At 47.0% G+C, this 57,671-nt stretch carries 56 protein-coding genes and 1 pseudogene (2 of these 57 running past the window's edge); 12 read left to right on the forward strand and 45 right to left on the reverse strand.

Annotation, left to right across the window (positions count from 1 at the left end):
• The 9 genes from G4D54_15755 to G4D54_15795 all read right to left on the reverse strand — a co-directional run.
• Positions 1 to 149 carry the start of an ATP-binding cassette domain-containing protein gene (locus G4D54_15755; GenBank protein ID QJA03785.1) on the reverse strand. It extends 553 nt beyond the left edge of the window, so the window shows 149 of its 702 coding nt (coding positions 1-149); it begins with the start codon at positions 147 to 149; the stop codon falls past the left edge of the window.
• Between the two features lie 5 nt (positions 150 to 154).
• The gene (locus G4D54_15760) at positions 155 to 763 is read right to left on the reverse strand and encodes a chloramphenicol acetyltransferase (protein ID QJA05218.1); all 609 of its coding nucleotides are present in this window, start codon (positions 761 to 763) and stop codon (positions 155 to 157) included.
• 2 nt (positions 764 to 765) lie between these two features.
• The gene (gene phnM / locus G4D54_15765) at positions 766 to 1,935 is read right to left on the reverse strand and encodes a phosphonate metabolism protein PhnM (protein QJA03786.1); all 1,170 of its coding nucleotides are present in this window, start codon (positions 1,933 to 1,935) and stop codon (positions 766 to 768) included.
• A 10-nt stretch (positions 1,936 to 1,945) separates the two neighbouring features.
• Positions 1,946 to 2,788: an ABC transporter ATP-binding protein gene (locus tag G4D54_15770; GenBank protein QJA03787.1), complete on the reverse strand. Its 843-nt coding sequence runs from the start codon at positions 2,786 to 2,788 to the stop codon at positions 1,946 to 1,948.
• Positions 2,788 to 3,636 carry an alpha-D-ribose 1-methylphosphonate 5-phosphate C-P-lyase PhnJ gene (locus G4D54_15775; GenBank protein QJA05219.1) on the reverse strand — a complete coding sequence of 283 codons (849 nt, stop codon included), beginning with the start codon at positions 3,634 to 3,636 and terminating at the stop codon, positions 2,788 to 2,790. Before G4D54_15775 ends, G4D54_15770 begins: the two co-directional genes overlap by 1 nt.
• Positions 3,620 to 4,732 carry a carbon-phosphorus lyase complex subunit PhnI gene (locus tag G4D54_15780; protein ID QJA03788.1) on the reverse strand — a complete coding sequence of 371 codons (1,113 nt, stop codon included), beginning with the start codon at positions 4,730 to 4,732 and terminating at the stop codon, positions 3,620 to 3,622. Before G4D54_15780 ends, G4D54_15775 begins: the two co-directional genes overlap by 17 nt.
• Positions 4,733 to 4,736: 4 nt before the next feature.
• Entirely contained in the window at positions 4,737 to 5,315 is a 579-nt protein-coding gene (gene phnH, locus G4D54_15785) for a phosphonate C-P lyase system protein PhnH (GenBank protein ID QJA03789.1), read from the reverse strand.
• 10 nt (positions 5,316 to 5,325) lie between these two features.
• On the reverse strand, positions 5,326 to 5,748 hold the full coding sequence (gene phnG, locus G4D54_15790; GenBank protein QJA03790.1) for a phosphonate C-P lyase system protein PhnG: 423 nt from the start codon (positions 5,746 to 5,748) through the stop codon (positions 5,326 to 5,328).
• A gap of 199 nt (positions 5,749 to 5,947) precedes the next feature.
• Entirely contained in the window at positions 5,948 to 6,697 is a 750-nt protein-coding gene (locus G4D54_15795; GenBank protein ID QJA03791.1) for an AAA family ATPase, read from the reverse strand.
• A gap of 331 nt (positions 6,698 to 7,028) precedes the next feature.
• On the opposite strand from G4D54_15795, the gene G4D54_15800 reads away from it, so the two are divergent.
• A complete protein-coding gene (locus tag G4D54_15800) occupies positions 7,029 to 7,634 on the forward strand; it encodes a hypothetical protein (GenBank protein ID QJA03792.1) in 606 nt (201 codons plus the stop codon).
• Between the two features lie 967 nt (positions 7,635 to 8,601).
• Here the strand turns inward: G4D54_15800 and G4D54_15805 are convergent.
• The 14 genes from G4D54_15805 to G4D54_15870 all read right to left on the reverse strand — a co-directional run bounded on the left by G4D54_15805 (position 8,602) and on the right by G4D54_15870 (position 20,048).
• Positions 8,602 to 9,285 carry a 1-acyl-sn-glycerol-3-phosphate acyltransferase gene (locus G4D54_15805; protein QJA03793.1) on the reverse strand — a complete coding sequence of 228 codons (684 nt, stop codon included), beginning with the start codon at positions 9,283 to 9,285 and terminating at the stop codon, positions 8,602 to 8,604.
• 6 nt (positions 9,286 to 9,291) lie between these two features.
• Entirely contained in the window at positions 9,292 to 9,630 is a 339-nt protein-coding gene (locus G4D54_15810) for a holo-ACP synthase (protein QJA03794.1), read from the reverse strand.
• A 105-nt stretch (positions 9,631 to 9,735) separates the two neighbouring features.
• Positions 9,736 to 10,170, reverse strand: coding sequence for a 3-hydroxyacyl-ACP dehydratase FabZ (gene fabZ / locus G4D54_15815; GenBank protein QJA03795.1), 435 nt, complete (start codon positions 10,168 to 10,170; stop codon positions 9,736 to 9,738).
• Positions 10,171 to 10,172: 2 nt separating this feature from the next.
• Positions 10,173 to 11,411 (reverse strand): beta-ketoacyl-ACP synthase II, encoded by a 1,239-nt coding sequence (fabF, locus tag G4D54_15820; protein QJA03796.1) that lies wholly within the window; start codon positions 11,409 to 11,411, stop codon positions 10,173 to 10,175.
• Complete coding sequence (fabG, locus tag G4D54_15825; protein QJA03797.1) at positions 11,412 to 12,143, reverse strand: 3-oxoacyl-[acyl-carrier-protein] reductase; 732 nt, start codon at positions 12,141 to 12,143, stop codon at positions 11,412 to 11,414.
• Between the two features lie 4 nt (positions 12,144 to 12,147).
• Complete coding sequence (fabD, locus tag G4D54_15830; GenBank protein QJA03798.1) at positions 12,148 to 13,098, reverse strand: ACP S-malonyltransferase; 951 nt, start codon at positions 13,096 to 13,098, stop codon at positions 12,148 to 12,150.
• Positions 13,099 to 13,187: 89 nt separating this feature from the next.
• Positions 13,188 to 14,243: a nitronate monooxygenase gene (locus G4D54_15835; GenBank protein QJA03799.1), complete on the reverse strand. Its 1,056-nt coding sequence runs from the start codon at positions 14,241 to 14,243 to the stop codon at positions 13,188 to 13,190.
• Positions 14,236 to 15,186: an enoyl-[acyl-carrier-protein] reductase FabK gene (locus tag G4D54_15840; protein QJA03800.1), complete on the reverse strand. Its 951-nt coding sequence runs from the start codon at positions 15,184 to 15,186 to the stop codon at positions 14,236 to 14,238. The genes G4D54_15835 and G4D54_15840 overlap by 8 nt, the downstream gene beginning before the upstream one ends.
• Before the next feature lie 10 nt (positions 15,187 to 15,196).
• The gene (locus tag G4D54_15845) at positions 15,197 to 16,171 is read right to left on the reverse strand and encodes a ketoacyl-ACP synthase III (protein QJA03801.1); all 975 of its coding nucleotides are present in this window, start codon (positions 16,169 to 16,171) and stop codon (positions 15,197 to 15,199) included.
• Positions 16,158 to 17,090 (reverse strand): acetyl-CoA carboxylase carboxyltransferase subunit alpha, encoded by a 933-nt coding sequence (locus tag G4D54_15850; protein QJA03802.1) that lies wholly within the window; start codon positions 17,088 to 17,090, stop codon positions 16,158 to 16,160. The genes G4D54_15845 and G4D54_15850 overlap by 14 nt, the downstream gene beginning before the upstream one ends.
• Entirely contained in the window at positions 17,087 to 17,959 is an 873-nt protein-coding gene (locus G4D54_15855) for an acetyl-CoA carboxylase carboxyltransferase subunit beta (protein QJA03803.1), read from the reverse strand. The genes G4D54_15850 and G4D54_15855 overlap by 4 nt, the downstream gene beginning before the upstream one ends.
• Positions 17,943 to 19,310, reverse strand: coding sequence for an acetyl-CoA carboxylase biotin carboxylase subunit (gene accC / locus G4D54_15860; GenBank protein ID QJA03804.1), 1,368 nt, complete (start codon positions 19,308 to 19,310; stop codon positions 17,943 to 17,945). The genes G4D54_15855 and accC overlap by 17 nt, the downstream gene beginning before the upstream one ends.
• Positions 19,307 to 19,768, reverse strand: coding sequence for an acetyl-CoA carboxylase biotin carboxyl carrier protein (gene accB, locus G4D54_15865; protein ID QJA03805.1), 462 nt, complete (start codon positions 19,766 to 19,768; stop codon positions 19,307 to 19,309). The genes accC and accB overlap by 4 nt, the downstream gene beginning before the upstream one ends.
• Before the next feature lie 55 nt (positions 19,769 to 19,823).
• Complete coding sequence (locus G4D54_15870; protein ID QJA03806.1) at positions 19,824 to 20,048, reverse strand: acyl carrier protein; 225 nt, start codon at positions 20,046 to 20,048, stop codon at positions 19,824 to 19,826.
• A 517-nt stretch (positions 20,049 to 20,565) separates the two neighbouring features.
• Between G4D54_15870 and asrA the strand changes: the two genes are divergently transcribed.
• The 5 genes from asrA to hflX all read left to right on the forward strand — a co-directional run bounded on the left by asrA (position 20,566) and on the right by hflX (position 25,473).
• Positions 20,566 to 21,603, forward strand: a complete 1,038-nt coding sequence (gene asrA, locus G4D54_15875) for an anaerobic sulfite reductase subunit AsrA (protein QJA03807.1) — start codon at positions 20,566 to 20,568, stop codon at positions 21,601 to 21,603.
• A gap of 1 nt (position 21,604) precedes the next feature.
• Positions 21,605 to 22,405, forward strand: coding sequence for an anaerobic sulfite reductase subunit AsrB (asrB, locus tag G4D54_15880; GenBank protein QJA03808.1), 801 nt, complete (start codon positions 21,605 to 21,607; stop codon positions 22,403 to 22,405).
• A gap of 12 nt (positions 22,406 to 22,417) precedes the next feature.
• Positions 22,418 to 23,422 carry a sulfite reductase subunit C gene (asrC, locus tag G4D54_15885; GenBank protein QJA03809.1) on the forward strand — a complete coding sequence of 335 codons (1,005 nt, stop codon included), beginning with the start codon at positions 22,418 to 22,420 and terminating at the stop codon, positions 23,420 to 23,422.
• Positions 23,423 to 23,594: 172 nt separating this feature from the next.
• Positions 23,595 to 23,963: a hypothetical protein gene (locus G4D54_15890; GenBank protein ID QJA03810.1), complete on the forward strand. Its 369-nt coding sequence runs from the start codon at positions 23,595 to 23,597 to the stop codon at positions 23,961 to 23,963.
• 256 nt (positions 23,964 to 24,219) lie between these two features.
• Positions 24,220 to 25,473, forward strand: coding sequence for a GTPase HflX (gene hflX, locus G4D54_15895; GenBank protein ID QJA03811.1), 1,254 nt, complete (start codon positions 24,220 to 24,222; stop codon positions 25,471 to 25,473).
• A gap of 211 nt (positions 25,474 to 25,684) precedes the next feature.
• Here the strand turns inward: hflX and G4D54_15900 are convergent, their stop codons facing one another.
• The gene (locus G4D54_15900; GenBank protein QJA03812.1) at positions 25,685 to 26,902 is read right to left on the reverse strand and encodes an iron-containing alcohol dehydrogenase; all 1,218 of its coding nucleotides are present in this window, start codon (positions 26,900 to 26,902) and stop codon (positions 25,685 to 25,687) included.
• A gap of 347 nt (positions 26,903 to 27,249) precedes the next feature.
• Positions 27,250 to 28,779 carry an NAD(P)H-hydrate dehydratase gene (locus G4D54_15905; protein QJA03813.1) on the reverse strand — a complete coding sequence of 510 codons (1,530 nt, stop codon included), beginning with the start codon at positions 28,777 to 28,779 and terminating at the stop codon, positions 27,250 to 27,252.
• Between the two features lie 200 nt (positions 28,780 to 28,979).
• Between G4D54_15905 and coaBC the strand changes: the two genes are divergently transcribed.
• On the forward strand, positions 28,980 to 30,182 hold the full coding sequence (gene coaBC / locus G4D54_15910; protein ID QJA03814.1) for a bifunctional phosphopantothenoylcysteine decarboxylase/phosphopantothenate--cysteine ligase CoaBC: 1,203 nt from the start codon (positions 28,980 to 28,982) through the stop codon (positions 30,180 to 30,182).
• Entirely contained in the window at positions 30,182 to 30,961 is a 780-nt protein-coding gene (locus G4D54_15915; protein ID QJA03815.1) for a type III pantothenate kinase, read from the forward strand. Before coaBC ends, G4D54_15915 begins: the two co-directional genes overlap by 1 nt.
• A 263-nt stretch (positions 30,962 to 31,224) precedes the next feature.
• Here the strand turns inward: G4D54_15915 and G4D54_15920 are convergent, their stop codons facing one another.
• The 6 genes and pseudogenes from G4D54_15920 to G4D54_15945 form a co-directional block, all read right to left on the reverse strand.
• Positions 31,225 to 31,686, reverse strand: coding sequence for a GNAT family N-acetyltransferase (locus G4D54_15920; GenBank protein QJA03816.1), 462 nt, complete (start codon positions 31,684 to 31,686; stop codon positions 31,225 to 31,227).
• Between the two features lie 485 nt (positions 31,687 to 32,171).
• Positions 32,172 to 33,332 (reverse strand): annotated as a pseudogene (locus G4D54_15925) (winged helix DNA-binding domain-containing protein).
• A gap of 35 nt (positions 33,333 to 33,367) precedes the next feature.
• Entirely contained in the window at positions 33,368 to 34,234 is an 867-nt protein-coding gene (locus tag G4D54_15930) for a YitT family protein (GenBank protein ID QJA03817.1), read from the reverse strand.
• Positions 34,235 to 34,308: 74 nt separating this feature from the next.
• Complete coding sequence (locus tag G4D54_15935; protein QJA03818.1) at positions 34,309 to 34,944, reverse strand: hypothetical protein; 636 nt, start codon at positions 34,942 to 34,944, stop codon at positions 34,309 to 34,311.
• Complete coding sequence (locus tag G4D54_15940; GenBank protein QJA03819.1) at positions 34,913 to 35,269, reverse strand: hypothetical protein; 357 nt, start codon at positions 35,267 to 35,269, stop codon at positions 34,913 to 34,915. Before G4D54_15940 ends, G4D54_15935 begins: the two co-directional genes overlap by 32 nt.
• On the reverse strand, positions 35,266 to 35,919 hold the full coding sequence (locus G4D54_15945; protein ID QJA03820.1) for a YhbD family protein: 654 nt from the start codon (positions 35,917 to 35,919) through the stop codon (positions 35,266 to 35,268). Before G4D54_15945 ends, G4D54_15940 begins: the two co-directional genes overlap by 4 nt.
• A 218-nt stretch (positions 35,920 to 36,137) precedes the next feature.
• On the opposite strand from G4D54_15945, the gene G4D54_15950 reads away from it, so the two are divergent.
• The 3 genes from G4D54_15950 to G4D54_15960 are packed head-to-tail and all read left to right on the forward strand — an operon-like array spanning position 36,138 to position 40,954.
• On the forward strand, positions 36,138 to 36,719 hold the full coding sequence (locus G4D54_15950) for a TetR/AcrR family transcriptional regulator (protein ID QJA03821.1): 582 nt from the start codon (positions 36,138 to 36,140) through the stop codon (positions 36,717 to 36,719).
• A gap of 3 nt (positions 36,720 to 36,722) precedes the next feature.
• Entirely contained in the window at positions 36,723 to 39,653 is a 2,931-nt protein-coding gene (locus G4D54_15955) for a 2-hydroxyglutaryl-CoA dehydratase (protein QJA03822.1), read from the forward strand.
• A gap of 2 nt (positions 39,654 to 39,655) precedes the next feature.
• On the forward strand, positions 39,656 to 40,954 hold the full coding sequence (locus G4D54_15960; GenBank protein ID QJA03823.1) for a 2-hydroxyglutaryl-CoA dehydratase: 1,299 nt from the start codon (positions 39,656 to 39,658) through the stop codon (positions 40,952 to 40,954).
• A 310-nt stretch (positions 40,955 to 41,264) separates the two neighbouring features.
• On the opposite strand, the gene G4D54_15965 is transcribed toward G4D54_15960, so the two are convergent.
• The 12 genes from G4D54_15965 to G4D54_16020 all read right to left on the reverse strand — a co-directional run bounded on the left by G4D54_15965 (position 41,265) and on the right by G4D54_16020 (position 56,185).
• Positions 41,265 to 41,450, reverse strand: coding sequence for a hypothetical protein (locus tag G4D54_15965; GenBank protein QJA03824.1), 186 nt, complete (start codon positions 41,448 to 41,450; stop codon positions 41,265 to 41,267).
• Positions 41,451 to 41,499: 49 nt separating this feature from the next.
• Complete coding sequence (locus tag G4D54_15970; GenBank protein ID QJA03825.1) at positions 41,500 to 41,946, reverse strand: DUF2207 domain-containing protein; 447 nt, start codon at positions 41,944 to 41,946, stop codon at positions 41,500 to 41,502.
• On the reverse strand, positions 41,919 to 42,047 hold the full coding sequence (locus tag G4D54_15975; GenBank protein ID QJA03826.1) for a helix-turn-helix transcriptional regulator: 129 nt from the start codon (positions 42,045 to 42,047) through the stop codon (positions 41,919 to 41,921). The genes G4D54_15970 and G4D54_15975 overlap by 28 nt, the downstream gene beginning before the upstream one ends.
• A gap of 115 nt (positions 42,048 to 42,162) precedes the next feature.
• Positions 42,163 to 42,831 (reverse strand): uracil-DNA glycosylase, encoded by a 669-nt coding sequence (locus tag G4D54_15980; protein ID QJA03827.1) that lies wholly within the window; start codon positions 42,829 to 42,831, stop codon positions 42,163 to 42,165.
• A gap of 184 nt (positions 42,832 to 43,015) precedes the next feature.
• Complete coding sequence (locus G4D54_15985) at positions 43,016 to 44,734, reverse strand: EAL domain-containing protein (protein ID QJA03828.1); 1,719 nt, start codon at positions 44,732 to 44,734, stop codon at positions 43,016 to 43,018.
• Positions 44,735 to 45,199: 465 nt separating this feature from the next.
• Positions 45,200 to 47,119, reverse strand: a complete 1,920-nt coding sequence (locus G4D54_15990; protein ID QJA03829.1) for an FUSC family protein — start codon at positions 47,117 to 47,119, stop codon at positions 45,200 to 45,202.
• Positions 47,120 to 47,463: 344 nt separating this feature from the next.
• A complete protein-coding gene (locus G4D54_15995; GenBank protein QJA03830.1) occupies positions 47,464 to 49,215 on the reverse strand; it encodes an ABC-F family ATP-binding cassette domain-containing protein in 1,752 nt (583 codons plus the stop codon).
• A 160-nt stretch (positions 49,216 to 49,375) separates the two neighbouring features.
• Positions 49,376 to 50,293: a tyrosine-type recombinase/integrase gene (locus G4D54_16000; GenBank protein QJA03831.1), complete on the reverse strand. Its 918-nt coding sequence runs from the start codon at positions 50,291 to 50,293 to the stop codon at positions 49,376 to 49,378.
• Positions 50,294 to 50,746: 453 nt separating this feature from the next.
• Entirely contained in the window at positions 50,747 to 52,075 is a 1,329-nt protein-coding gene (locus G4D54_16005) for an NOL1/NOP2/sun family putative RNA methylase (protein QJA03832.1), read from the reverse strand.
• 30 nt (positions 52,076 to 52,105) lie between these two features.
• Complete coding sequence (locus G4D54_16010) at positions 52,106 to 54,556, reverse strand: hypothetical protein (protein ID QJA03833.1); 2,451 nt, start codon at positions 54,554 to 54,556, stop codon at positions 52,106 to 52,108.
• Between the two features lie 235 nt (positions 54,557 to 54,791).
• Positions 54,792 to 55,334 carry an NADH peroxidase gene (locus tag G4D54_16015; protein QJA03834.1) on the reverse strand — a complete coding sequence of 181 codons (543 nt, stop codon included), beginning with the start codon at positions 55,332 to 55,334 and terminating at the stop codon, positions 54,792 to 54,794.
• Positions 55,335 to 55,423: 89 nt separating this feature from the next.
• Complete coding sequence (locus G4D54_16020) at positions 55,424 to 56,185, reverse strand: YwaF family protein (GenBank protein QJA03835.1); 762 nt, start codon at positions 56,183 to 56,185, stop codon at positions 55,424 to 55,426.
• A gap of 105 nt (positions 56,186 to 56,290) precedes the next feature.
• Here G4D54_16020 and G4D54_16025 point away from each other — a divergent pair, with 105 nt between their 5' ends.
• Positions 56,291 to 56,569 (forward strand): ParB N-terminal domain-containing protein, encoded by a 279-nt coding sequence (locus tag G4D54_16025; protein QJA03836.1) that lies wholly within the window; start codon positions 56,291 to 56,293, stop codon positions 56,567 to 56,569.
• A gap of 156 nt (positions 56,570 to 56,725) precedes the next feature.
• Here the strand turns inward: G4D54_16025 and G4D54_16030 are convergent, their stop codons facing one another.
• The gene (locus tag G4D54_16030) at positions 56,726 to 57,274 is read right to left on the reverse strand and encodes a DUF1836 domain-containing protein (GenBank protein QJA03837.1); all 549 of its coding nucleotides are present in this window, start codon (positions 57,272 to 57,274) and stop codon (positions 56,726 to 56,728) included.
• Between the two features lie 111 nt (positions 57,275 to 57,385).
• Positions 57,386 to 57,671, reverse strand: the 3' portion of a protein-coding gene (locus tag G4D54_16035) for a hypothetical protein (protein ID QJA03838.1). It continues 995 nt past the right edge of the window; the window shows 286 of its 1,281 coding nt (coding positions 996-1,281); its start codon lies off the right edge, out of view; the stop codon is at positions 57,386 to 57,388.

Below are 57,671 nucleotides of genomic sequence, written 5' to 3' on the forward strand. Positions count from 1 at the left end.
CCACTGCCGCTCTTCCCTGTGATTCCGATAAATTCCCCCTTCGCAAGATGCAGACTGATTCCCCTGCAGGCATGAATTTCACGCCTGCTGACATGCATGGTAAAGCTTTTTTCCAGATTCTCGATAACCAGTAAATCCTGTTGCTGCATATGGTTCACCCTTTCCTGTATTTACGGATAAATATGTCAATGTCCAATGAAAAATCATCAATTCGACTGCGGAATACTACATCCTCCCAGTTCCACCAGGCGATATCCAAAAGGGCGGCAATCTGCTCGCAGTCAAAGCGAAAACGAAGAATTTTTGCGGGGACCCCTGCAACGATTGCATAGGGTGGAACATCGTGTGTCACAATGGCACCACTGCCAATTACGGCTCCATCACCGACCTTCACGCCTGCCTCGATCAAGGCGCCATGCCCGATCCATACATCATGTCCGATTTCTGTCAGCTTGCTTCTGCGCTGCTCGAAAAAGGCTTCATCATCCGTATCCCGAACACCGTACATTCTGCGCCGGTAGGTGATATGATGAGTCGTAGGGCGTTGCAGGGGATGCTGGGTTGCTCCGATGCGTACATTTCTTGCGATATCCACAAAGCTGTGAATGATCGTGTTTTGTATCATCGCATACGGCTCGCAATAGGAATACCTGCCAAAGGAACTGTTTTCAATGACACTGTGTGCGCCTACCTTATTATATATAGAAAAGCTTACCTGGTTTAGCTCTACATCCTGTTCGATGGTTACTTCTCTGCTCAGCATGGCTATACCCGGTAATGGTTCTGTGCGATGCACATACCGTCCACAAAGACCTCGGTGATTGCCGGCAGCTCGTTGGGCAGGATACGGATAATCAGCAGGTCGGCCTTTTTACCTTTTTCAATGGAACCGTAGTCCCGATCAATGCCGGTAGCCCGTGCAGGGTGTATGGTCACCTTATTCACCATCTCTTCCAGACGCTGTCCCTTCTTAGTCATCAGAAATACCGCATGCAGAAGGCTTGCCGGATAATAATCACTGCATAAGATATCCGCTGCATCCTGTGCGATAGCGTCCGCCGCATTCATATTGCCGGAATGACTGCCGCCCAGCAGAATATTCGGTGCGCCGACAACCGTGTACATACCGCGTTTCTTTGCTTCCCTGGCTACCTCCAGCGTGATTGGAAATTCCGATATGGTTGCCCCGAACTTCTGCACCACATCCAGCTTTTCAATCGTATCATCATCATGTGAGGCGATCGAGATGCCCTGCGCCTTTGCCAGTCTGGCTGCCGTTTGCATATTCTCCAGTGTCAGCTTGTCGCTGTTCATGCGGCGCGCCACCTCTTCCGCAACCTCCTCCTCACTCATGCTTCGGGCATTGCGGACATAGCTTTTGTATACCTCGATATTACGGTACTGCCCCTGTCCCGGTGTATGATCCATGAAGGAAATGAGGTGAACACGCTTTTGACGCAGATAGTCCAGCATCAGTGGAAACTGCTTCTGATTGTCGATTTCAAAGCGCATGTGAAAGCGGTGATGAATCAGATGCAGCTGCGTGTGGCTTTTTTCTATGATATCCGCCAGCTGCCTGACGAGCTCGGGACGTCGCATGGGGGAAGCTCCGACTCCCTCCCAGATACTGACGGAGTGAAACATGGTGGTGATGCCATGGGTACAGCATTCCTTTTCGAATTCATATACAGCCAGCTCCATATCCATGATGCTGCTGGGGCGCGGTGCCGCCATGGCTTCGATATGATCCGAATGCATATCGATGAAGCCCGGTGTGATGTATCCCCCATAGGCGTTGTACACCTCATCAATGCGCATAGAGGCAAGCTTTGCTTGTGGAACGATATCATAGATACGTTCCTGTTCAATCAGCAGAGCGTGATCCTTTAATATACCATGCTCCTGTACGATGTTTCCATTTATGATTGCAATCATGATGTTCTCCTTATAATAATGAATATACAAGCTGCTGGGTATAAGGGTGCTGCGGATCCTCCATGACCTGATCGGTCAGTCCCTGTTCAATGATTTCCCCATCCAGCATAACAATCGTTCGATCCGCCAGCATGCGAATCACCCCCAGATCATGCGATACCACAAGCATGGATACCCCCAGCTCCCGCTGTATTTTCTTAATCAGGTCTAATACATTTGCCTGCACCGATAGATCCAGTCCGGTTGTGACCTCGTCCAGCAGAAGAATCGGCGGATTGTTGCTGAGAGCCTTGGCAATCTGAACACGCTGCTGCATGCCGCCGGAAAATTTCCTCGGCTCCTCCTTCATGCGGTGCACCGGAATTTTCACAGCGTTTAGCAGCTCCTCACCGCGTTCACTCATAGCCTTCACATTGCGCTTTCCTGCCGCGATCAGCTTTTCAGCGATGTTTCCCATGCTAGAAAAATTCATTTTCAATCCGAGATAGGGATTTTGATATACCATGCCAAGTACGTGATTGCGGATATAGCGCTGCTGCTGGGCAGTCAGCTCAAAGATGTTGGCAGCTCCGTTTTTATAGGTACGGATTGTACAGCTGCCCCCTGTCACCTCCTGGTCAAAGTACAGGCACTGCATCATGGTGGACTTGCCGCTGCCGCTTTCTCCCACCACGCCAAGAATCTCCCCGTCATATACATCAAAGCTGATATCCCGGCAGGCATATACGGTTCCGCATTTCGGGCAATAGTTTCCCTGCAGCTTTACTGAATGGCTGCGGCAATGGGGACAGCCCTCACCAAAGCGTTTGTTGAGATGTGATACACGCATCAGCGGTACATCGTTGTAGTCCATTATGCTTCCCTTCCTTTCGCATTCAGGCGTTCCAGACACTGGCTGGTATCATTGCACTGATAGCTGACACTGCCATTTGTTTCATCGATGATTTCATCCAGATAGACATGAGATGCCCCGCACAGCCGGCAGCATTTCCCCTGAAAATCCTCGGTCTCGAAGGGATGATCATCAAAGTCCAGCGATACGACCTTCGTATAGGGTGGAATCGCATAGATTTTCTTTTCCCGTCCGGCTCCCAAAAGAATCAGTGCCTCGCTTCTCATCATTTTCGGATTGTCAAAGCGGGGGATGGGAGAGGGAGCCGTCACATAGCGGTCGTTTACGAGTACCGGATGATCGGCACCCATGGTTACTCTTCCATATTTCATAATTTGTTCAAAAAGCAGCAGCCAGGCCCCGGTATATTCCTTTTCGGCATGCAGTCGTCTGGTTGCACGCTCGCTTGGCTCGTATTCCCGCAGCGGTTCCGGTGTCGGTACCTGTAAAATCAGAATCTGGTCTTTTTTAAGAGGTACCTCCGGTATACGGTGACGTGACTGTATGAGGGTGGCAAGAGCCGTATGCGTGGTCAGCTCTACTCCCGTGGTGGCCCTGATCAGATTTTTGATACTGATGGCATTGACGCTTTCATCACTGCCCTGATCAATCACCTTAACAATATCCCTTGGACCGACCAGCGAAAGACTCAGCTGAAGTCCGCCGGTTCCCCAGCCTCTGGCAATCGGCAGCTCCCGGGACGCAAAGGGCACCTGATATCCGGGTATACAGATGGCCTTCAGTGAGGCTCTGCGGATTTCCCGCTTGCTGCCTTCATCGAAGAAGGCAAAATTATATTTCTTTTTCATCATCGGCCTGTTCCTTCTTTGTTTTTCTCATGCTGTTTAATTTCGATTGAAATGTGACATAGTGGGGAAGCTTTAAGTGCGATATAAAGCCGGTTGCCTCCACCGCATCAATATGGTAGAGCACAAATTCCTCGTCATTGACCGCAAAGCCTTTATCCTCGCTTTCCAGACATGTATCCAGAATACTCATAGCGATTGCCTTGGTTTCGTTCTGCCCCATGGTGATACCATAGCCGACCTTAAATTCCAGCTCCTTTTCCCCATTTGGATCGGTTATGGTAACCGGGATCAGACTCTCTACCTCTGTCACCTTGATTTCTCCGATATAATAGGAATCATCCTCATGCTCTGGCTGCAGAGGATCCGGAACACTGATTGGCAGCTGCCCCACACGCAGCTCCCCCACTGTCGGATGCACAACACCATAGCCGCGCAGGGAAGCATAGCCCAGTGCGGTTACCGCCTGCGTCATCCCTCTGCTTAGAATCTGCAGACGCTCACTGCGCTGCGTGGGAAAGCTGAGCATCTGCTTTGTGGCATCCTTCGGAGCACGATTATCATTTTCCACCGGTGGCAGCAGCCCTTCCCTGCGCAGATAGTCGCTGACCCTTGGAAGGCGCAAATCTGTTTTCTCTTTGGTGCATTCCTCACTCAGAAACGCCTCCACATACTTCTTCAGCTCCTCCTCACGCTCCTGCAACAGATCAAAGTCAAGCAGGCGGTGTACGTAATCATAGCTCGTACCCAGAAGCTGTCCCTGCGGGATATCCTTAAAGGCTGCGGATATTCTGCGTTCGACCTCCATTTCCCGACTGTCAATAATATGGGAGTAGTACCTGCGCGGCAGTGTGGAGCGATAGCTTCGCAGCAGAAATACCGCCTCCTCCATACTGCCCTCTCCCTGCTTGATTGCCAGTGCGGCGAGGGAGGGGTCGTACAGACTGCCTTCACTCATCACCTGATCCACCAAAAGCCGCATGCCCTGTTCAATCTGATCAACACTAGCACCGGCGCCCTTTTTGACACGTTCATATTTTAATCGGCGCAGGCTTTCCTCAATTGCCTGTTCGCCGCCCTTTACCGCTACATATGCCATTGTCCTATCCCCTTTCCACCTGTGTTGTTCTCGGCAGCGCCATACAGTTCGCATCCGCATCGATCAAAAGCATATCGAAGCCCAGAGGAAATTCCTCATTCACAAGAGCGCGGACCTCCACCCAGTCACTGTTTAGCGGGGAAGCAATCGTATGTGCGTGCGGTATGCCGGGACCTCGTAATATCAGCTCGTCTCCCTCCTGCAGAGAATCACATTCCACAAGTAGCGTCGCTCCCAGATGCGGATCCTCCAGCGTGCCTGTCTGAATCTTCTGCATGATTTCACACAGTCTGTTCCTATGCTTCCCTGTCACAATGACATGTGCTGCGGTTTCCAGCGAACAGCTTTGACAGTAGGTCAGTCTGGCGATGCTGTCTGTCAGCTGTTCCTCCTCCACAGCATGAAAGCTGGTATCCGCATCCAGCAGCATATACAGCAGTACACCGGTAGCAGCCCGGCATGGCAGCCCAGCCTCCAACCTGTCCGCCTCCTGCCTCAGACTTACTATTTCACCGGGATAGGCGAAGGCATGAACTACCTGACGGTAGGCATGCTGTATATCAAATACCATATCAAAGTTCATGTTGTTCTCCTTACACATCCATCGTTTCAAAGTTCACGCGTGTTTTCAATATACCTGCCACATGTCGTGCATGTGCAGCATCCTGCTTCTGTTTCTCCTGAGTCAGAGCCTTTTCCAGCTGATCCACACCGTCAAGCGCTGCATTGCAGGCAGCGTCGATCACTGCCAGAGCATAGGATTTCTCCAGCTCATTTCCCTGTATCAGTCCAATGCCGATTGTATCCCTGCACTTTACTCTGGTTTCGCTGACCAGCACCTCTCCCAGATAAAAGAGGGAATGCTGTGCGCTTTCTCTCATACGAAGCATTGTCAAAGCATTTTTCGGTTCCTCAATGACATGAAACTGCGTCTGCTGTTCAAAATATTGCGCCCACTGTGTGAGGAATTCATTTGAACAGTTTACCAGAATCCGGGTTCTTTCTTTACGTTTCATAAGCTCCTCCTTGTTACGAGTATAGCTTACCTTGTAGCCAAGAGAGGTTTGTTAAGCGGTTGTAAACATTGTGTATGGAAATGATGAAAAAGGTGTAAAAAAAGACATTTTGACCGTGGCATATCGATCAAAATGTCAATTTGTAGAAACAGAGGAAGCAGGCCCTGCTTATGGGAGGCAGCTCCTGCCGCTTTTCACTTCATTCCTCCAGCAGATAGCTAAGATAGCGTTCGGGCTGTTCAAGAAATCTTCTTGTCAGCTGGTAGTGCTCGGTATCCTTATAAGAAACTTCCTGAATGCCTGCTTCTGAGAATTCCAGAAGCTTTGCATAGGGATAGGCCATAAGCATGGGAGAATGGGTGGCTATGATAAATTGAGAGTTCTGTTGAACCAGTTCATGCACCTCTGCAATCAGCGTGAGAATGCGGGAGGGAGACAGCGCCGCCTCCGGCTCATCGAGCAGATACAGCCCATTGCCGCCAAAACGATTGTGAATCAGAGAGAGGAAGCTTTCCCCGTGAGACTGCCGGTGCAGGGATACTCCGCCATAGCTGTCGATGATATGGCGGGAACGATCCGGATATTGATCAAGCTCGTCGATATTAGAGGCGAGATTGTAAAAGCTCTCTGCGCGTAAGAAATAACCGTCTTTTGGATAGTCGCCTCTCCCCAGCTGAATATGTTCATATAAAGAAGAGTGGGCATCCTGTGTTGAAAAGTTGAAATTTCTAGTGCCTCCTTCCGGGTTAAAGCCGTAGGAGACAGCGATTGCTTCCAAAAGAGTGGATTTTCCAGTACCGTTTTCTCCGACAAAGAAGGTGACCGGTGCATCAAAGGACAGCTGACCCATACTACTCAGACAGCGAACGGCCGGCAAACTTGCAAGATAGGAGTCCGCAGCAGGCGGTGTTGCAATTTTAACATTACTGATATATCTGTTTTTTATCATGTGTGCTCCTCCTGAGAATCCGGTGGTTATAAACCGCATATCGTATGGGAATTCTGGATGCATTTCTTGTATGTATCATAACATATATTTCAGAATTACGGGGATATGCTTTATCTAAAAAGCAGGCAGAATACGCCCACCTCAGTGGTCGATGAACAGGTGAAAGCTATGCTTCGTGATCAGGTGGAACAAACTTCAGATATGAATGTTATGGAAAGCTTAGAGGTTTCCGATTTTAAATCTGGAAACGGTTCACAAATATCGAAACAGGCATCGCTTTTTCAAGCCGTCACATCCCTGGATCGACCTCAGTGATGAAGATTACTTATGTATGATCGGGACAATAGGTAAGGATAAGCATGGAACGTTTCACCCTACAGGCGCAGGCTTACTCATGTTCGGCAACGAATATCGAATCGTACGCCATTATCATGAATATTCTCTGGATTATCGTGAAATGCTGGACCCCACGATTCGCTGGACTGACCGCTTATACACCTCTTCAGGCGAATGGACGGGAAACCTCTTTGATTTTTACTTCCGGGTCTACAACAAAATTATTCTAAATGTAAAAGTACCATTTAAAATGAATGGTGGTGAACGGGTGGATGATACCCCGGTTCATCGAGCACTGCGTGAGGTACTTGCGAACTGTTTGGTGAATTCCGATTTTTATGTTCCTAGAGGCATTGTAATCAAGCAGAAAAACGATATATTGATTATTGAAAATCCGGGTACGATTCGTGTTGGAAAATATCAAATGAAAGTAGGAGGCGAATCAGATCCAAGAAACAAAGCATTCATGAAGATGTTTAACCTGATCGGTTTGGTGAGCGTGCAGGCAGTGGGGTTCCGGAGCTATTCTCTGTATGGGATCAGGAGGGATGGATGGAGCCGGTTATTGAAGAATCATATAATCCGGGACGCACGATTTTAACGTTGACGTTTGTAAAGAAGGATGAAGAAGCAAAACTGCGGGAAGAAAACACTTCAGCAATATGAAATGATAATCGCTATGATGCAGCCGGATGTATGGTATCGCTCTTCTGACTTTCTCAGTTGCTGCAGGTGAAGGAGAGAAGAATTCAAACCCTATTAAGAGAGCTATGCGAAAACGGCTGCATCGAGGATAATGGTCTGATCAAAGGGAAAAGATATAAAAAAGCCCATAATTAAACAGGTGTTAATGATCAGCGTCAAATAATTATGTACAAGATCTTTTAATTCTAAACCAGTGACTAAGTTTGCATATTCAATGGCAATTACTTCTTCAAAATATTCTTTATGCCTTTCCTTTGAATAATTCAAAAAATCTGTAAAACATTTTTTGTACTGATTTATAGTTGAATCTTTATAATGTTTTTTTGTGCATTATATCAATTAATGCATCAGCACAATGCGATATTTTAATTTTGTCCATAGTTAGGACCTCCTTCGTGGTTGATTCCACAAAAGAAGTATTTGCATATAAAAAAATAATGTAAAGTGGTTTCGCTCAATTCCCTTATAAATAAAGGCTTTAAAACTTCTACTTTACATTATTTCTAACTTTACATTATTTCCAACTTGCCGGACACCCTTTAGTACCATCGCTTTGCGTTCTTCACTAGCCTTCCATTCCATTAAGTTTTCAATTGCATTACGTTCCAAGGAAATCACCGTCCTTTCATTGTTAAATCTAGCTTGACACAGTATTCCTAATATATCCACTTATATTTTGCACATTTTCCTAATAAAAACATATCATTAAAAACACATTTTTCTAAAAATAGGATGATCTATCTCGGATATTGATGCATATCTAAACAATGCTTGTCACGCTTTATTTTATGGATTTAAAATGTCACTTCCAATAGGATTATAGAACAAAAATAACGGCCGCATGAATCAGCCGTTATCTCTCTTTATGCTTCATCCAGAACCCGCTGCATTTCCTCCTGCAGTTGTACAGTTACACCCTCCGCCTTTAAAGGCTTGTAATCTTCATAATACAGCGGCTTTAGGATATGAATATGAAACGTTCCCTTATGCTTCATCACATCCATATAGTCGTAGGAATTTTTTAATACTATAGGAACAATGCAAGCCTTTGCCATAAACGCCGGCTGCATGGAGCCAGCCTGCATGGGATGCATTACACCGCCCTTGCTTCTGGTTCCCTCCGGGAAAATCAGCAGATTATCCTTCGCCTTGAGCCGTCTTGCGGCCTCCCGCAGCATACGAATGGCACTTCCGCGATCCTCTCTGTCAAATAGTATGACCTCCAGTGTCTTTGACCACGCAGCCACATACGGCACCTTTTCATTTTCTTTTTTGGAGATAAAGGTAAACGGCAGATCAAGGACAGCCATCTGTAGCAGCATATCGAATTCGCTCTGGTGATTGCATACAAACAAAATCGGCAGATCCTTAGGCAGCTGTTCCTGAAATTGTACATCCAGTGTCACACGATAATGCGACAACAGCCTTTCCGACCATTTCTTCATACATGCATACCGCTGTGCAAACGGTTTTTTCCGTACAAGGACAGCATCGATCCAGCTTCTTGGAATGAGCCAGAGAAGATACAGACTTCGCAATATATACATAAACACCTACTCCTTCATCGCCGCTGCATAGGCAATGGCATATTCTTTTTCATGAGATATGGATACCTCTACCTGAAGACCTGCGATATAGCATGTGGGAGCACCAGCGGCATCCGCAAGAATTTCAACAGCGGAAAGGACATAGGATTTCTCCTTATGCACCGCTTTGATAACCGCCTCCTTAGCCGCAAAGCGACCTGCCAGCCATTCCGCACGGCGTTCTTTTGGAATGCGGTCAAACAGCTTTCGCTCCTGTTCACTCAGCACACGCAGAAACGATTCCTTTTCCATAGCACGTTTTATTCTTACGATTTCCACAATATCACAGCCTACTCCAAGCAGCATAGCCCTACCTCTTTTCCTTATTATATACGGGCGAAAAGCGATATATTTCCACCCGTTGTGCGCAGCAGTTGTTGAGCTGGAAATGCGTGCTGCGTACACGGTTTTTTATTTCTTCGGATCTTCCACCGCAAACATCATTTCCGCAGTCAGTGCAACCTCACCATCCACGCTGGCAACGGCATTCACGAAGGCGATACCCATACGTTCTCTGGTAACCTCTGCCTCCAGCTTCAACACATCCCCGGGAATCACCTGACGCTTGAAGCGCGCCTTGTTGATACCGGCAAACAATCCGATTTTCCCTTTGTTTTCTTCCTTGCTCAGCAGCATGACTGCCACGGTCTGTGCCAGCGCCTCCAGCTGCAGGACACCCGGCATGATTGCCTTCTGCGGAAAATGTCCGAGAAACTGCATCTCATTGGCACTGATGCATTTGATTCCCACAACCTTGTTTCCCTCGATGCTCTCAATGCGGTCCACCAGCAGAAACGGATAGCGGTGCGGTATGATTTTCTGAATATCATCACTGTTATAGATCATGCTTACTTCTCCCATCTGCGAATAAGGATGCTCGCATTATGTCCGCCGAAGCCCAGAGAATTGGACATGGCGATACGGATATCCGCCTGCTTCCCCTCATTGACCACAAGGTTCAGATCACAGGCAGGATCCGCATGACGATAGTTGATCGTTGCCGGCACAAAGCCGTTCTTCACTGCCAGTGTCGAAATGATCGCTTCCAGTGCCCCGCTGGCACCAAGCAGGTGTCCGGACATGGATTTCGTGCTGGATACATACGGCTTCATCGCTGCAGCACCAAACGCCTTTTTCACAGCCAAAGTTTCACTGGCATCATTGAGCGGCGTGCTAGTTCCATGCGCATTGATATAATCAACATCCGCAGCTGTAATAGCTCCATCCTCGATTGCCATGGTCATGGCACGGGCCGCCTGTGCTCCATCCGCAAGCGGTGCCGTTATATGATTGGCATCACAGGTGCTGCCATACCCGATGACCTCCCCATAGATTTCCGCATTTCTGGCAAGCGCATGCTCCAGCTCCTCCAGAATCAACACACCGGCTCCCTCTCCCATAACGAAGCCCTTGCGTTCCACATCGAAGGGAATAGAAGCACGATTGGGATCCTCTCCCTCATGCAGTGCCCGCATACTCGCAAATCCTGCCATCGCCACCGGTGTTACTGCCGCTTCACTTCCCCCGGCAGCCATCACATCCTCATAGCCGTCACGAATGCGGTGGAAGGCTTCTCCAATGGCATTGGTTGCCGCCGCACAGGCAGTCACCACACTGGAAACATTGCCGTGTGCATCCATATCAATGGCAGCACTTCCCGCTGCCAGATTGATCAGGGACATGGGAATGAAATACGGAGAGATACGGCTTGGTCCACGGCTTTCAATCGTCTGGGACGCGCCCTCAATTGTGGAAATACCACCGATTCCCGAACCGATGATCACACCAAAGCGATCGCGGTTGAATTCCGCATCCTGCAGACCGCTGTTTTCATATGCTTGCTTTGCGGCTATTCGTGTAAATTGTGTAAAGCGGTCATTGAATTTCAGATCACGCTTTGTGAAATACTGCTCCATATCCAGATTTCTGACCTCACCGGCCAGCTTGGCACGGAAGTCACCCGCATCAAAATGCGTAATCCTATCAATACCGCAGCGGGAGTGCTGAACACTGTCCCAGACCTGCTCCACATCATTTCCAATCGGGGATACAACGCCCATCCCTGTTATGACAACTCTTCTCTTCATTTACATCACCATCCCGCCGTCTACGGCAATAACCTGCCCTGTGATATAGGTACTGTCCTCACTGCACAGAAACTTCACCACGTTGGCAACATCCTGAACTGCTCCGAATTTTTTCATCGGTATGGAGGCAAGCGCACTTTCCTTAACACTGTCTGCCAGCTTGTCCGTCATCGCAGTAGCGATAAAGCCCGGCGCAACGGCATTCACACGGATACCTCTTGACGCAAGCTCCTTAGCACAGCTTTTCGTCAATGCAATCACGCCGCCCTTACTCGCTGCATAATTGGCCTGCCCCATGTTTCCGCATAATCCGACAACACTTGCCATATTGACAATTGCTCCGGATTTCTGTTTCATCATGATCCTTGCGACATGACGGATACAGTTGTAGGTTCCCTTCAGATTGACGCGGATAACATCATCAAAATCCGCATCGCTCATACGCAGCAGCAGATTATCCTTTGTAATACCGGCATTGTTTACCACGACATCCAGATGTCCGTATTCCTTTACGATTTCCTCCAGCATGGCCTTTACCTGCTCTCCATCGGAGATATCGCACTGTATCATTTTGTGATGACCTTCAGGATCACACTGTGCCAGAACCGCACGGGCTCCCTCTTCACTGTGTGCATAATTAATGATCACGTTGTATTCCTTTGACAGGGTAATCGCAATGGCTTCCCCGATTCCACGGGATGCCCCGCTGATAAATGCAGTTTTTCTTTCCATAGCCTTATCCTTTCATATAATCCAGCGTTTCCGCAAGACTTGCCGCATCTTCCACATGCAGTATGTTCACATCCATGCCCTTTGCACATTTCTTTACAAAGCCGCTGACCGCCTTACCGGGACCTACCTCGATAAAGGTATCAACACCGTCTGCCAGCATATTCCTTATGGTATCCTCCAGCAGTACGCTGTGTGAAATCTGTTCACTTAACAAATCGATGAGTGGACGGTCCGCAACACGCGCAGTAAGATTATGCAATACCGGGATGCGCGGTGTCTTCAGCTCATAAGCCGATAGCACCTGATGCAGCTGTTTTCCGGCCTCCTGCAATAAGGAGGAATGAAAGGCACCGGATACCTGTAAGGGGATCACTCTTCGTGCGCCTGCCTCCAGACATTTTTTTCCACATGCCTCAACCGCTGCTTTTTCACCTGTGATGACGATCTGTCCCGGACAGTTGTAATTGGCGATTTCACATACACCGATATCCTGTACCGCTTCACAGGCGTTCAAAATCGCTTCTTTATCCAGCATCAATACCGCAGCCATCGCACTCGTTCCTGATGGAAGTGCATTGGCCATCAGCTTTCCGCGTTCCCGCAAAATTTCTGCGCCTGCCTGTACTGAAAAGCAGTCTGCATAGCATAGAGCACTGTATTCTCCTAGACTCAGTCCGGCAGTCACATCTGCATGTATGCCGTTTTCTTGTAATACAGCCGCTGCCGCCATTGCGTGGGCAAAAATTGCCACCTGTGTATATTGTGTATCGTCCAGCTGCTCCTTTGGTCCTTCAAAGCAAAGCGTTTTCACATCAAAATCCGTTGCTATGCTGTCGAAGACCGCCTTTGCACTGTCGTAGTTTTCATATAAATCCTTTCCCATGCCGGGATACTGTGCTCCCTGACCGGAAAACAGAAATGCTGTTTTCATGCCTGACTCCATTTCCCCGCGCATCCTGCGCAGTTCCTACTTACTGATAAACCGTTCTCTATTTAACTGATACTTTACGTTTTTAAGCTCCTGCATTTACGTAAGCTGATACATTACGCACACAGCTCCGCCATGAGATCATGCACACTCACGATGTCCGTAACACGCCATGCATTGGCTCCTGCGAATACCAGACCGTTTTCCACATCGCCCTCTACCGAATGCACGAGTGCATCACTGATACAATACGGTGTGGTAGCAGGAACACACGGCTTCATGCAGCCAATGCAGTGCTTTGGGGCAATTCTGCCCTTTGACGCATTGCGCATGAACGCTGTCATCACAGCACGGCCCGGAAGTCCTGCCGGACTCGCCACCAGCGTAATATCCTCTTTCCTGGCGTTTACGATTTTCTGCTTGAATGCCAGATCCGCATCGCATTCCGTTGTTGCGATAAAACGGGTTGCCATCTGGACACCGCTTGCACCGATATTCAACAATGCCGCAATATCCTCACGGGTATACACACCACCCGCCGCAAATACAGGAATGCTTGTCTGGTATAGTTCCTCATATGCCTGTATTTCCTGCAGTACCTCACAGACCAGCTCGGAAAGCTCCTTCACTTTGCCGGACAGCAGCTCTTCCTTCTTAAAGCCCAGATGTCCGCCCGCCAGACTTCCCTCCACAACGATGAAATCCGGACAGCGATGATAATGACGATCCCAGCTTTTCAGAATCAGACGCGCGGCACGACCACTGGATACAATCGGTGCCAGAGCCACCTGATCGCTGCCTTCCACAGACGGCAAATTCATCGGCATACCTGCACCGGAAATGATAACATCCACGCCTGCCCCAATGGCAGCCTTCACATAGTCCTCATAATGATGGGATGCGACCATCACATTGACACCCAAAAGACCTCTGCCCCCGCTGATTGCTCTGGCTTTGGCTGCTTCCTCATATACTGCTTCCATGTTGCAGGCAAGGGGGTCCTTCCAGAAATTTTCTTTGCGATATCCCGGATGTGCCGCAGAAATCACACCCATGCCGCCTTCCTTCATGACAGCACCGGCAAGATTTCCCAGCGAAACACCAACTCCCATACCACCCTGAATAATCGGCTTTTCCAGATACTTTGAACCAATGGGAATGCGTTTACTCATAGCACAGTTCCTTTACCGCCTGCTGCAGCGTTACCACCTCTTCTTCACTTTCGTGAATCAAAGAGTCGAGGATATCCTGTAACGGACGGATATCCTTACACATACCGGCAACCTGCCCCATCATAACAGAGCCATGACGCATATCACCTTCCAGAACGGCTCTTCGCAGACCGCCCAGTGTCAGCTTTTCCATTTCTTCCTTATCAGCTCCGCTTTGTTCCAGCTTCAGATATTGCAGCGCCATCTGATTTTTCAGAATACGGACCGGTGTTCCCGTACTTCTGCCGGTGACAACAGAATCCATATCCTTCGCCTTCATAACAGCCTTTTTATAATTTTCATGGATCGGACATTCCTCTGCCAGCAGCAGACAGGTACCGACCTGCACACCTACAGCGCCCAGACACAGTGCTGCATTCAGCTGCCTGCCGCTTGCGATTCCTCCGGCTGCCAGAACCGGAATGGACACAGCATCCACGACCTGCGGTACCAGTGACATGGTCGTTGTTTCTCCCACATGACCGCCGGATTCTCCACCCTCGGCAATGACGGCATCCACTCCGGACTTTTCCAGGCGGCGTGCCAGTGCCACACTTGCCACAACCGGAATCACCTTACAGCCGCTTTCCTTTAAAGCCGGAATATACGGTCCCGGATTGCCGGCACCTGTGGTAACCACCGCAACCTGCTCCTCGCAGATCACCTGCATGATGGCCTGCGTATGCGGATTCATCAGCATGACATTGACGCCGAACGGCTTATTTGTTAACTGCTTACAGGTACGGATTGCCTCCCGTGTCTGGTGCTCATCCATGGCACCAGTTGCGATAATGCCAAGTGCGCCGCAGTTGGATACGGCTGCCGCAAATTCCGGCGTTGCGATATTTGCCATCGCTCCCTGGAAAATCGGATATTTGATTCCTAACAATTCATTTATTAACATACAGCTCTCCTTACAGTTCGATATAGCAGCCGGCCCAGGTAAAGCCTGCACCAAATCCGCTCAGAACGATTTTCATACCCGGCTGCAGCAAGCCCTTCTCACTCATTTCTCCCAGAGCGAGCGGAATACTTGCGGCCGAGGTGTTTCCATATTCCTCAATATTGATATACACATGCTCTTTGTCGATGTGCATGCGTTTGCATACGTTGTTGATGATTCTCACATTTGCCTGATGCGGTACGATCCAGTCGATATCCTCAATGCGTTCCCCTGCCTGTTTCAGTACATCCTCAATGGCCTCCTGCATGGCTTTCACCGCAAAGCGAAAGGTCGCATTTCCTTCCATGCAGACCACGGAGGGCTGATAGGGCTGTTCTGAGAACAAGGGTCTTGGTTTGGGTGCATCACTGTGAATCACACCGGCGGCATCTCCCATACTCCCTGCAAAATGCAGCATACGCTTATTCGTATCCTCCTGCTTCACGATGGCAGCTCCGGCTCCATCCGCAAAAATGATACAGGTGGAGCGATCGTTCCAGTCCAGCTGCTTGGAAATGACCTCGGCACCGATGATAAGGGCACACGTCACCTGTCCTGCCGCAAGCATGGCATGGGCACTCTGCAATGCGTACAGAAAGCCGCTGCATGCCGCATTCAGATCAAACGCCATCATATGCTGATTGTTCAGACCCAGCTTTTCCTGAATCAGACACGCCGTGGAAGGGGTTGTCTGATCCGGTGTGAAGGTTGCTGTGATGATCAGGTCAATCTCTTTAGGATCAATGCCGGATTTGTCGATTGCCATACGGGCCGCACGTGCACCAAGATCACTCGTATTCTCTTCTTCCGAAATATATCTGGCACGGATTCCCGTTCTGCTGGATATCCATTCGTCATTCGTATCGACAAAGGTGCTCAGCTCCTCATTGGTAACGCGGCGTTTTGCCAGCGCATAGCCCAGTCCCTTGATGCTACAGCTCTTCATAATTTGCCCCCATCACTCGATATTTTTCATACCGCTTTGCCAGCAGTACCTTTTCCTTTTTCTTGCACAAATCATCCAGAACATATTCCAGCTGCTCCCGCAGATGCTCGACTACATAGTCAAAGCAGATATGCGCGCCGCCCTTTGGTTCCGCGATAATCGTATCAATGATACCCTTGCGCTTTAAATCCGCTGCCGTAAGCTCCATCACACCGGCTGCCTCTGCCGCTCTGGATTCATCCTTCCACAGAATGCTCGCAAAGCCCTCCGGGGAGAGAATGGAATAGATGGCATGCTCCAGCATCATGATGTGATCCGCAACCGAAAAGGCAAGTGCACCACCGCTGCCGCCTTCACTTAATACGATGGCAAGCACCGGGGTACGGATTTCTGAGAACACTGCCAGACACTGCGCAATGGCTTCCGCCTGTCCGCGCTCCTCGGCACCCTTTCCCGGGTACGCACCCGCAGTATCGACCAGCGTAATGATGGGACGGTGAAACTTCTCCGCCTGCTTTGCCAGTCGGATTGCCTTGCGATAGCCCTCCGGATGCAGCATTCCGAAGTTGCGCTGCATGTTTTCCTCCAGCGTCTTTCCCTTGCTCTGGGCAAGAACGGTTACACTTCTTCCATGAAAGGTCGCAATGCCGCCCTGACAGGCCGCATCATCTCCATAGCAGCGATCACCATGCAGCTCCATGAAATCCGGAAACAGTGCCCGGATATAGTCTGCAGCCTTTGGACGCTTGGGATGGCGTGCCAGATAAACGGTATCCCAGGCATCCAGCTGCAGCATTGCTTCCTCTCGTAAATGATCGATCTGTAAACGCAGCTCATCGGCGTGAGGATCCATGGCATCCAGCTTTGCCAGCTCGGCTTCCAGAACTGCAATGCTGCTTTCTGCTTCCTTTATGCTCATGATGCTCTCCTTTCGTGCAGCTTCAGGATACGCCGCAAGGTATCCCTGCTGTCCTTTCGCTCCACAATCGCATCCACAAAGCCTTTTTCCAGCAGAAACTCTGCCTTCTGAAAGTTGGCCGGCAGCTCCTCCTTGACCGTGGAGGCAATAACACGTTTTCCCGCAAAGCCGATCAGGCAGTCCGGTTCACTTAGAATGATATCCCCCAGCATGGCGAAGCTTGCGCTTACCCCGCCGGTTGTCGGGTGTGTCAGATAGGATATATACAGCAGCCCTGCATCACTGTGCTTCGCAAGTGCCGCACTTGTTTTTGCCATCTGGACAAGAGAGAGGATTCCCTCCTGCATACGCGCTCCGCCGCTTGTCGTAAAAATCAGCAGCGGCAGCTTCTTCTTCGTCGCATATTCGATGCAGCGGGTAATCTTCTCTCCGACGATCTGTCCCATACTGCCCATAAAGAAATTGCTGTCCATCACGGCGATCGCACACGGAAAGCCACCAATGCTCGCTGCACCGCAGACAACCGCTTCCTGCAGACCTGTTTTCTTCTGCAGGCGGGAAAGCTTCTCCTCATAGCCCGGAAAAGCAAGCTGCTCCTTTTTCAGAAAGAGCCTTCGATCCAGCTCGGTAAAGCTGTTTTCATCCACGATCTGGCGCAGGCGTTCCCGTGCGGTCAGCTTCATGTGATGTCCGCAATGGGGACATACATACAGATTGTGCATAAGATCCTCAAACAGGATACTCTCCTTGCATTGTGGACAGCTTTTATACAGATTATCCGGAGCCTCCAGCGGTTCTCTTACCGGCAGAGTACGGCGTTTTTTAAACAGGTCCAGACGGTTCTTTCGTACCTTAAATAATTGTTCCATCCTCTTTCAGCTCCTTTATAAATGATTCCATAAAGCCGGTATCGTAGCGGCCGCCGACAAATGTCGGATGATGCAGTAACAGATACTGAAATTCGATATTGGTTTCCACACCCTCGATCAACAGCTCCTCCAGTGCGGAGCGCATCCGCTTGATGCATTCCAGACGGGTATCCGCATAGGTGATGATTTTGGCAATCATGGAATCATAGTATGGCGGTATTTTATAATCGTTGTATACCGCACTTTCAATGCGCACACGGCGTCCCAGCGGAAAGTTGATAAAGCTCACCTGTCCCGGACTGGGCGCAAAATTATATTTGATATTCTCCGCATTGATACGGCATTCGATGGCATGACCACGGCAGACGATATCCTCCTGCCTATAGGCAAGCTTATGACCATCCGCAATGCGAATCTGCTGCTTGATCAGGTCGATGCCGCATATTTCCTCGGAAATGGTATGCTCCACCTGGATCCGTGTATTCATTTCCATGAAATAGTATTCTCCACGGGCATCCAGCAGAAACTCGATCGTTCCCACACTGTCATAGCCGACACTTTCTGCGGCACGCACGGCATCACGAAGCAGATGTTCACGTACATCTTCCTTTAATATATGGCAGGGCGCCTCCTCCAGCAGCTTCTGGTTGCGTCGCTGACAGGAGCAGTCACGCTCATACAGATGTACGACATTCCCGTGCTTATCCGCCATCAGCTGCACCTCGACGTGCTTCGGCTCAACGATGAATTTTTCCATATAGACGGCGTCATCCCCAAAATTTGCACGGGCCTCCGCTTTCGCCGTATCAAAGGCATCCGCAAGCTCTTCGGCACAATCCGCACGGCGCATTCCGCGTCCGCCTCCTCCGCTGCTTGCCTTGATCAGCACCGGATATCCGATTTTCTCTGCCATGGCTGCGGCATCCTGTACGGTTTCCAACAGATCCTTACTGCCGGGAATGACCGGTACCCCGGCCTCCATCATACAGCGGCGGGCGTTGTTCTTATCTCCCATCTGCTCAATCACATCCGGATTGGGACCGACGAAGATCAGACCACACTGCAGCACCAGTCGGGCGAACTTCGCATTCTCACTCAGAAAGCCAAAGCCCGGATGAATCGCATCACAGGCTGTCATACAGGCTGCGCTTAGGATATTCTTCATATTCAGATAGCTGTCATTGGCTCTTGGACCGCCGATGCATACGGCATAATCCGCAAGCTGAACATGCAGCGCCTCTTTATCGGCAGTGGAATACACCGCAACTGTTTCAATATTCATTTCCTTGCAGGTACGGATGATTCTAACCGCGATTTCTCCACGGTTCGCGATGAGAAGTCGGCGGATCATGCGGCCTCACCGATGCGGATCAGCTCCTGATCAAATTCCACCATCGCTTCATTGGTTATCAGAATCTCCTGTACGATACCATCCATTGGGGAAGGAATTTCATTCATGACCTTCATAGCTTCGATGATACACAGGACATCCCCCTTTTTCACCTGCTGGCCGATTTCTACAAACGGCGTCCCCCCCTGGGAACGGGCATTGTAATAGGTACCGACAAGCGGCGCCTTCACCCAGGTCCCCGCTGCCTTCTTCACTTCCGCTGCAGGAAGCGGTGCAGTCTGTGGTGCTGCTACAGGAGGAAGCGGCTCCGTTATCACCGGTTCCATATGCGCAGCCCTGCTGTCCGCAGCTGCCCCCTTCTCCATTTTTATTTTCATGTCATCCACTTCCAGCTCCATTTTGTGAAGTCCGCTTTCCTCGAAAACGCGGATGATGTCTTGGATCTTATCTGTATTCATGTACTTACCTCCTACGGATTTTAAAAAAGCCAAGGTATCTTGGCTTTTCTCTTGTTTACGCTTTGCTTTCCAGCAGGCTTACGATATCTGCTACGGTAACCAGCTTTGCCAGCTCTTCATCCTCAATGCGTACATCAAATTCTGTTTCCAGCTCCAGAGAAAGCTCCACGGCTGCCAGGGAATCAATTCCCAGATCATCCTTCAGGTTTGCTTCCATTTTAATCATATCTTCGTCGACGTTGATGGCCTCCATCAGTACTTCTTTTACTTTTTCAAACATACTTGTTCCTCCTGTGCAAATTCTCTTTGACTGCTACCAGAATAACACTACTGGTAAAGAATGTCAACTATTTTAGTTTTAGATACTAGATTTAAAAGTAAATAATAACCCTAGTATTGATTACTAGGACGATATAATTCGATAATTTTGACGATATGAATCCCAAATATGCAATATGCTTTGAAATTCAAATGGAATTATATTACTTTGATTGTCAAAAGTAAATAGTTTGAAGTTCAAATATGCATTTTCACATATTTTCCCATAATCAGGAAGACAGTATCTACCCTGCGCTGCATTTTCCTGCACTTCCCCTGTACATACACGGAGAAAGCAGCACCATCCATCAGACATTACCTGTATTTATAGAGATATTAGGATTGCTTATACATTTGTGAACATATTCACTTCGCCAGGGAAAGGGATTACAATATCTTAAGTACCGGTATGCATGACATGCTCTGTCCATGCATATGGTGGTTGTAAACATAGAGGAAGCACGTGAGGAGGACGACATATGTCATTTCAACTAACACTCGAGGAAGTGAATCAGGTTTTCGACACACTTCGGCAAAGCTATCGGATTTATGCTCCCAAGCGACTGAAGAATGCGGGACGCTACTGCAATACCGATCTCATCCGCTATCAGGAAATCCGCAGTATGGAGGAAATCGAATGGGAACAGCGCAGTGACTATTCCCCGAAGGAGGTTTTCTACCCGATCAACCAGACGCTCTTTCATTTCACAGAGCATTATTTTCTGGAAAGTCAGGCAGATGAAAAGGACCTGCTGATATTTGCACGAAGCTGTGATATTCACGGCATTAAGCGGCTGGATAAGATATTTCTGGAAAACGGGCCGCAACCGGATCCCTATTATAAACGAATGCGGGACAAGGTGCATTTCATCCTGATGGAATGTCCGGAAAACGGCTGGGAATCCTGTGCCTGCTGTTCCATGGGAACAAATGTCACAGACGAATATGACCTTGCCATGCGTCCGCTGAAGGAAGAGGGACGCGTACTGGTGGAATGTCGCAGCGAACAGCTTGCGCATCTGTTTTCAGCATTTGAACACGCAGAATTTCAGCCGAAATTTGTCAGGGAAAACAAAACGACCATACAGGTGCCGGATATCCGTGAGGATATGGTAGACTCCATCCGTACACTGGAAATGTGGAAGGACTATCAGAGTCGCTGTATCGGCTGCGGTGCCTGCAATTCTGTCTGCATCACCTGTTCCTGCTTCAACACGGTGGATACGCCCTATACGGAAAACGGAAAGAGCGGAGAACGCCGCCGGACATGGACCGGCTGTATGAACGATGATTTCACGACGGTAAACGGCGGTCATGCCTTCCGGGATGAGTATAAGGACCGTATGCGCTTTAAAACCATGCACAAGGTATATGATTTCAAAAAACGCTTTGCCACGGACTATCAGATGTGTGTAGGCTGCGGCCGCTGCGATGATATCTGTCCGTCCTATATATCCTTTACGCACATCATCCAGCGTCTTCATGACGAGGTAGAACACATGAAGGAGGAGAAATGATATGAACAACCCATGGCTGCCGCAGAAGCACCGCATCCTGAATATCATAGAGGAAACCGATCTGGAATCCACCTTTGTTGTCGAATTCAGGGATCCGCAGATTCGGCATGGACAGTTTTTCCAGCTTTCTCTGCCGAAGATCGGAGAAGCTCCGATTTCCGTATCCAGCTTTACCGACTCCACCGTGGAATTTACGATTCGCAGAGTCGGCACACTGACCAATGTCCTGTTTGATCTTCACGCAGGGGATGATATCTATATCCGCGGTCCCTATGGCAACGGCTTTCCGCTGGAGGAATTCAAGGGAAAACACATTGCTGTCATCGCCGGAGGTACCGGCGTGTCCCCGGTGCGCAGTACCCTGCATCATTATCTGAACAATCCGCAGGACTGCAGAGATGTTTATGTCATCGCAGGCTTTCGGGATGCACAGCATGTTCTGTTTGAAAACGACCTGCGCCAATGGCGGCAGGCGAAGCATTTCCATACAACGCTGACACTCGACCACGGAGAACGCGAAGGCTTTCAGGAAGGCTTTGCGATGAATTATGTTAAGGATATCCCGTTTCAGGATTTTGGGGAGGAATATGCCGTTATCCTTGTCGGCCCTCCTGTCATGATGAAATTCACCGCACAGGAATGTATGAAATACGGCGTGACAGAGGACCATATCTATGTTTCCTTTGAGCGGAAGATGTCCTGCGCCCTTGGAAAATGCGGACACTGTAAAATCAATGAAACGTATGTTTGTCTGGAAGGCCCTGTCTTTCCGTATACCAAAGCCAAAGGGCTTGTGGATTAGGAGGTAAACGATATGTCACAGGATATGAATATCAACGCCCTTCGTACCAACTGCTTCCGTCAGTCCAAGGTCAAGGGTGAATACATGCTGCAGATGCGTGTTCCCGGCGGTCTGATACAGGCAAAGTATCTGAGCTTCGTCGAGCATCTGGCAGAAGCATACGGAGACGGCACCTTTCATTTTGGTTCCCGCCAGTGTTTTGCCATCCCCGGCATCAAATATGAGAATATCGATGCCGTCAATAAAGAGCTGAAGGACTATCTGGAGGATGTTGAAATCGCCCAGTGCGGTGTGAAAATGGAAACCGATGCCGGCTTTCCGACCATCGGTGCCCGCAATGTCATGGCCTGTATCGGCGGTATCCACTGTATCAAGGCGAATATCAATACACAGGATATGGCAAAAAAGATCGAACAGGAGGTATTCCCGAGTCATTATCATATCAAGGCTGCGGTTGCCGGCTGTCCGAATGACTGCGCCAAGGGACACTTCAATGATTTTGGAATCATCGGTCTGACAAAGCCGACATATCACAGCGATCTGTGTATCGGCTGCGGCTCCTGCGTAAAGGCCTGCGAATCCCATGCGACAAGAGTGCTCAGTCTGAAAAACGGCAAAATTGAAAAGGATACCTGCTGCTGTGTCGGCTGCGGAGAATGTACGCTGGTATGTCCGACCAATGCCATGCAGCGAAGCCCGAAGCCGTTTTATCGAATTCTGATTGGCGGCCGTACCGGAAAGCAGTACCCGCGAATGGGAAAGACCTTTGCAGATTTCCTGAGTGAGGATGCCGTTCTGGCAATCCTGCGCAACTGGCAGGATTTCTCCGCTGAGGTGCTGAAGGGACAGCCGCGCTATCTGCATGGCGGTCATCTGATTGACATGGCGGGCTATGAAACGTTCAAGGAGCTGATGCTGAAGGATGTCAAGCTGAATCCCGAGGCAAGAATTGCGGAGAATCTCTATTTCGCAGAAACAGAATATCGGGGAAGAATTCACGTCAAGCCTGTGAAATAATTTTGAGCCTTCCATGATATTCCCTACCTGAAGCATGTTCCCTGTATAGCGATACATCCGGGTATTACTGCCCGGATTTCTTCATTCTGCACACTTTTCTTATTTTTTCTTATAATTCATATACTTTTTATACAACATATGATATAGAAAAGGCAGGAAGGAGGAGCATTTCATGAAACGATCTGATTTCTTCACAATGGAAAACGGAATTCTGCATATCACATCCAACGCTCATACGTATCCCCTATCTACACTGATCAGAACAGAGCTGCTGCTCAGACCACTCAGTCACAATAATCTCAATACCATACTAAACGGCACGCTGTTCAGCGGAAACGGCTATGAGCCCCTGAACATCTATCTTCGTCTGCAGTTTCAGGATGGGACAAACGAGGACATGCTGTTAACACCAAAGCCTGTCATTCGCCATAATCTGGATTATTATGAGATTGTACGGCGCGGACGCAAGCTGCAGGAAATACTGAATTACTGGCTTCGGGAGATAGAAGCCACAGGAAAACCTGCGGCACAGCCGCTTTAGGCTTTCTTAATCCGGAATACAATCGCTTATATAAGCAGATTGTAAAAGAGCGGATGCCTGCAGGCATCCGTTTTTTACCGTATACACCTTCCTGCAGTCAGCGTGCAGGCAGCACATCATAGCATTTTCCCCTTCCCTGACAACGCCTGCGTATAAACGAAATCCGCATACTTTTACAGGATTGATTCGCAAATCCGAATTCTTTTCATAAACTGCAGGAAAACATGCTACAATAAGATACTAGAGGAGTGATGTCATGCAGCAGGTTATCATCGTTCTGGCGGATACCACAGAACAAGCAGAGAAAAACGAGGAATTTATTGAGCTGGTACAGGCAGCCGATATGGAAATAAAGGAAACCTTTAGACAGAATCTGAAAAGCATTACGCTGAGAACCTATATCGGTACCGGTAAATGTGAGGAAATTCGTGCATACCTGCAGGAGCAGGAAATACAACGCGTTGTGTTTAACCACGATCTGAGTCCCTTGCAAATCCGCAATCTGGAGGAAAGCCTACAGACGCCGGTCATGGACCGAACAGAGCTCATTCTCGCCATTTTTGAAAGCCGGGCAGTCACACGTACCGCAAGACTGCAAATCGAGTGCGCACAGCTGAAGAAGCTGCTTCCACGTCTGATTGGTGCCAATACACAGCTGGGAAGACAAAGCGGCAGCGGAAAAAACAAGGGTGCCGGAGAAAAGCAGCTGGAGCTGGATCGAAGAAGAATCAATGCACGGATTCAGGAGCTGCAAAGAGAGCTGAAGAAAATAGAGGCACAGCGCTTCAATCAGCGGCGGGCAAGACAGAAATCCATGCTGCCGCTCGTATCGCTGGTCGGCTATACAAATGCCGGAAAAAGTACCATCATGAATATGCTGCTGGAGCACAGCAGTCCCTATGAGGAGGATAAAAAGGTACTGGAAAAGGATATGCTGTTTGCCACTCTGGACACCAGTATCCGCCATATCGATCTGCCGGATGGAAAATCCTTTCTGTTGTCCGACACCGTCGGCTTTGTTTCCGATCTCCCTCATGATCTGGTGGAGGCCTTCCATTCCACACTGGAGGAGGTGCAGTATGCTTCCCTTCTGGTTCAGGTCGTAGATGTATCCAGTGAGGAATATGCAAGACAGATGGAGATCACACAGGAAACGCTGCAGCAGATCAAGGCTGCTGACATCCCGATGATTACCGTCTATAATAAGTGCGATCAAAGCGGATATCAATATCCGCAGGTACATGCGCATGATCTATATATGAGTGCCAAAGAAAAAGCCGGGCTGCAGGAATTACTGGACTTGATCCACAGTCACCTGTATCCGGATGAAAAGCATGTGGAGCTGCATATTCCCTACCAGCAGACCGGTATCTATTCCCTGCTGATGAAGCATGCACATGTCATCAGCCGCAGAGATGAGGAAGATGGTATTCATCTGGATGCAGTGCTATCAGATACGCTGTATCAAAAATACCGCAACTATGTCATCTGCCTGAAAGAAGAAGGATGACAACGCTGTATCCAGCATGAATTGCTTTTATGCCTATCGGTTTACAGGATGAAAAAACTGGAGAATCAAAAAAACACGCAGCCTTGCTGATGCGCAATCTTACAGTATGAGGGCTGACAGCTGATCCAGGACAAAAACGGATAATCGGTTCACACCGGCTATCCGTTCTTTTTATATGCTATAAATTCATTATCTCTTTTCAATTCCTGTACTAGAAGTCCACCTCTGTATCATAATAGCAGCACTTCAGAAGCTTGACCATTTCCTCCTGACTTGGCTGCCGCGGGTTGCTGCCCGTGCAGGCATCCAGAATGGCATTTGCCGCGATATCCTCGACACGTGCCAGGAATACGTCTTCACTTACAAAGCCTTCTTCAGCAGGTAATCCATCTTTTCCATAATGTGCGATACAGTGCGGAATATGCAGTGCATCACTCATTTCACGCAGGTAGGCAATCAAAAGCTCCACCTTTTCCTCATCACTGGAACCGCCCAGATGCATATAGTCCGCAATCACACCATAGCGCTTTCTAGCTGCTTCGTCCTTCGCATTGAATTTAATAACCTTTGGCAGATACATCGCATTTGCCGCACCGTGAATGATATGGGCTCCCTGATCTGCGAACACTGCCCCTGTCTTATGTGCCATGGAATGAACGATTCCCAGGAGTGCGTTGGAGAAAGCCTGTCCAGCCAGACACTGTGCATCATGCATCGCCGCACGGGAATCCATATCCCCGTTATAGGATTTTACCAGATGCTCCTTGATCATTTCAATCGCATGAATTGCCAGCGGATCGGTAAAGTTGCTGTTGGCTGTGGAAACATAGGCCTCCACGGCATGTGTCATGGCATCCATACCCGTATGTGCGACCAGCTTGATCGGCATCGTCGTTACCAGATCCGGATCGACGATTGCTACATCCGGTGTAATCTCAAAATCCGCAATCGGATATTTAATACCCTTTTGATAATCTGTGATGATGGAGAATGCGGTAACCTCTGTTGCCGTACCGGATGTAGATGAAATTGCACAGAACTGTGCTTTTCTGCGAAGCTTCGGTATACCGAACACCTTGCACATATCCTCAAATGTAATTTCCGGATACTCGTATTTGATCCACATCGCTTTTGCCGCATCGATCGGTGATCCTCCACCCATCGCAACGATCCAGTCCGGTTCAAATGCAAGCATTTCATCCGCCCCGCGCATAACGGTTTCCACTGACGGATCGGATTCGATGCCTTCAAATAAGCGAACCTCCATACCGGCTTCCTTCAAATACGCAACGGCACGATCCAGAAAACCTCCGCGGCGCATGGAACCTCCGCCGACACAAACGATTGCCTTCTTACCTTCCAGTGTCTTCAAAGCCTCCAAAGCACCTTTTCCATGATACATATCTCTTGGCAATGTAAATCTCTGCATGTCTGTTTTCCTCCTTATAGGGCTTACAAAACCCTTTCTATAGTTACATTCTACGCCTAAACCTATCGAAAAACAACCACTTTGTGTATATTTTCACAAGAAATTCATTCTTTCATAAACAGGAGCCGGATCAAAGCGAATATAAAAAAGAGACACCCGCATTGATGCAATGATCGGGTAGCTCTTTCTGACCTTCCAAATAGATTAGGTTATACATAATCCCATCCTTATTCGTGGTATCCTTTGACACATCAACATTATCCCTGCGGCTGATATATGCTTTCTGTTGGATAGGAAACAGAATCATTCGCTGTAATGTAAATCGTCTTTCAAAGAAACGCAGTGTATCACCTTTTCAGCTTCCCGTAGGTATCGGAAAGCACCGCAATCAGATCACCCGGCTGGATGCTGTAGGCATCCATTCTCTGTATGAGCTCATCTGCCGCGCAGGCATGGACATATACAGCGGCTGCCGCTGCCTGCAGCGCCTCTTTTCCCTGTGTATACAGTCCTGTCAGAATACCGCACAGCACATCCCCGCTGCCCCCCTTGGCAAGTGCATGATTGCCGGCCGTATTCATATACATATCGTCTTTCCTGCAGATGATCGTATGCTGATCCTTTAATACGAGCACGGTATTCTCATACCGCTTCACAAATTCCATGGCACACTGCAGAGGGTCCTTCAGCACTTCCTTCACACTGCAGCCGCACAGATAGCTCATTTCCTTCGGGTGCGGTGTCAGGATCGTAACCGCTGGACGATGCAGCAGCTCCATCAGCTTCCCTGCCTCATACAGGGCATCCCCATCCAGCAGACAGGGACGATCACTTTCCAGCACAGCACGAACCATCGCCTGTGTCACCTCACCCCGTCCCATACCGTTTCCAATGGTGATCATATCATATGCATTCAGATTGCGCTTCAACAAATCAACGGAAATCATAGAAAAGCTTCCATTCATTGACGGAGCCGGCAGCAGCATGCTCTCCTCCAGCTTCATGGAAATAATCTCAGAGATGCAATCCGGCAGAAACAGCGTCAGCGTCCCTGTCCCACTCTGCAGCGCAGCCTTCGCCGCAAGCGTTATTGCCCCGTGCATATAGGAGCTGCCTCCAACCATCATCACCCTGCCAAAGCTTCCCTTGTGGGAATGTGCATCCCGCTTTGGAAGAAATGCCCGCACAGTATCCTCATCCAGCAAATGAATGCTGTGTTCGATATTGGCTTTCACAGCTTTGGGAAGCGTTATATTTTTAACGATGATATCCTTGCAATAGCTGCTGCCCGGATACAGCAGCTGTCCCCTTTTCAGACATTCAAAGGTGATGGTTACATCACTTTGTACGGCACAGTTCATAATGCTGCCGGTATCCCCGTTAACTCCACTGGCAATATCGATACTGATGACATGCTTATTCAACAGATTCAGATACAGAATCAAAACATCATAGAAGCCTTCAATATCGCGTGACAGTCCCGTTCCAAACAACGCATCGACAACTACCTGTGCCTCATCCAGTGCCGGCTTGATCATCTCCATGTCCTGCGTCCTCATGATTTCTATACCATAGCTTTCCGCAATTCTGGCATACACAGCCTCATCATGACTCATACGGTCATAAGGAACACTGCAGTGGATACGGACATGTGAATAGCCCTCCTCCACCATGAGACGTGCAAGGGCAAAGCCATCCCCGCCATTATTTCCCGGACCGCACAGGATCATGATCCGGCTGTCCTTTGCGACATGCTCGCGGATATAGTCCATAACCGCCATCGCTGCATGCTCCATCAATATGATACCGGGAATGCCGTATTCATGAATCGCCTCCGCATCCATTTTCCGCATATCCTCTGTATTTACGATTTCCATAAGCTCCCTCCTCACGCTTTCGTTACCTATATTATAATAGCAATCAAAAAAAATTGCATTGAAATTATAAAAGGAAGTGTAAATATAAAGGAATGTTTCATTTGTGAATTTTTTATCTTTTTTCGCTTTGAAACAGTTGTGATGCGGAGAATGTTGCGTTATAATAGTAAACGACTTATAAAGAACCTGTGAGGGATACTATGAAAAAAACAGTTGTATTGGGAGTCAGCGGAGGTATTGCGGCCTTCAAGGCGGCACAGCTGACCAGCAATCTGATCAAGAAAGGGTATGATGTGGAAGTCATTATGACACAGAATGCCACGGAATTCATCACCCCCTTGACCTTTGAATCACTAACAAAGCACAATGTGATGGTTTCCACCTTTGAAAAGGTGGCGGATCGCAGTGTTAAACATATTTCCATTGCACATCGTGCGGATATCTTTGTCCTTGTACCGGCAACCGCAAATGTTATTGCCAAAATTGTTCACGGCCTTGCGGACGACATGCTCACAACGACCTTTCTGGCAGCTGACTGCCCTAAGGTGATCTGCCCTGCAATGAATACCGGCATGTATGAAAATCCAGTCACACAAAAAAATCTGGAAGCCGCAAAAGCACTCGGCTATGAGCTGGTGGAACCGGAGGTTGGATATCTTGCCTGCGGAGATACCGGAAAAGGAAAGCTTGCGGACATCACACATATCGAGGAATGCATTTGCCGTATTTTGGAAACCACCGGACTTCTCAGGGGAAAGCGTGTACTGGTCACAGCGGGACCAACCCGTGAGGCCCTGGATCCGGTACGCTTTATTTCCAACCATTCCTCCGGGAAGATGGGCTATGAGATTGCCAGAGCAGCCCGTGACATGGGAGCGGATGTAACATTGATCAGCGGTCCTGTCCAGCTGAACGTCCCGCATGGAGTTCGCGTCGTGCAGGTTGTCAGTGCACAGGATATGTTTGAAGCCGTACAGAAGGAATATGCAGACTGCGATATCATTATCAAGGCTGCCGCTGTCGGTGATTACCGCGCACAGAAAACAGAAGAAAACAAAATAAAAAAACAGGGAGAATTTCTGGAAATCACCTTTGTGAAAAACCCGGACATTCTGGCATGGCTGGGTGAGCACAGAGTATCAAATCAGATTATTTGCGGCTTTGCAATGGAAACCGAGCATTTGCTGGAGCATGCCGCTGAAAAGCTGAATAGGAAAAACTGCGATATGATCGTAGCCAATAACCTGCATGAACAGGGAGCCGGTTTTCAGGGGGATACCAATGTGGTTACTCTGCTTCAGAAAAATCATACAGAAACACTGGATCTGATGAGCAAATATGAGGTAGGCGTTGAGATACTTACACGTCTGGCTGCTCTCAGCAAGGAAAGAGGAGAAGCCTGATGTTAGTAGTCATTGATATAGGAAACACAAATATTACAATCGGAATCTATCACGGGGATAAGCTGATCGGCAATTATCGCCTGACAACCAAAATGAAACGCACAAGCGATGAATACGGGTTTATGGTCATGAACTTTCTAAATGCCTCCAAGGTACAGCCTGCGGATATAAAAGATGTCATCGTATCCAGTGTCGTACCGAAAATCATGCATTCCTTCCTGAATGGAATCCGCAAATATATGCATAAGGAGCCGATTCTCGTAGGTCCCGGAATCAAAACCGGTATCTCTGTAAAGGCTGAAAATCCAAAGGCCGTCGGTGCCGACCGTATCGTGGATGCAGCCGGAGCCTATTATGAATATGGAGGTCCGTGTCTGGTTGTCGATTATGGCACAGCCACCACCTTCGATTATGTGGATGCGAATGGAAATTTCGAATACGGTGTCATCACCCTGGGAATTGAAACCGGGGCACAGGCAATGTGGACACAGGCGGCCAAGCTTCCGGAAATTGAAATCAAAAAACCCGCAAGCATTCTGGCGAAGACAACAACAACAAGCATGCAGGCCGGACTGGTTTACGGCTATATCGGACAAAGTGAATACATTATCAAGGAATTCAAAAAGGCACTGGGCGTTGACATGAAGGTCATCGCTACCGGCGGCCTTGGGAAAATTATATATAAGAATACGGATGAAATTGATATCTATGATCGTAATCTGACCTTCAAGGGTCTGAAATACATTTACGAAAAGTATACTACAGAGAAAAAGAAATAGATTTCTGCAATAAAATAGTTTATTACCTGATTGCGGGTAATTCAAAACATCGAGAATGTGAAATGATTGTTTTAATCCATAGAATTTGAATTCTCCCTTTTGTAAACAACCTAAAACAAAAAAGAACCATAAAAAATACGTCTGCTCTTCAAGAAGAGGCTATGACTATCGTGCAGCTTATAACGCCACAAGTCATACGACGTATTTTTTTATTTGGTAAACCTCCGTATTCGCATCCATGTGATGTGTGTTACAGCCTTCCTTTATTTCAAAAGCTTCTTCATATAAATCACATCCTCCATCGGATTGTCATAGTACGGCTCCGTTTCCTGAAAGCCGAGGCGCTTATACAGCCGGATGGCACTTTGTAAGGGTTCGATCGTATCCAGTACCATGCACGAATAGCCATCATCCTTCGCAAGCAAAAGAATCGTTTCCACCAGCTTCTGTCCGATTCCCTGGCCCTGATAGGACGGTTTCACATACAGCCGTTTCATTTCACAGCATTCCTTACTCAGGCGATGATACGCTACACAGCCCGAAACACAACCGTCATCCGCAACAGCAGCCAGCAGTCTTCCTTCTGTTCCACTGTATTTGCGTAATAAATCACGCAGTTCTTCCTCCAGCTTTTGAAAGCTTAGATCCCTTCCCAGCATCTGCGTGTATTCCCGAATCAGCTGTTCGACTTCCATCAGACAGGTTGTTCCATCAATCATATGCATAAATTCATCTCCCTGCTAATAACCATATTCTATATTCTGAAAGCATTGTTTCATAACAGTATTGTACTATCTGCATTCCGCATTTTCTACCCTTTCTCAATCTTTTTAGGTTTGTATGCTGTGTCTGCATCTGTGTGGTATAATACAAATAAAGACGAGGAGTTGATTACATGAAACGATTGCCGAACATTCTCGGATACGGCATTGCCTTCTACAAGAAAACCTGTACGATCAAAAGGGGTAAATAATTTTGATAGAAAGCTACTATCTGCTTATTGCAGGAAAACTACACAAACATGTTTAAATTCTCACATTATAAAAAGCTTCTGGTAGAATCCCCATATACCAGAAGCTTTTTTTACCTATACTGAATGTCTGAAAAGGACTGCTGTGTACTGGCGGCACAAAGCGCAGCATAACAGGCTGAATAATCGCATGTATCTCTTCAGCTACCAGTAACAGCCACTGAAATGCGATACCGGCTATCAAAGCCTGCTGATTTCGACCAGAATCCTCTGCCCAAGAAACTGTTCATATGCCTGTATCCAGATATGCAGACTCTTGGTGTCTATGTCTGTGAACAGTGTGATATGCAGCTCATTCACCGTTTTACGCTTCTTTGACCTCCAGATACCGCAAATCCTTCCACACTGAATCACAACACCGGGATTTTGCACTGTTTTCCATACCATGCGCTGTAATTTACAATCCTCCAGAAGCAAAGAGCGGTCCCAAAGGTCGAGAAAAGGATCATGTGGAGAAAGCAGTCGTACGGATTCATCAGTCTGTTGCTTTTCATAGGTATCCTTGTTCCAGATCGAATACTCTCTTTCCTGATACCTCACAGAAACACGTTCATGCTCAGAAAGTGCCCATAGACGCCTTGCCTGCGGCAGCTCCATCCCTGTCCATTTCGCAAAGCCCTTTACATCGCCTGGCCCGTATGCATGAAGAAACCGGCAAACCAGTGCGCAGCACACAGCATCACTGATACTGCCCGTTTTCGAAGCTGCGTTAGGAAAGGATGCAAATGTAGGTGAGCCCTTCTGTCTGGGTCCAAAGGCGATTCCCCTTTGAAAAGAAGCCGGCCGCAACAAAAAGGAAACAATCGCCTCTCCATACAGCTGCCCTTTCGCAAATGGAGAAGCAGACAGCCACAGAGAGTGCAGGGAGGCGGGAATGCGTTGAAGCATGGCAGCAGCCAGCACCTGATCCAGTCGCTGCTTGGACACAACCGGTTCCTTCTCCAGTACCTGCAGGCATTGCATCAGCTCCTGCAACAGCACCGAAAAAGGAACACCGATTTCTTTCTGACAATAGCGCAGCCCGTTTGTATAGATCCAGGACTCCCCTTCCTCTGCACAAAGTGCATCCAGATACACCGCTGCATCATGAAGCGGAAAAATCCACGGTGCACCACGCAGACTCCATGCCTGCATAATCCCCCTGCCCTCATCCAGTTCCTGCTGCAGCTGCCATGCACTGCATGAACGCAGCCGGTTAAACGCCGCACACAGCCACGTACCGGGGGGACTGTTCTGAAACCCGCATACCCCCGCCGCTTCTGGTAAAGAATCTGCCGGAGTAACCAGATGATGTGCCTGAAAAAGATGGCTTCATACCTCTTCCCTTGTGATGGTTCGCATAAGCAGCCTCCCTTCTATAGAGAAAAAGCGATTATTTACAACCGCTTCTCAAAATTCCCACTGATGCTCATACCCTCGTTGAAGATGACAAAAGCCCTGGGATCAATCTTATAAATGATTTTCTTCAGCTGTGTTACCTCATATTTGGAGATGACCGTGACAAGAATATGCGTATCTGTCTTCGTATACGCTCCTGCCCCCTTCCAGTAGGTAACCCCCCTGCCCATTTCCTTCATAATACTTTCCTGTACTTCCTCCTCTTTGGTGAAAATCATCGCTGTCATATTAATATTCTGATAGTGCGTCTTATCGACAACGAGATACATACAGGCTGTATAGATAATGGAATAGATCGCCGTGGTTACATTAAACAGAATCGCACAGACACCGAATACCAGAACATTGATGATATTGGAAAGACGTCCAACGCTGAAATCTGAAAACTTCTTTGTGAAGTATACCCCCAGAATATCCAGTCCGCCACCGCTTCCGCCACTTCGAAGAGCCAAACCAATACCGAAGCCGCAAATCAAACCGCCAATCAGACAGGCCGCAAGCACATCGTCAAGAATCGGTGTGGAGGGTATCATAACGATCGTAAAGGCAACCGTCTGTGTCAGGACACAAAGCAGCGTCTTCACAAAAAACTTTCTGGAAATGCTGCGATATGCCAGGATAAATAAAGGCACATTCATTAAAAAGTTGATAATACCGGCGATATCCAGCTGACCGAAGTCCATATGGGCATACTGTGCCAGCACTGTACGGATAATCTGTGCCATACCAATCACCCCGCCACTGTACAAATCCAGCGGTACAATGAACAGGTTCAGGCCAACGGCAAACAGAAAACCGCCGATCACAACATACACATAGTCATACATAATTTTTTGCAATTTCATACTATCACCATCCCCTGCAATCGTAAGAATTATATCATAAAAGCCGGTAAGCGCAATCCCTACCGGCCGTTTTTCTATTTAACAATTTTTTCACAATCACCGTCAATACTGCCGATGCGGCAGGTACTATCATATACCAGCTTGCCATCGCAGGTAATGTGATCAACACGGCAATGGCTGGACAGATGAATTTCGGTCGCACTGATGGAATGACAGGACATATTGCAGGCAGTCAGCTGACTGCACTCAATATTGCGCGCCGTATTTCTCTTTTCCGGCCGAAAGCCGAACAGACCATGGAAAATATGCTGACCATGACCATAGTTGATCCGGATATCATCACCGAACAGATCATTCAGGGAAGCACAGCCTTCAATACGGACCTTGTCGGCATTCACCTCTCCCTTATTGTTCAGGACACCCTCTACATAAATCTCATCGGCATACACCCGGATACCATCGCTCTTCACAACACCCTCGATATCCAGACGTCTTACACGAATATCCTTTTTACAGGTCATAACCCCCTGCACATCCATGGTGCCACCCTTTAAATTCCCGCTGCACTTGCAGGTACCCTCGATGCTTAAAACCTCAAACTCCAAATCGCCGTTAATCGAGCCGACACCTTCAATATCAATACGGCCGTATTTACCGCCGGAAATCGATCCGATTCCCTCAATCGTTGTATTCATGTGATCTGTATTCATACCAGCGAACCCTCCTTGTACATAATAAACGCAGTCCGATTGCAATGCAGATAATCGCCATCCAGACAGGATATGTCAGCTTTACATCAATCCACGCATTGGCATCTGCCAGAAAGTAGCAGCCTGCCAGCACTGTAAATATATTATAGAAATGCAGGCCGTGATCCAGCATGCTGTAGAGTGCAGGCAGAATCAGCAGCATGGTCCACCAGCCGGGAAAGAATATGGTGAAGTCCCACCAGTCCAGCTGCGTTCCCAGATAGCCGATCCCGATGGCGACAAACACCAGTCCCCAAAGAATCCGTTTTACGCGATATGTCATCATGATCTCATCTCCTCTTCATCAAATGTAAACTGAAAGGTTTCCTTGTATTTCAGCTTAATCGCATTGCTTAATTCATTCAAGTGGATGGAACGTATTGCAACAAGGCTGTCATCCAGATAAACCTCACTGCCTTCCTTTTTCAACAGAATATACAGGTGTCCCTGCGCCTGCAATAGCTCCAAGACATAATCCGCACTGTGCAGTTCACTCATCCTTTTACTTAAAAATGAAACGGCATGCGTACGTTCCTCCTCTGTAATTGCACTATCAACCATCGCCTGGGACAGGGCAATCATAACAAGCACCTCCAGAAATACGAAGCTGTCCTTGCTCATGGCATCCATGAAATCCGCTGCCACATCAATATCCAGCTCATCGAAATGCTCCAGATCCTCCTCACAGAACAGACGGTTGCTGACCTCCGGTGTCAGAATCCGGGCAAGCTCCTCTAAAGAATAGCTGTCCTTCAGCTGCTGTATGGCATGAATGCGCTTGAGTATCTTCTCCTGGGGGAAATAGGTTTCCTGCCCTGTCGGACTGGAGCGCTTGACAAACCATTCCTCGGGAATCAGCCCCTCCCGTTTCCATCGATACAGCTGGCCATACGAGATGCCGGTCGTCTTCAGTAGATCCTTCTTGGATATTTCCATTGTATCACCTCTAACGTAACATTGTTTCATTACACCTATATATTAACAAAACATTGTTACATTGTAAAGAGGAAATTTTAATTTCTACAGAAAACGGTTACACATTCAATAAGAACAACACTTTTATGAATTCTGTCTGAAAAAAGGTGCAAATCTATTGACCGGCGGTCATTATAGGTATAAACTATAAAAATGTATAAATAAAGGAAGTGTTTTTTGTGGAAGAATCCGTAAGTAAACGATCACGCATTCAGGATGCTGCTGTCGCACTGTTTCATGAGCAGGGTGTGGAGGCAACCTCTGTCAATGAGATTGTCAAACGAGCAAATGTCGCAAAAGGGACGTTCTATGTATATTATAAGGATAAGAAGGAATTGATTTCTCAAATTCTTACCAAGCAGCACGGCTGTCTGATGAACGATATCCTCAATCACTCCTATGAGGCTGCACTTACTAACAGCACCTGCTGGAAGCGCACCTTCATCGACGAGCTGATCACCTATTATATTCAGCATCCGAAGCTGCTTCGTACGATTCAGAAAAACATTGCTTCTATATTGGATACAAAGGAACATCGGGATATGGTGTTTACCCATATCGAACGCATGCCGGATTTTCTGAAGCTGCTGAGGCGGGAACAGGAAACAGAAAAGAAAGCACTCAATCGTTTTCTGATGATGATGGAAATCATCGGATTTGTCTGTTACAACGCTATTTTCTTCGAGCAGCCGGATTCCATAGAGGAGATTCTGCCTGAACTGCGGGAAACGATGTTCAAAATGCTTGAGAGAAAGGAGTAGCCTATGACATATAAACTGGGAATAGATGTAGGTTCCACAACCCTGAAGGCAGTGGTTCTCAACGATCAGGATGAGATTGTGTACAAGAGCTATGAGCGCCACAAATCCAAGGTACGGGAAATGAGTGTTTCCAAGCTGAAGGAATTGCGAGAGCTGTTACAGGGACAGAGAATCGCACTTGCCATTACCGGCAGTGCGGGCCTGGGAATCGCAGATGATGCAGGTTTTCCTTTCGTACAGGAGGTATTCGCAACAGCCCAGGCTGTGCGTAAATATTATCCGGCAAGTGATGTTGTTATTGAGCTTGGCGGAGAGGATGCCAAAATCATCTTTTTACAGGGAACGCTGGAGGAGCGTATGAACTCCACCTGTGCCGGTGGTACCGGAGCGTTTATCGATCAGATGGCAACCCTGCTGGATGTCGATCTGGAAACGATGGATCAGCTGTCCCTGCAGCATACCACGCTGTATCCGATTGCATCACGCTGCGGTGTATTCGCAAAAAGCGATGTGCAGCCGCTGATCAATCAGGGCTGTGAAAAATCAAACCTTGCGGCAAGTATCTTTCAGGCGGTCGTCGATCAGAGTATCGCCGGACTGGCACAGGGAAGAAATATTGAAGGAAACGTATTGTTTCTGGGAGGTCCCCTGCATTTTCTAAAGGGGTTGCAGGAGCGCTTTAAGGAAACACTGAAGCTCCGTGATCAGGAAGCGAATTTCCCGGAGCTCGCCCCTTATTTTGTAGCACTGGGAAGTGCCGTCTATGCGGCAAATGAGGCTGTGGATTTCTCCTATGAGGAGCTGCTTGAAAAAATGGAGGCTATGGCTGCCAAAAAGATACAGACGCAAGGTCTTCCCCCACTCTTTGAAAGTGATGAGGATTATGAGGAATTCAAAAAGCGCCATACCAGTGCCAGTGTGGAGCGCAGTGATATCCACACCTACAGGGGCAATGCCTATCTGGGCATCGATGCCGGCAGTACCACAACCAAGCTGGTGCTGATCGATGAACAATGCCGCATTTTATATGAAAGCTATGCCGGGAATATGGGAAATCCCGTGGATGTTGTACAGAAGGAGCTCGCAAAGCTCTATGCCCTGATGGAGGACCGCATTCACATCATACACAGTGCGGTAACGGGCTATGGGGAGGAGCTGATGAAGCATGCCTTCCATCTGGATATCGGTGTTGTGGAGACGATTGCCCATTACCATGCGGCCCACTACTTCAACCCGCAGGTAGACTTCATCATCGATATCGGCGGTCAGGATATGAAATGCTTCCGGATTCGTGATCATACGATTGATGATATCCTGTTGAACGAAGCCTGCTCCAGCGGCTGCGGAAGCTTCATTGAAACCTTCGCAAAAAGCATGGGCTATGATATTGAGGAATTCGCCCGCATGGGGTTATCCGGAAAGCATCCAGTGGACCTTGGAACACGCTGTACGGTCTTTATGAATTCCAGTGTCAAGCAGGCACAGAAAAACGGAGCCAGCATGGAGGATATCTCTGCCGGCTTATGTATGAGTGTCGTAAAAAATGCATTGTATAAGGTCATACGTGCCAAAAGTCCGGATGATATCGGGAAGCAGATCGTCGTACAGGGAGGAACCTTCCTGAATGATACGGTGCTGCGAAGCTTTGAGCTGGAGCTTGGAAGAAACGTCATTCGCCCAAGTATTTCCCATCTGATGGGGGCATATGGAGCCGCATTGATTGCGAAGGAGAAAAAAGCCACTGCATCCTCTCTTCTGAAAAAGGAAGATATTGACAGCTTTACGCACAGCTCAAAGGCCTTTCATTGTGCTCTGTGCACCAATCACTGCAATCTGACCGTAAACACCTTTGCGGACGGGGCAAAGCATATCGCCGGCAACAAGTGCGAGCGTCCGGTGACCGGTAAGGTCAATAAGGAAAAGCTGCCGAATCTGTATGATTATAAATATGAGGAGCTGCTGAAGCTGAAGGGGGTACCCGGCATCCGGGGGAAAATCGGGATTCCGCTTGTTTTGAATCTGTATGACAACCTTCCCTTCTGGCATTCCTTCTTTACCAATCTTGGCTATGAGGTCGTCTTGAGCGATCGTTCCAGCAAGGCACTGTATTCCCTTGGACAGCATACGATTCCAAGTGATACGATCTGTTATCCTGCCAAGCTGGTGCACGGTCATATTCAGTCGCTCATCGATAAGGGCCTGCAGACAATTTTCTATCCATGCATGACCTACAACGTCAATGAGGACATGGGAGACAATCATTTCAACTGCCCGGTCGTTGCCTATTATCCGGAGGTTGTGGAAGGAAATATGAATCTGGGACATGTAAAGTTTCTGTATCCCTACGTATATCTTGAGGATAAGCGTATCTTCGATCAGAAAATGTTTGAATATTTCAAAGCCCAGCAGATGGATATTCCGTTCAAGGATGTTCAGGCTGCCAGCAATCACGCCTATTTCGCCTATCAGCAGTTTAAGGACCGCGTGCAGGAGGAAGGACGCAATGCCATAGCGTTCGCTCGACGCAATCACCGTGATGTCATCGTGCTTGCCGGACGTCCATACCATGTCGATCCTCAGATCAATCATGGAATTCACAGACTGCTGAACAATTTGGGATTCGTCGTAATCAGTGAGGACAGTATCGCTAAACAGGCCGTGCTGCCAAGTGTTCACGTTTTAAATCAGTGGACCTTTCACTCCCGTATGTACAATGCCGCACAGTATGTGGCACAGCAGGAGCATATGGAGCTGATTCAGCTGGTAAGCTTCGGATGCGGAATCGATGCGATTACCGCAGATGAGGTTAAGGATATTCTACGAAGCAATGGAAAGCTGTATACACAGATTAAAATCGATGAAGTTGACAACCTCGGTGCGGTGAAGATTCGCTGCCGCTCACTGCAGGCTGCCATGGAAGAAAGGGAGGGATGAGTATGTCACATGTAGAATTCACGAAGGAAATGAAAAAAACACATACGATCCTTGTACCGATGATGCTGCCGATTCATTTCCAGTTCCTGCGCAATATTTTGTGCAAGGAAGGTTATCGTGTGGAAATCCTGAAAACAGAGGGACAGCAGATCATTGATGAAGGCTTAAAGAATGTGCACAATGATACCTGCTACCCCGCCCTGCTTGTAATCGGTCAGATGATCGATGCATTGAAAAGCGGAAAATACGATACCGCACACATTGCGCTGGCAATCACCCAGACAGGAGGCGGATGCCGGGCTTCCAACTACATCCATCTTCTGCGCAAGGCACTGGTTCAGGCCGGATTTGAGCATGTTCCGGTTATTTCTGTCAATTTTTCCCAGCTGGAAAAGAACAGCGGCTTCAAGCTGACTCCTAAGATGCTGCTGAGATTATTATATGCATTTTTATACGGAGATATGCTGATGTGGATCAAAAATCAGTGCAAGCCGTATGAATTGGAAAAGGGCAGTACAGATGCACTGGTAACCACATGGATCGATACGATCACCGCGCAGTTTGATTCCCTGTCCTATATGCGAATGAAGCATAATTATCAGGAAATGCTGCATGATTTTGCGGCTCTGCCGAGAAGCCAGAAGCCGAAAATTCAGGTGGGAATCGTCGGTGAGATTTATATGAAGTATGCCCCTTTGGGCAATAACGAACTGGAGGACTTCCTGATTCGTGAGGGCTGTGAGCCCGTTGTCAGCGGTGTTCTTGACTTTGGTCTTTACTGCCTTGAAAACTCGCTGATCGATCACGCGTACTACGGGCGTAATAAAAAGAGCTACCGCTTCATTCAGATGGCGGATAAGCTGATTCAGAATATGCAGAAAAAAGCCATTACCGCAATACAGAAGCAGGGAACCTTCCGTGCACCGGATACCTTTCAGGAGGTTATCGAGAACAGCGAAGGAATCATCAACCGCGGGACCAAGATGGGAGAGGGATGGCTGCTCACCAGTGAAATGGTCACTCTGATCAAAAACGGTGTGCATAATATTGTCTGCTGTCAGCCGTTTGGCTGTCTTCCCAACCATATCGTTGCCAAGGGTATGACCAGAAAAATCAAGGATAAATATCCGATGGCAAATATTGTTGCAGTGGATTATGATCCAAGCGCAACAAAGGTCAATCAGGAAAACCGATTGAAGCTGATGCTGAGCAATGCGCGGTTAAGCGAACGCTTTGCAAAGGAGGATGAGGAGGCTCTTGCAAGTGAGCGACAGCGCAAGCTTGCCAGCTCCCGTTCATAAGCAAAAACAGTCCTGTATCTGAATTACTCAAATACAGGATTTTTTTTACATCGAATGCTCTGCAGTTTTTGTAAAGATGCTCCTTTCGTTTTTGAAGCTAATACAGCATGTAAGCCACTGTTCACCGGTTGCATACTTATCTATATGCCATAGATGATGGGTATTCTCGACCTTTTGAATATCGATACAGCTCCTACATTTATAATCGAAAGTAAAAATAACATGCTCTTTTTACCGGGAATGCTCCTCTTTTGATAATATAATCGACACGATTCCACATAGGATTCCTCCGATTGGAAATACAATCCAGCTAACATTCCAAATATTCCAGATAAAGCTGATAAGCAGCTGCACAAACCATCATGATACAGCCGCACCACTTACCAATCAGCTCATCGTCTTTTTCTGCCATCTGCGCATAAGCAGTTGTTCGCTCATAGGTTTCTTTTCGCATACCGTAATATACAAGAAGCAGTATGGCAATTGTCACAAGCATGATATTCAGGTAGCTTCATTTCCAACAGCTGTTCAATGACGATACTGAATCATATAATCCCAATGGAAGTCACAACAATACTATTAAATATCCTATGAAAGCCATCCAGCTCATATGCAGTATAGATATCCTGAGGAATTTGCGGATATCTGCGCTTGAATGCGGTATCCTTCATACCGAAGAAGACAAGAATAAGGATTCCAATAATTGCGAAAATCAGAAATACAATATTCAACATGTCTTCATTATCCATAGAAGGTTTCAAAAAGCAATAGGCACAAATCCCCGCAAGAATACAACCAATTCCAACGGTGATTCCTTTCGTTTTTGTCAGCTCATGGGTCTCATAAGTATCACGACTCACACCGGAATTCTCTTTCATATCCCCTTTCAGTAAATCATACAGCGTACAGTGGAACAGCTCACAAATCAGCATCAGCTTATCCAGCTCAGGATAGGCACTTCCATTTACCCGCTCTGCGCGCCTTTGGTGCACTTACTAACCGCCTGTCTTGATACATTCAGCTTATCCGCGAGATTTTCCTGTGAATAGCCATACTGCTTCCTTGCCTCTCTCAAATTTTCTTCAAATTTCAATTTAATCACCTCGTCATCATTGTATAAAAACGGGCTGGCTTACACCACCAACCCGTATTGGCGCTTTGTATTATTTTGTCAACCAATGGTAGCATTCCCCTGTTTTAAGAGATTTTCAGTCAATCTGCCAGTCAATCTGCTGCTGTCCATGCTCTTGTAAAAAGGCATTCGTCTTTGAGAAATGACGACATCCGAAAAAGCCATAATCTGCACTGAACGGACTTGGATGTGGACAGCTTAGGATCAGATGAGCAGGATTTGTTATCAGTGTGCTCTTTTCCTTTGCATTCCTTCCCCATAACAGAAATACGATAGGCTTTTCACGCTCATTCAGCTTGCGAATGATCTCATCCGTTAAAATCTCCCATCCTTTGCCACGATGGGAATTTGCCTGCCCTCTACGTACTGTTAGAACAGTATTGAGCAGAAGCACGCCTTCCTTCGTCCATTTTGTAAGCTCTCCATGAGGCGGAATACTGCATCCCAGATCATCATGCAGCTCCTGATAGATATTTACAAGAGACGGCGGAGGATTTACTCCTTTTTTCACAGAGAAGCACAGACCATGTGCCTGTCCCGGACCATGATATGGGTCTTGCCCTAAAATAACAACCTTTACATCCTGATATGCTGTATAACGCAATGCATTGAAAATATCATACATACCCGGATAAATTGTCTGCGTTTTATATTCTTTTGCCAGAAAAACGCGCAGTTTCTGATAATACTCCTTCTGAAATTCATCCTTTAACAGCTCGTCCCAGTCATTTCCAATTTGTACCATGTTATCACCTATCTGTATTCTACCGCATTCCCATGTAAAAGAAAACCGTTTCTGCAGGAAAACAGTACAGAAAGCGGTTTTTGTATCACTATTTACAGCTATTGCAAGTAACTGTAAACATGAAACAGAAGTGTCTTGATAACTCCGAGTATCTGTCACTCACACATTAAATATTATATTCTTTTTATCTAAGATATCTTTCAGCAAATTCAGTTGCTGCTATCGCACGACTGACCAGAAACTCCTGTCCGATATCACAGCGCAGCATCCTCAGGTCAGCGTATTGCTCCCTCGTTTCAATCCCCTCACAAATTACCTGCATACCGATGCTGTGAGCCATTTCAATGATTTTCCAGAATATTGTCATCTGGCGGCGGTCCGTATTGATTCCATTCAGCATCCCTTTATCCAGCTTCAGTATATCCGCATCCACCTGACTCAGCATACCGATACCGGCATATCCTGTCCCAAAATCATCGATAGCAATCTGAAAACCGGCATCATGTATATCCTTCATAAATACCTGAAGGTCATTTGCATTATCTGTAAATGCAGATTCTGTCAGTTCAAAAACAAGCTTTTCATGAGGTATTGCATAGGAATCCACAATTTCACAAAACCTTCGTAGATATTGGCGCTCTTTTATATGCAAACGAGACTGATTTATGGAAATCGGCAGCAGCTCTTTCCCTTCATCGAGGCATGTCCGCATAAATTTACATAGCTTATGTAATACATAGAAATCAAAGCCAGATATCAGGCCGTGCTTTTCAAATAGCGGGATGAATTCATCCGGAGATACACAGCTGCCATCCTTTAAAAACCAGCGTGACAGAGCTTCACCGGATACAACGCTCCCGTCACTTAACAGAAACTGCGGCTGTATGAACAACTGGAAGGTATCCTCCTGTATAGCTTTTATTGCTTCCTCAAGCAGCTCACTTCTGCGGTTTTTCTGATCCAGCATCCAATCCTCAAAATAAACAAAATCACTGACCCGGCTATTTCGTTCCACATACTGCATTGCCAGTACTGCTTTATCCAGCATAGACTTTATACTTTCCCCACAGGCATCCTGAATCAGATAAACACCACCGATATATTGCAACGTATGCTTTAGACAGGACACGATAGGTTCGTCCAGCAGATGTTTGCGAATACAGTGCAGACGGTTATAAAAATCATCTATGCTTGTAAACCGTAAAAGTGCCGCAAAGGTATCCTTTTCGATACGCGCACACAGCTTGTCCTTCTGACAGAAGGATTGCAGGTTGCGGGCAATGCTTTTCAGTACATCATCACCAAATGCATAGCCGTGAATCTGATTGATAAAACGAAAGTCACTAATACCAAATTTGAAAAGCGCATATTGCTGGTTTGTATGCTGTAGCAGTTCTCTTGCCGCTTCCACGAACCCCTCCAGATTAAAAATCTGCGTCAGTGTATCACAGTGCTGATTATATACAGGCAGCTTCGCTGCATTATGATGAATTCCCGAATTTTCACGCTCTGTAGCGTCATCAGAAAGGGATTGATGTATGTGGCGGATTTTCCATCCCCCTGCTTCCATCTCCCATACCAGAGAGACCTTCAATCTACACAGCAGTCCTGATCCGTGTGCATGCTGTATACAGGTAAAAGCTACGACTGCAATATCCTGTTTTTGATATATGATTTCACAATAGACATCCTGAAGATGAACCATCTCCCCATAGATAATGGAAACCTCCTGTAAAGCACGCTCCACTTCCTGCATACCATGACATAAAGCTGACCGGTGTTCTCCCATCATGGATATTTCATTAGAAAGATATTCTTTTAAAAGCTCGAAATCATGCTCCTCAAAATAAAAACGGATCAGCTCAATGCTCAGCTTCTCCAGCTTCGCCTGTTTTCGTGACATACATATCATCCCTTCATTCCCCGTTGAATTCTATTAATATTATCTTTTTAGTACAACCCCGTAAACAAAAACCAGACATATACCGTTAGGCGGCATATGTCCGATAATTCTTTTGCTTATTTAAAATTTTATGTAACCCTTTTTACAATCCTATTGTAATCTATTTTTGTACTTATTTCAATATCTTGTAAGATTCATTATCACGCGGATATCACAGATTTCTACAGGATGCATATTGAGAATTTCACAATATACGAAAAGTGAGAACATATAAGCTTAGCAGCCTGAAGCACCTCTGACGAAAACAATCATAGAGATCAATAATCTGTATGCGAAAGCAGGAGTCTAGAATTCAATAATGATTAGGAAAATCAGATTGTTTTTTTGGACACGCTTTGTATACATAAGCTGTCCATCTCTGCTTCACTGCCCAAATGCAAAGCATAAGAAGCTTGCATTCTTCTCTTAAAGCTGTCTGGATAAGCAAATACTGCTGATATCCGATGCATGCCGATAATATCGCTGCATAAGCTGAAAGAGTTCATTGTTAGATACGTCCTCAGTAAGAAATGCCCTTTTCTCCTTTTGAACAGTCTTTCCCACCTCACAGCTTTGAATCATTGCATCACACATATGAATAAATTGCTCTACTGACTGCTCCTGGTCCTCTGTTAAGGTATCATGCTGCACGGTAAAAATCATCTGCTCCATCTCCACACTCATATGCCAGAACGCAGACAGCAAATGGCGATAAAGCTCGATATTCTCACTGCTGCCTTGCAGGTACTCCAGTATCTGGTCATACACCATATGAAAGCTGGTTAATGCGTCCATAATGATACCGTAATCCAGCGGTGCATGCAGACTCCCCTGCAGAATACGCAGATAGGAATGCTGCATATGAAACATCCGCTTCATGTTTGCTTGAAACAATCCGCTGCGACTGGTAGGAAAAAAGAACCGGTTGACGATCAATACAAGCAGAATTGCCACAGCTACATAGGTAAGGCGCATCTCAATCGCGATTGTTTCCTGCATGGCAAGCGAAGTCAGTGTGATGGCAAAGCAGGTAGAGAACATTGCCTGAATCCAGGTGCCCGGTGTTGCACAATACATCAGAGATACGACAATGCTGGCAAATAGAAAGTGTCCTGCAATGCCGGGAAAATGCGGAAGTACCAGATAAATAACCGTACAGCCGAAGACTGTTCCGATGAATCTGGTTTTCAGACGATAGGCGCTTTCCTCATACATGGGCTGCAGCAGCAGAAATGCATTCAGCACCAGCCAGTAGGAATGATCCAGCTTCGACAAACGGGCGAATAGAAATCCGCAGAGCAGAACCAGAGAAAGACGGCTTGCAAAACGAAATTCAAAGCTGTCCATACGCAGCCGATTACGCAGCTTTCGTTCCTCCGGCAGCTTCCATTCCTGATGGACTGCATCTTTTTTGTTATCCTGCAAATCCTTGAGAATCTGCAAAAAGAGCTGTAAAAAGTTATGCAGAAACAGGGAAACGGCATCCTGCTTTTTTCGGCAGGCAGTAAACAGCTTCTGCCCTTCCTTCAGCAGTATTGAATTATCCGTACAGTTGAAATTCTCGGCATGCTTCAGGAACTGCATACATCTTTGTAAAAGCACCTGCTGCTGTTCACTGCATACAGGGATATTATCCATATTTTCCAGGAAATAACTGCTTCGCTGCAGAAGTAATGCAAACAGGTAACGCAGCCTTCCCTCCTTCGTCGCGATATAGGTGAAGCCGCGGCTCTGGTATGCCTGCTTATAAAGCGATCTCTGAATATTCACCAGATCTTCCTTCCGCTGCTGATCTGTTTTCTGTTTAAGATAGGCATCCAGCTGTTCCTGTAAAAGCGCTATCCCTTTTCTGGCCAGTGCATAATCATCCTCTCTGCGATATCCATAGGAGGACAGCAGCAGACAGCATACTGCAAAACCAAGAGAACAAGCCATTACCAGCAGATAGGTCATGAAATCTGTATAGGGTATCGGACGCAGCTGTAAAAAGACAAACCCCATGGCACTTGCCATATATCCCTTTTGATTAAACTGCGAGGATTGCAGAAAGACAAGAAGAAAGGGTACTGCGATATTCAGCAGCACACAGGCAAGCAAGGAATGCGATGCCAGAAATGCCAGTATGCTCAATGCCATCTGCACAAAAAACATGATACATAATCTGCGCGGTGTCTGCTTCCTCTTTCTGCGTATTTTATAGAGCAGAGTCACAAAGGATACAACGATCACATACTGTACACCGAATAATACAAGAATTGCATAAAATAAAAACAAAAAGAAAAGAATGTCCGGCAGGGCATCCAGGATTTTTCTCTTAGCTGTCTGGTATAACACATCCGGTTTCAAAGATAAACCACTTCCTTTTAAGAGCCTTATTATACCATAATATGAAGGATACGTAAAATGTATACGGACTCGTAATTGTCGTCCCGTATGCAGTTTTCCAAAGTCCTATACCAATCATGCTAAGCAGTAAGCAGCACTGCTTCCTATTGCAAACTCCTTTTATTTTGAAATGTGCTGTTGTAAAGGCTGATAGCACATAAAGCAATGTAACCTTCCTGATTTGAAAACAGGCGGATAGCATAGATGACATATGATACTTACGTAATTTTCCATTTGAAGCCGAATTTTCTGTTTCAACAAAAAAAGCCGACAATACTGTCAGCTTTTCTGTATCCGTGATTTTATTATTTTCCCTTCGCGTTTTCAATTTCCTGCTTTTTATCCTCCAGAAACATCCAGCGCTCCATTTTCTCTTCTATGCTTTGTTCCAGAATATCGCGTTGATCTGCCAGCTCCTGTATCTTCTTGAAGTCATCTCCGGCAGCATTCATTTTCATGTCCAAATGCTCCAGCTGTTCCTGCAAAGCTGCTATATCCTCTTCCATATGCTCCAGCTCCTGCTTTTCCTTACTGCTCATACGAAGCTGCTGCTGTGAAACCCGCTCGACTTTTTTCTTTTCCTTCTTCTCTTTTGCTGTTCCCAGTTCCATATAGGCACTGTATCCGCCGATAAATTGCTGTACATTTCCGTTTTGAAATACAAACAGCTTATCGCATATACGATCCAGAAAATAGCGATCATGGGATACCACAATGACTGCACCGTTAAAATTATCCAGGTAGTCCTCAAGTATCTGCAGGGTCTGGATATCCAAATCGTTGGTAGGCTCATCTAGGAAAAGAATATTCGGTGCCTGCATCAGTATTTTCAATAAATACAGACGGCGGCGTTCCCCTCCGGATAATCTGCCGATAGGAGTATGCTGCATTCTGGAATCAAACAGAAACCGTTCCAGCATCTGTGATGCACTGTAGGTTCCCTCCAGTGTACGGATCTCATTACCGCTGTCCCGGATATAGTCAATCACCTTTTGTGACATATCCATTTCCTCGCAGCCCTGACGAAAGTACGCAAGCTTAACTGTTTCACCAAGCACGACGCTTCCCTGATCCGGTTCTATATCCTTTGCCAGTACATGAAGCAGTGTACTTTTGCCGCAGCCGTTTGGTCCCAGAATACCGATACGATCATTTCTAGTAAGCGTATAGCTCAGATTCTGAAACAATACATGACTCCCATATGCCTTGGAAATCGCATCGATCTCTATTGTTTTCCTGCCAAGACGCGAAGTTATCGTATCCAGCACAACCTGTCCCTGTTCTTTTACAGATTCCATGTCATTCAGCTTATGAAATCGTTCGATACGCTCTCTGCTCTTCGTTCCCCTCGCCTGTACGCCCGCACGCATCCATGCCAGCTCCTTGCGAAGAATGCTTTGACGTTTCTTCTCCTGTGCCGCCTGTATGCTTTCTCTCTCTGCCTTTTCCTGCAGATAGGTGGAATAGTTTGCATGATAGGTATACATACTGCCGCGGTCAATTTCCATCATGGTATTGCATACACGCTCAAGAAAATAACGGTCATGCGTCACCATGATCAATGCATGTGCATAGCGGATCAGATAGGCTTCCAGCCATTCGATCATCTCATTATCCAGATGGTTGGTAGGCTCATCCAGAATCAGCAGATCACAGGGCTTCAGCAGCGCTCTTGCAAGGGCAACCCGCTTTCTCTGTCCTCCGCTCAAATGGGATATATTCAAAGAGCTGTCTGAAATCCCCAGCTTTCCCAGGATTGATTTTGCTTCGAATTCCTGTATTTCCTTATCCATAGACAGTATCTGATGAAGAATGGTATCGTCTTCATCAAAGACAGGGTCCTGTGGCAGATAGGATACACGCAATCCGCTTTTTTTCGTGATAGATCCTTCCTCATAGGTTTCCAGACCTGCCAACATACGCAGCAGAGTTGTTTTCCCTGTTCCGTTTACTCCGATCAATGCAATTTTATCCCGGTCCTCGATGGCAAAACTTACATCGTTGACAATTTCTTTTATGTTCTGGCGTTTGCTCAGATGCTCTACTGATATCAGCATATTCTCACCACTTTCCTGCCTTATTTTATCACATCCGTCAAAAATAAAAAAGGTGAAGTCCTTATCGTATGTAATTTGTTTTATAGTCGTCAAACAAGGCGCCACTGACATATAAAAAACAGGAAGCAAACAGTACCTGCTCATTTCCTGTCGTGTGCATCTAACAATCCGCATCCTGCAGCACCTTTACATATTTATAAAAGGTGGCCTTTTTCAGTGAGGTCCTTCTGCGGTAGGTCTCCAGCGGGATATGGTTTTTCTGACAGTATTCCACCTGTTCCCGAAAATCCTCCGGCAGGCTTGCACGCGGTCTTCCATAGCTCCTCGCTCCCTCTTTCTTCTTTTCCAGCGCCTTCACGATTCCCTCGTACAGCTCCTCATTCATCGGTACCTTGCGCACTCTGCTGGATTTTGTGGTCTGATAGACAAGTGGACAGCTGACCGTTCCATCTTCGTTATAGGTCATCACGCGATTCAGCGATTCATCCACCTCGATCAATCGCCTGGACAGACAGATATCCTCGATCCGCAGTGCACTCACCTCTCCGATGCGAAGACCCGCATGGATAGCGATCAGCACCGGCAGCAGGGAATTTTCCTTATATACAGGTGTGATGGCAGCTGTCAGACGCTTCTGTTCCTGCACGCTCAATACGCGAACCTCCTTCTTCACTTCCTTTGGATATTCCACACAGCGGCAGGGATCATAGGAGACGATACCCAGCTGGATCGCCCGCTTGAAGGAGAGCTTCAGGACCATGACATGCTCCTTCAGTGTTTTGACACCCAGACCTCCCTTTCCATCCAGTCTGCCGTTCTCATGCTTGATATTCACATAGGTCTGGAGGATAGGTTCTGTAATCTCATTCAGCGGATAATCACCGAGCAGAGGGCAGATATGACTGTAGATATAGCTGCGGAAGCTGGCATAGGTGTTCGGCTTTGCGTTCAGCTTCACAAAATGCTCGAGGAAATAGAGCAGCCACTCCTCAAGAGAGGGCATATGATCAAAGGAATCCTCACTGCGGCCATAGCGCAGGATATCCTCTGAAGCGAGAACACGTTTCTTGTTCAACATAGATAAGACTCCTTTCACAAAAAAATTCCAGTACCGGATGCGCACACAAAAGGACAGAGGAAAACAAGGTCCGCTGAAAAAGAGTGTGAAGCAGAAAGTATTGGAATCAACGTTGAAAACCATAAAAAGGGAAATCCTACAAAAAATTGCGGAATTCTCCACAAATTCCTACAAAAGCATTTACAAACTGTGACGCAGGTGTTATAAATATGAGTGTAAAGATCATTACCTGGACTTACAGTAAGGTACTGTAGGACAACACGCCAGCGACTGAAGAAGGTCGTTTTTTTATACCTGTTTTGTCACTATCGTTCCCTTTGCTTCTACATATTATCACATTTAAAGAATAGTGGAGATACGAAAAATCCCCCTAAAAAAGGGGTTTGAATAACTTTTAGATAAAAAAAAGACGCTGTTTGCGCCTAAACTCATGGTATCTGATGCAATTCTGCTTTAGTGAATCCGCAGTCCCTTGGGATACTTGTTTTTTAAAACCATGCCATCCCCTTTGGCAAAGCCGAGCGCATATCCTTTCCACAGCATCTGCGTGTAACCCTTATACCCTGCTATTGGCAGCTGCTGCCCCTGCAAAAAGCTGAGACATTGCGCATCATCCATCTCATAACACTGTTTCATGCCCGCTCCGTAAGCATTGGAAACATAGAAATGCTGATGCGGCTCCAGACGATTTTTCACGACTTCACCAATCTGACAGCCCTGTCGAAGAATACGGATGTCCTTCAGCTTTAAAAATGGCTGTTGCATGGCATATATACGACCGCTATTTTCATATAGAAAGGCAGGCTGCTCCTGCAGGGACTGCTTTATAAACTGTGTTACAAATACCGGAACCACAGCCGGCTTTTCTTCCCGTTTGCGACTCTCTGCCTGCACACCGTGCTTTTTGAACTTCGCCACGAAATGACCTTCTCCCTGATCCATAGGAAAAATTCTTCGCAGCTTTTCCGTATCCAAATCCAGATAGGGCAGCCCACTGCGCCCAAACGCAACACCGCAATCTACAAGCTCCATATCCGGATGCTGCTCCATGAATGCATATACCACCTGTTCATTTTCCTCCATGGAATACGTACAGGTTGAATACACGAGCGTGCCATCCTCCTTTAATGCGGCATAAGCACTATCCAGAATGTGCAGCTGCCGCTGTGCACAGGCAAGCACATGCTCCTCACTCCAGTCATCCATTGCCTTGGAATGCTTTTTAAACATGCCTTCCCCGCTGCATGGGGCATCCACCAGTACTCGGTCAAACCAGCCACTCATTTCCTTTGCGATTTGCTGCGGATGGGTGTTCGTAATCATGCATCGCGAAAAGCCGAGGCGTTCCATATTCGATAGCAGAATCTGTGCCCGCCTGCTTTCAATTTCATTACTGACAAGAAAACCACGATCCTGCAGCTTAGCAGCAATCTGCGTGCTTTTCCCACCGGGTGCCGCACACATATCCAGCACCCAGTCATCCCGCTGTACATCCAGAACCTCAACAGCACTGGCGGCACTTGGCTCCTGCATATAGAACAGACCTGCCAGATGCGCAGGATGATTACCAAGCCCCTTTATGTCCTTTGGTATATAAAAGGACTCCGGACAGATGGAGGATGGTTGGCAGGCACATACCTTCAAGTCGTGAAACTGATCGACAGACAGCTTTGCCGTATTCACACGAAGCCCGCGATAAGCGTCCTCATCCAGCGTTTTCAGATATTCCTCATATTCCTCCTGCAGATATCCCTGCATACGTTTTAAAAATTGTTCGTTCATAATCTTCCTCACTTATTCCAGCATATTTTATCATATATTTCCGTTTTTCTCATCACAAAACAGCTCTTCAACTATGCATGTTCTTTTCACAAGCTGGTGTGTGATCAGAGTAAGCAGGAGCAGATAGCCTGCGGACACAAGCAGCGGAAGAAACAGTGACAGCAAAATCGTGACCGCTGCCGACAGCTTCATATAGATCATCAGGACGAATACGGATACTACCAGCGTTGCCATCAGGCAGCCTGCGACCGTATGCCTGCGAACCAGGGCAAGGATATGCTGCACATAACATCCCTTCAGTGTGTGCATGTTCTCTCCAAACATATAGTAAATGCTCATTTCCTTTCTGCCATCCTCCATAATCGATTGCAGCAGATGCACCAGCAGGGCGATGGAAAGCAGCATGGCAGCACCACCGCTGATAAATAGCAGAAAGCTCATTTTTTTGAGATCGACAACGAAAAACTGCAGCAGGCGGGAACGGCTGAAAAACGCGGAATAGGTTGGATGCTGCCGCAGATACTGCAATGCTTTCCGCATGTCCGTTTCCTTTTCTGAATGGAAATAAACACTTTGTATCATGGTATTGGGCTGCATGCAGTCTGCCACTGCCTCCTTGTTCATCAAAATACTTCCCTCATTCTTGAGATAATCCTCCATATAATCCCAGGTAATCGGAAACAGAAAGCCCTTGATTTTCACTGTTTTCTTCATCAGCGTGCTGTCATCCGGTGCTGTATCGATAGCATAGGCCTGCACCTCAATTGTTTTACCGATCCAGTTTTTAATAAAGCTGGTATAATCCGCCTCCCGCATATCCCAGGAAGGGAGTGCATCATCGCGATATCCTTCCAGATAGCGGGAGCGATATCCCAGACGCAGCGCCATGGAAAAGTCCAGCAGGACCTCATCCTCCTTAACCATGGACTGATTCTTCCCATCATTATCCAGATGCAGCTGTTCTCCGTCATAGAAATAATAGGCATTGGCATAGGGAATCGGATACAGATTCCCTACCTCATAGGAGCGCAGTGTCAGCTTGTCAATGAAGCGCTTTGAGGATGGAACAAAGGTCTGTTGCTGCTGATTGCTGTGCTCCTTATGGAAGCCGGGATATACGTATAGCGAACCGCTGTTCAAACTGGAGGAGCCGGTTGTGCTTCCGGCATATCCGCCCATATTTAATGAAAGATTGCTGTTGGGCTGATCCTCTGCTATGATTCCGGTTACGGTGAGCGGAAATCCATACCAGCTTACAGCCTGATACAGATAAAATTCCGGCGGCTGTACACCGTATTGAGAAGAAAACAAATTCAGGGCTGTCTGATATGTAATTGCGGTTTCATAAATATTGCCGGGATAATGACCGTAGATTTTTTTCAAGCCTGCCCTTTCCACAGTATCCATTTCAATGATTGTATAGCTGTCCGCAGAGGTCAGATAGGAGGACTTTATGGCGATATTGCTGTCTACAGGAACATAACCGGCAAACACATCGCCCTTTAATTCCTTTTTCAGGGTTTGTACATCCGCATCCTGCATCGGTACATATTTCTTTTCATAAATTTCTCCACTGCTTCCGGTGGCATGCTTTTCTATAGCGATGCTGGTCAGATCGTTCTGCTTCAGATACAGCATCTCAATCTCTGTAACATCCAGTGTTGTTGAAAACACAGCAGTGGATACAAGAATCAGAGATGTCAGAATCAAAAGCATCAGCAGCAGATATTTCAGACGGAAGCGGTGATGCAGTCGGGTCTGCATCCGCTTTACTATCCGTGGCTGCAGCTGAAACTGTGTTTTCGAGACTGGCTGCTGCGGATATGCACTTCCCTGTCCGCAGGAATCTGATATGACATACCCGGCTTCGAATTCAATGATGCGATCACTCCATGGATAGCTGTTTTCATCCTGTACTACCATTACCAGAAGACCAGCGCTCAGCTTTTTCAGCAGCGGAAACATCCTTCCCCATTCCCTTGTGGAAAACGGAGAGCTCGGCGGATAAACAACAAGCACACGGGGGTGGCGCAGCAGGATGCGTAAAAGCACCATTCGGATATGATCATCAAAGTCCAGATCCTCTATCCAGGTCTCTTTTTTGCCATACACCCCCCACTGCCTCAGCAGATCATCCAGCTCCTGTTCATCTTCATCATAGCTCATGCGGATATTATCTAGCACAGAACGCTGCTCCAGCAGCTGAAAATCGCAGAATAAAGACGCAGTGCATACGCTGCGATAACGGCACTGCTCCTGTGGTGTAAAGTATTCCATGACTTCTTCCCCATAAACCATGGAACCGCTGCAAGGCTTATGCAGACCAGCAAGCAGTCTAGCGAGTTGCAGCATCAGCGATTCGTCATCTCCGTGGATGCTGATAAAGCCGGTATCGGGAAAGTGAAAAGACACATCCTCCATGCGATGTGTTTTCTCTGTGTTTTCCAGTGTGATACGGTTCAGTTTCAGCATGACATCCATCCTTTTCCTTAGGTATACCGTATCTGCAGGGAAATGTCAATTTTCGTTCCTGCATTGTAAGAAAATGTTTATGAAATCAGAGACAGCCTCTTATATTCGTATATATTCGTATATGTTTTTCAGGATATTCCTTTCTGAAGAAAGCGCTGTGCTCCTGCACGTAAAGCTAACCGCTTGCTTTTCCCTCCTGCAAAAAAAGACAGCCGTCACAGCTGTCCAGATTCTATGACATATGTTATTTGAAATAGCGATCCAGCAGACCCTTGAACGCTTTCCCATGTCTTGCCTCATCACGAGCCATTTCATGTACTGTGTCGTGAATTGCATCCAGATTCAATGCCTTTGCACGTTTTGCAAGATCAAATTTACCTGCAGTTGCACCGTTTTCTGCATCTACACGCATTTCCAGATTTTTCTTTGTGGAATCGGTGATCACTTCACCCAGCAGCTCTGCAAACTTCGCAGCATGCTCAGCTTCCTCATATGCTGCTTTTTCATAATACAATCCGATTTCCGGATAACCTTCACGGTGAGCTACACGTGCCATTGCCAGGTACATACCAACCTCGCTGCATTCACCTTCATAGTTCATGCGCAGATCGTTCATAATATCTTCCGGCGCACCCTGTGCAACACCGACAACATGCTCTGCTGCCCAGCTCATTTCACCTTCCTGCTTTGTGAATTTTTCAGCAGGCGCCTTACAGATCGGACAAAACTCCGGAGCTGCATCCCCTTCGTGAACATAACCGCAAACACTGCATACAAATTTAGCCATAATCAAATATCCTCCTTTTAACTTTACAATCCTATTGTATTACAATCTGGTAAAATTTGGAACTTATTTGACCGAATTTCACAGAATTGTCACACAGACCCCTGCATATCCTGTTTCACACGGTACACTCTGCGCAATAGAAATACCACTGCACACTGAATGAGAAACAGTGCCAGCAGGATAGTCGGCAGAAACATCATGATTCCCGTAATGTGATACAGACTTGCGATAAAGCTGATCTTCGGTGGAATTCCGACAAACATATACTGCGTATGCAGATTCAGATTGATAATAAACGCTGTTGTAAACATGCCGCAGATAATCAGAAAATTTTTTTTCATATAATGGTACTGCAGCAATGTACGATCCTGCAGCTGTATGAGTGCAAATAAAACAAAGGAGGCATGGAGTATGTAAAAGTTAATGGTCCGATAAGACAGCACCGGATACAGCTCACTGATGTTGGCAGGATACACCATGGCAATCAGACCGGCACAAAGACCGACGACACCGCTGAAAAACCGCAGGGTGTCCTTCTTCAGATAGACTGTCAGTGCATTCATATAGACGCACAGAGAGCAAAGCTCCAGCGGCAGGATCTGATGCCACACCTGTTCATGGCAAAACAGAAACAGCCAGGTTGTATACAGCAGCTCCTCCACTAGAAAGTAAATCGCCATTATGACCTGCATTCGCCGCTGTTTTCCGGCATCCAGACGCCGATAATAAGAAAACAGCGCCGTAATCAGAAGTATCGCCAGAGCGAGAAACAGCATATGGTAGAGGCTGAATGCCGTAAACGGCACAGCCATATTTCTAATATCCGTATAAAATGTAAAAAAATCCTTCATCCCTATCACCTTTGCTTATTGTAACATATTTCACAGGTTTTGCGTATACGATTAAGATTTCTTCAGATTCTTTCAAAAGTATGATAAAATGTCTCTGGTGATGAAATGAAAATAGAAGCAGCAGCGCTATCGGAAATACAATTTAAGGAATGCGCCTATCCCAAGACGTTAAAGGACAGTCTGAAACGCATCGGACTTAACTTTCCTATCCATGTTCGAAAGCTAAGGGACGGCTATCAGTGTGTGGACGGAGCCAAGCGCCTGAGTGCCATACAGCAGATTTTAAAAGAGGATCCAGCTTTTCACAAGTTTCAAAGCATTCGCATACTCGTCGTGGAAACCGCAAGAACAGCTCCTCCGTATCATCTTCACAACCATCATTGATGAGGAGGTTCTTTGCGTATAAGGCTTTAAAAAAGGGAATTCAACTTTGATTGCTCTGCAATCGGTGTGAATTCCCTTTTTTGTATCGTCCAAAGGAAGCATTCCCTGATGGTAACCAGCTTTTTTGTGATATGGAAACAAACAGGCAGAGGATTTTTATAATCGTGCAGTATAGGAATTTTGCAGATGCAGAATCTTTTCTGCGACCAGCTTGCCCGCAAAGGACATCGTAGCCATTTTGATTGCCGTATTCTGCACGGTGATTCCCTCCAGAAGAAAGGTGCTGTCCTGATTTTTTAAATGATCTGCGACTGCCTTAATCGCTGCTTCCTGCTCCTCACAAAATAGATTAAAGGCTTCCTTCAGACCATTGATGCCCGCCTGATATTCAATTCCCTGCTTCACCTCGCTGATCGTCAGCACCTGCTTCAAAATGGTGATTGCAATCAGATAGGCGATATGCATGCGGTTATAGCGTTTCTTTTCCGCCTTGGGAATCAGCTTCAGCTTAACATAGTTATTGATCATGGCAGCGGTCAGAATCGTATCATTTTCTTCATCAAACAGATTTTGCAAATATCCTTCAATCAGCGTTATTACCTGGTCCAGATATAAATCAAAGTTCGGCAGCTCCTCCCAGCGGGGAAGATGAAAATCCTGAAGTGTATCGCTCCACAGAATCAAATCTCTGCGCAGATTGCTCATGTGTGTTCCTTCTTTCTATTATGCGTTATAGTAATAGTATACGGTATTCCGGCATTTTTTTCTACCACCAGATTTTTTGAATGAAAAAAAGACCGTGACAATGATCACGATCTAATCCTTGAAGCCATACGCATACACATCCCGCACGTTCACATACGGCATAGCGGGAATTGTCTGGTTTGTTTTATCCCGCAGCTTTTTGTAAAAGGCCGAGGCTTTCTCATCCTCCTCAAAATCTCCCTTCACATAGCCGTCAAATACCATCTTTGACTGATCGAATACACTGATTTCCAGAAAATGCTGTGCTTTGTTTTCCGGCTGTCTCAGATTCAAGGCAAACAAACGGCCGTCCTGCAGCTTGAACTTGGAATCTGACAGTGAAATCGGTGAGGTGATA

Source organism: [Clostridium] innocuum, from assembly GCA_012317185.1.
Classification (GTDB): domain Bacteria; phylum Bacillota_I; class Bacilli_A; order Erysipelotrichales; family Erysipelotrichaceae; genus Clostridium_AQ; species Clostridium_AQ innocuum.

What these genes read in the sequence shown, in the direction of transcription:
- G4D54_15810 (QJA03794.1), bottom strand. Translation starts at nt 9,630, where the DNA reads ATGCTGCTTGGAGTAGGCTGTGATATTGTGGAAATCGTAAGAATAAAA.
- G4D54_15935 (QJA03818.1), bottom strand. Translation starts at nt 34,944, where the DNA reads ATGAATACAGATCACATGAATACAACGATTGAGGGAATCGGATCGATT.
- G4D54_15770 (QJA03787.1), bottom strand. Translation starts at nt 2,788, where the DNA reads ATGGACTACAACGATGTACCGCTGATGCGTGTATCACATCTCAACAAA.
- phnG (QJA03790.1), bottom strand. Translation starts at nt 5,748, where the DNA reads ATGAAACGTAAAGAAAGAACCCGGATTCTGGTAAACTGTTCAAATGAA.
- fabG (QJA03797.1), bottom strand. Translation starts at nt 12,143, where the DNA reads ATGGAAAGAAAAACTGCATTTATCAGCGGGGCATCCCGTGGAATCGGG.
- G4D54_15960 (QJA03823.1), top strand. Translation starts at nt 39,656, where the DNA reads ATGTCACATGTAGAATTCACGAAGGAAATGAAAAAAACACATACGATC.
- G4D54_15890 (QJA03810.1), top strand. Translation starts at nt 23,595, where the DNA reads ATGAAACGATCTGATTTCTTCACAATGGAAAACGGAATTCTGCATATC.
- G4D54_15805 (QJA03793.1), bottom strand. Translation starts at nt 9,285, where the DNA reads ATGTATATATTGCGAAGTCTGTATCTTCTCTGGCTCATTCCAAGAAGC.
- G4D54_16010 (QJA03833.1), bottom strand. Translation starts at nt 54,556, where the DNA reads ATGGATGTCATGCTGAAACTGAACCGTATCACACTGGAAAACACAGAG.
- asrA (QJA03807.1), top strand. Translation starts at nt 20,566, where the DNA reads ATGTCATTTCAACTAACACTCGAGGAAGTGAATCAGGTTTTCGACACA.
- accC (QJA03804.1), bottom strand. Translation starts at nt 19,310, where the DNA reads ATGATCCGCCGACTTCTCATCGCGAACCGTGGAGAAATCGCGGTTAGA.
- G4D54_15985 (QJA03828.1), bottom strand. Translation starts at nt 44,734, where the DNA reads ATGTCACGAAAACAGGCGAAGCTGGAGAAGCTGAGCATTGAGCTGATC.
- G4D54_15845 (QJA03801.1), bottom strand. Translation starts at nt 16,171, where the DNA reads ATGAAGAGCTGTAGCATCAAGGGACTGGGCTATGCGCTGGCAAAACGC.
- G4D54_15930 (QJA03817.1), bottom strand. Translation starts at nt 34,234, where the DNA reads ATGAAATTGCAAAAAATTATGTATGACTATGTGTATGTTGTGATCGGC.
- hflX (QJA03811.1), top strand. Translation starts at nt 24,220, where the DNA reads ATGCAGCAGGTTATCATCGTTCTGGCGGATACCACAGAACAAGCAGAG.
- G4D54_15940 (QJA03819.1), bottom strand. Translation starts at nt 35,269, where the DNA reads ATGATGACATATCGCGTAAAACGGATTCTTTGGGGACTGGTGTTTGTC.
- coaBC (QJA03814.1), top strand. Translation starts at nt 28,980, where the DNA reads ATGAAAAAAACAGTTGTATTGGGAGTCAGCGGAGGTATTGCGGCCTTC.
- G4D54_15905 (QJA03813.1), bottom strand. Translation starts at nt 28,779, where the DNA reads ATGGAAATCGTAAATACAGAGGATATGCGGAAAATGGATGCGGAGGCG.
- fabF (QJA03796.1), bottom strand. Translation starts at nt 11,411, where the DNA reads ATGAAGAGAAGAGTTGTCATAACAGGGATGGGCGTTGTATCCCCGATT.
- G4D54_15780 (QJA03788.1), bottom strand. Translation starts at nt 4,732, where the DNA reads ATGGCATATGTAGCGGTAAAGGGCGGCGAACAGGCAATTGAGGAAAGC.
- asrC (QJA03809.1), top strand. Translation starts at nt 22,418, where the DNA reads ATGTCACAGGATATGAATATCAACGCCCTTCGTACCAACTGCTTCCGT.
- fabD (QJA03798.1), bottom strand. Translation starts at nt 13,098, where the DNA reads ATGCGCGGGGAAATGGAGTCAGGCATGAAAACAGCATTTCTGTTTTCC.
- G4D54_16025 (QJA03836.1), top strand. Translation starts at nt 56,291, where the DNA reads ATGAAAATAGAAGCAGCAGCGCTATCGGAAATACAATTTAAGGAATGC.
- accB (QJA03805.1), bottom strand. Translation starts at nt 19,768, where the DNA reads ATGAATACAGATAAGATCCAAGACATCATCCGCGTTTTCGAGGAAAGC.
- G4D54_16030 (QJA03837.1), bottom strand. Translation starts at nt 57,274, where the DNA reads ATGAGCAATCTGCGCAGAGATTTGATTCTGTGGAGCGATACACTTCAG.
- G4D54_15945 (QJA03820.1), bottom strand. Translation starts at nt 35,919, where the DNA reads ATGGAAATATCCAAGAAGGATCTACTGAAGACGACCGGCATCTCGTAT.
- asrB (QJA03808.1), top strand. Translation starts at nt 21,605, where the DNA reads ATGAACAACCCATGGCTGCCGCAGAAGCACCGCATCCTGAATATCATA.
- G4D54_16020 (QJA03835.1), bottom strand. Translation starts at nt 56,185, where the DNA reads ATGAAGGATTTTTTTACATTTTATACGGATATTAGAAATATGGCTGTG.
- G4D54_15900 (QJA03812.1), bottom strand. Translation starts at nt 26,902, where the DNA reads ATGCAGAGATTTACATTGCCAAGAGATATGTATCATGGAAAAGGTGCT.
- G4D54_15965 (QJA03824.1), bottom strand. Translation starts at nt 41,450, where the DNA reads ATGCTTGTGACAATTGCCATACTGCTTCTTGTATATTACGGTATGCGA.
- G4D54_16005 (QJA03832.1), bottom strand. Translation starts at nt 52,075, where the DNA reads ATGAACGAACAATTTTTAAAACGTATGCAGGGATATCTGCAGGAGGAA.
- G4D54_15760 (QJA05218.1), bottom strand. Translation starts at nt 763, where the DNA reads ATGCTGAGCAGAGAAGTAACCATCGAACAGGATGTAGAGCTAAACCAG.
- G4D54_15915 (QJA03815.1), top strand. Translation starts at nt 30,182, where the DNA reads ATGTTAGTAGTCATTGATATAGGAAACACAAATATTACAATCGGAATC.
- G4D54_15840 (QJA03800.1), bottom strand. Translation starts at nt 15,186, where the DNA reads ATGTTAATAAATGAATTGTTAGGAATCAAATATCCGATTTTCCAGGGA.
- G4D54_15800 (QJA03792.1), top strand. Translation starts at nt 7,029, where the DNA reads ATGATCGGGACAATAGGTAAGGATAAGCATGGAACGTTTCACCCTACA.
- G4D54_15855 (QJA03803.1), bottom strand. Translation starts at nt 17,959, where the DNA reads ATGGAACAATTATTTAAGGTACGAAAGAACCGTCTGGACCTGTTTAAA.
- G4D54_15995 (QJA03830.1), bottom strand. Translation starts at nt 49,215, where the DNA reads ATGCTGATATCAGTAGAGCATCTGAGCAAACGCCAGAACATAAAAGAA.
- phnM (QJA03786.1), bottom strand. Translation starts at nt 1,935, where the DNA reads ATGATTGCAATCATAAATGGAAACATCGTACAGGAGCATGGTATATTA.
- G4D54_15980 (QJA03827.1), bottom strand. Translation starts at nt 42,831, where the DNA reads ATGGTACAAATTGGAAATGACTGGGACGAGCTGTTAAAGGATGAATTT.
- G4D54_15870 (QJA03806.1), bottom strand. Translation starts at nt 20,048, where the DNA reads ATGTTTGAAAAAGTAAAAGAAGTACTGATGGAGGCCATCAACGTCGAC.
- G4D54_15955 (QJA03822.1), top strand. Translation starts at nt 36,723, where the DNA reads ATGACATATAAACTGGGAATAGATGTAGGTTCCACAACCCTGAAGGCA.
- G4D54_15835 (QJA03799.1), bottom strand. Translation starts at nt 14,243, where the DNA reads ATGAGTAAACGCATTCCCATTGGTTCAAAGTATCTGGAAAAGCCGATT.
- G4D54_16000 (QJA03831.1), bottom strand. Translation starts at nt 50,293, where the DNA reads ATGTTGAACAAGAAACGTGTTCTCGCTTCAGAGGATATCCTGCGCTAT.
- G4D54_15850 (QJA03802.1), bottom strand. Translation starts at nt 17,090, where the DNA reads ATGAGCATAAAGGAAGCAGAAAGCAGCATTGCAGTTCTGGAAGCCGAG.
- G4D54_15775 (QJA05219.1), bottom strand. Translation starts at nt 3,636, where the DNA reads ATGAAAAAGAAATATAATTTTGCCTTCTTCGATGAAGGCAGCAAGCGG.
- phnH (QJA03789.1), bottom strand. Translation starts at nt 5,315, where the DNA reads ATGAACTTTGATATGGTATTTGATATACAGCATGCCTACCGTCAGGTA.
- fabZ (QJA03795.1), bottom strand. Translation starts at nt 10,170, where the DNA reads ATGATCTATAACAGTGATGATATTCAGAAAATCATACCGCACCGCTAT.
- G4D54_15920 (QJA03816.1), bottom strand. Translation starts at nt 31,686, where the DNA reads ATGCATATGATTGATGGAACAACCTGTCTGATGGAAGTCGAACAGCTG.
- G4D54_16015 (QJA03834.1), bottom strand. Translation starts at nt 55,334, where the DNA reads ATGGCTAAATTTGTATGCAGTGTTTGCGGTTATGTTCACGAAGGGGAT.
- G4D54_15795 (QJA03791.1), bottom strand. Translation starts at nt 6,697, where the DNA reads ATGATAAAAAACAGATATATCAGTAATGTTAAAATTGCAACACCGCCT.